This window comes from Photorhabdus stackebrandtii (assembly GCF_011189495.1).
Lineage (GTDB): Bacteria > Pseudomonadota > Gammaproteobacteria > Enterobacterales > Enterobacteriaceae > Photorhabdus > Photorhabdus khanii.
In genome coordinates, this window is sequence record NZ_PUJV01000017.1 from 1 (window position 1) to 57,671 (window position 57,671).

At 41.8% G+C, this 57,671-nt stretch carries 52 protein-coding genes, 1 tRNA gene and 5 pseudogenes; 34 read left to right on the forward strand and 24 right to left on the reverse strand.

Translation table 11 applies throughout. From position 1 onward, the window contains the following. Positions 1 to 177 precede the first annotated feature (177 nt). A complete protein-coding gene (locus tag C5470_RS14345) occupies positions 178 to 405 on the forward strand; it encodes a hypothetical protein (RefSeq protein WP_228940685.1) in 228 nt (75 codons plus the stop codon). Continuing rightward, positions 402 to 839 (forward strand): type IV secretion protein Rhs, encoded by a 438-nt coding sequence (locus tag C5470_RS14350; protein WP_166290202.1) that lies wholly within the window; start codon positions 402 to 404, stop codon positions 837 to 839. Before C5470_RS14345 ends, C5470_RS14350 begins: the two co-directional genes overlap by 4 nt. A 53-nt stretch (positions 840 to 892) precedes the next feature. Here C5470_RS14350 and C5470_RS14355 read toward each other — a convergent pair whose 3' ends face one another. The 4 genes from C5470_RS14355 to tnpA (C5470_RS14370) form a co-directional block, all read right to left on the reverse strand. Next, positions 893 to 1,063 (reverse strand): DUF7706 family protein, encoded by a 171-nt coding sequence (locus tag C5470_RS14355; protein ID WP_166290204.1) that lies wholly within the window; start codon positions 1,061 to 1,063, stop codon positions 893 to 895. Between the two features lie 32 nt (positions 1,064 to 1,095). Further along, the gene (gene tnpC, locus C5470_RS14360; protein ID WP_166290206.1) at positions 1,096 to 2,523 is read right to left on the reverse strand and encodes an IS66 family transposase; all 1,428 of its coding nucleotides are present in this window, start codon (positions 2,521 to 2,523) and stop codon (positions 1,096 to 1,098) included. A 64-nt stretch (positions 2,524 to 2,587) separates the two neighbouring features. Further along, entirely contained in the window at positions 2,588 to 2,923 is a 336-nt protein-coding gene (tnpB, locus tag C5470_RS14365; RefSeq protein ID WP_166290208.1) for an IS66 family insertion sequence element accessory protein TnpB, read from the reverse strand. Then, entirely contained in the window at positions 2,917 to 3,219 is a 303-nt protein-coding gene (gene tnpA / locus C5470_RS14370; protein ID WP_166290210.1) for an IS66 family insertion sequence element accessory protein TnpA, read from the reverse strand. Before tnpA (C5470_RS14370) ends, tnpB begins: the two co-directional genes overlap by 7 nt. Positions 3,220 to 4,197: 978 nt before the next feature. Between tnpA (C5470_RS14370) and C5470_RS23725 the strand changes: the two are divergent. The 5 genes and pseudogenes from C5470_RS23725 to C5470_RS14395 all read left to right on the forward strand — a co-directional run. Then, positions 4,198 to 4,377: pseudogene (locus C5470_RS23725) on the forward strand (PAAR domain-containing protein); the annotation flags it as partial. Between the two features lie 140 nt (positions 4,378 to 4,517). Beyond that, positions 4,518 to 4,754, forward strand: a complete 237-nt coding sequence (locus C5470_RS14380; protein ID WP_242688010.1) for an HNH/ENDO VII family nuclease — start codon at positions 4,518 to 4,520, stop codon at positions 4,752 to 4,754. Continuing rightward, a complete protein-coding gene (locus C5470_RS14385; RefSeq protein WP_166290214.1) occupies positions 4,751 to 5,017 on the forward strand; it encodes an SMI1/KNR4 family protein in 267 nt (88 codons plus the stop codon). The genes C5470_RS14380 and C5470_RS14385 overlap by 4 nt, the downstream gene beginning before the upstream one ends. Positions 5,018 to 5,660: 643 nt before the next feature. Next, positions 5,661 to 5,927, forward strand: a complete 267-nt coding sequence (locus tag C5470_RS14390; protein WP_166290216.1) for a BsuBI/PstI family type II restriction endonuclease — start codon at positions 5,661 to 5,663, stop codon at positions 5,925 to 5,927. Between the two features lie 250 nt (positions 5,928 to 6,177). Continuing rightward, complete coding sequence (locus C5470_RS14395; protein WP_166290218.1) at positions 6,178 to 7,194, forward strand: formamidase; 1,017 nt, start codon at positions 6,178 to 6,180, stop codon at positions 7,192 to 7,194. A 324-nt stretch (positions 7,195 to 7,518) separates the two neighbouring features. On the opposite strand, the gene C5470_RS14400 is transcribed toward C5470_RS14395, so the two are convergent. Further along, positions 7,519 to 8,691 (reverse strand): MalY/PatB family protein, encoded by a 1,173-nt coding sequence (locus C5470_RS14400; RefSeq protein WP_166290220.1) that lies wholly within the window; start codon positions 8,689 to 8,691, stop codon positions 7,519 to 7,521. 577 nt (positions 8,692 to 9,268) lie between these two features. Next, positions 9,269 to 9,997 carry a LuxR family transcriptional regulator gene (locus C5470_RS14405; protein WP_166290222.1) on the reverse strand — a complete coding sequence of 243 codons (729 nt, stop codon included), beginning with the start codon at positions 9,995 to 9,997 and terminating at the stop codon, positions 9,269 to 9,271. A gap of 496 nt (positions 9,998 to 10,493) precedes the next feature. Between C5470_RS14405 and C5470_RS14410 the strand changes: the two genes are divergently transcribed. Beyond that, a complete protein-coding gene (locus C5470_RS14410) occupies positions 10,494 to 11,084 on the forward strand; it encodes an AidA/PixA family protein (RefSeq protein ID WP_166290224.1) in 591 nt (196 codons plus the stop codon). 589 nt (positions 11,085 to 11,673) lie between these two features. On the opposite strand, the gene C5470_RS14415 is transcribed toward C5470_RS14410, so the two are convergent. After that, the gene (locus C5470_RS14415) at positions 11,674 to 12,405 is read right to left on the reverse strand and encodes an autoinducer binding domain-containing protein (protein ID WP_166290226.1); all 732 of its coding nucleotides are present in this window, start codon (positions 12,403 to 12,405) and stop codon (positions 11,674 to 11,676) included. Between the two features lie 479 nt (positions 12,406 to 12,884). Between C5470_RS14415 and C5470_RS14420 the strand changes: the two genes are divergently transcribed. The 8 genes from C5470_RS14420 (at position 12,885) to C5470_RS14455 (ending at position 23,698) form a co-directional block, all read left to right on the forward strand. Beyond that, positions 12,885 to 13,406, forward strand: coding sequence for an AidA/PixA family protein (locus tag C5470_RS14420; protein ID WP_166290228.1), 522 nt, complete (start codon positions 12,885 to 12,887; stop codon positions 13,404 to 13,406). A 16-nt stretch (positions 13,407 to 13,422) separates the two neighbouring features. After that, positions 13,423 to 14,064: an AidA/PixA family protein gene (locus C5470_RS14425; protein ID WP_166290230.1), complete on the forward strand. Its 642-nt coding sequence runs from the start codon at positions 13,423 to 13,425 to the stop codon at positions 14,062 to 14,064. Positions 14,065 to 14,258: 194 nt separating this feature from the next. Next, positions 14,259 to 14,798, forward strand: a complete 540-nt coding sequence (locus C5470_RS14430; RefSeq protein WP_166290232.1) for an AidA/PixA family protein — start codon at positions 14,259 to 14,261, stop codon at positions 14,796 to 14,798. Positions 14,799 to 14,831: 33 nt separating this feature from the next. Continuing rightward, positions 14,832 to 15,389 carry an AidA/PixA family protein gene (locus C5470_RS14435; RefSeq protein ID WP_166290234.1) on the forward strand — a complete coding sequence of 186 codons (558 nt, stop codon included), beginning with the start codon at positions 14,832 to 14,834 and terminating at the stop codon, positions 15,387 to 15,389. A 686-nt stretch (positions 15,390 to 16,075) separates the two neighbouring features. Beyond that, complete coding sequence (locus C5470_RS14440; protein ID WP_166290236.1) at positions 16,076 to 17,743, forward strand: ShlB/FhaC/HecB family hemolysin secretion/activation protein; 1,668 nt, start codon at positions 16,076 to 16,078, stop codon at positions 17,741 to 17,743. Positions 17,744 to 17,805: 62 nt separating this feature from the next. Further along, entirely contained in the window at positions 17,806 to 22,248 is a 4,443-nt protein-coding gene (locus C5470_RS14445; protein WP_166290238.1) for a hemagglutinin repeat-containing protein, read from the forward strand. Positions 22,249 to 22,441: 193 nt separating this feature from the next. Next, on the forward strand, positions 22,442 to 23,437 hold the full coding sequence (yhjD, locus tag C5470_RS14450; protein ID WP_166290240.1) for an inner membrane protein YhjD: 996 nt from the start codon (positions 22,442 to 22,444) through the stop codon (positions 23,435 to 23,437). A gap of 54 nt (positions 23,438 to 23,491) precedes the next feature. Next, positions 23,492 to 23,698, forward strand: coding sequence for a 2-hydroxymuconate tautomerase family protein (locus C5470_RS14455; protein ID WP_036846083.1), 207 nt, complete (start codon positions 23,492 to 23,494; stop codon positions 23,696 to 23,698). A 123-nt stretch (positions 23,699 to 23,821) separates the two neighbouring features. Here the strand turns inward: C5470_RS14455 and tnpA (C5470_RS14460) are convergent, their stop codons facing one another. Next, positions 23,822 to 24,226, reverse strand: coding sequence for an IS200/IS605 family transposase (gene tnpA / locus C5470_RS14460; protein ID WP_036846086.1), 405 nt, complete (start codon positions 24,224 to 24,226; stop codon positions 23,822 to 23,824). Between the two features lie 79 nt (positions 24,227 to 24,305). Between tnpA (C5470_RS14460) and C5470_RS22500 the strand changes: the two are divergent. The 6 genes and pseudogenes from C5470_RS22500 to C5470_RS14490 all read left to right on the forward strand — a co-directional run. After that, positions 24,306 to 25,098: pseudogene (locus C5470_RS22500) on the forward strand (RNA-guided endonuclease InsQ/TnpB family protein); the annotation flags it as partial. A gap of 408 nt (positions 25,099 to 25,506) precedes the next feature. Beyond that, positions 25,507 to 25,941, forward strand: coding sequence for a PAS domain-containing protein (locus C5470_RS23415; RefSeq protein WP_339916699.1), 435 nt, complete (start codon positions 25,507 to 25,509; stop codon positions 25,939 to 25,941). Further along, a complete protein-coding gene (locus C5470_RS23420; RefSeq protein ID WP_339916701.1) occupies positions 25,901 to 26,182 on the forward strand; it encodes a response regulator transcription factor in 282 nt (93 codons plus the stop codon). Before C5470_RS23415 ends, C5470_RS23420 begins: the two co-directional genes overlap by 41 nt. A gap of 74 nt (positions 26,183 to 26,256) precedes the next feature. Then, positions 26,257 to 27,260, forward strand: a pseudogene (locus tag C5470_RS14480) (LacI family DNA-binding transcriptional regulator). 118 nt (positions 27,261 to 27,378) lie between these two features. Beyond that, entirely contained in the window at positions 27,379 to 28,833 is a 1,455-nt protein-coding gene (gene nhaC / locus C5470_RS14485; protein ID WP_166290242.1) for a Na+/H+ antiporter NhaC, read from the forward strand. Continuing rightward, a complete protein-coding gene (locus tag C5470_RS14490; RefSeq protein WP_036846098.1) occupies positions 28,820 to 29,995 on the forward strand; it encodes a MalY/PatB family protein in 1,176 nt (391 codons plus the stop codon). Before nhaC ends, C5470_RS14490 begins: the two co-directional genes overlap by 14 nt. 253 nt (positions 29,996 to 30,248) lie before the next feature. Here the strand turns inward: C5470_RS14490 and C5470_RS14495 are convergent, their stop codons facing one another. Beyond that, the gene (locus C5470_RS14495) at positions 30,249 to 30,461 is read right to left on the reverse strand and encodes a helix-turn-helix domain-containing protein (protein ID WP_207627001.1); all 213 of its coding nucleotides are present in this window, start codon (positions 30,459 to 30,461) and stop codon (positions 30,249 to 30,251) included. 889 nt (positions 30,462 to 31,350) lie between these two features. Between C5470_RS14495 and C5470_RS14500 the strand changes: the two genes are divergently transcribed. From C5470_RS14500 to C5470_RS23730, 3 genes and pseudogenes are all read left to right on the forward strand, one after another. Continuing rightward, the gene (locus C5470_RS14500; RefSeq protein ID WP_036846104.1) at positions 31,351 to 32,025 is read left to right on the forward strand and encodes a helix-turn-helix transcriptional regulator; all 675 of its coding nucleotides are present in this window, start codon (positions 31,351 to 31,353) and stop codon (positions 32,023 to 32,025) included. Between the two features lie 34 nt (positions 32,026 to 32,059). After that, positions 32,060 to 32,740: a helix-turn-helix transcriptional regulator gene (locus tag C5470_RS14505; protein WP_036846106.1), complete on the forward strand. Its 681-nt coding sequence runs from the start codon at positions 32,060 to 32,062 to the stop codon at positions 32,738 to 32,740. A gap of 63 nt (positions 32,741 to 32,803) precedes the next feature. Beyond that, positions 32,804 to 33,010 (forward strand): annotated as a pseudogene (locus C5470_RS23730) (hypothetical protein); the annotation flags it as partial. A 24-nt stretch (positions 33,011 to 33,034) separates the two neighbouring features. On the opposite strand, the gene C5470_RS14515 reads toward C5470_RS23730, so the two are convergent. From C5470_RS14515 to dppA, 7 genes are all read right to left on the reverse strand, one after another. After that, positions 33,035 to 34,525 (reverse strand): insulinase family protein, encoded by a 1,491-nt coding sequence (locus C5470_RS14515; RefSeq protein WP_036846109.1) that lies wholly within the window; start codon positions 34,523 to 34,525, stop codon positions 33,035 to 33,037. A gap of 178 nt (positions 34,526 to 34,703) precedes the next feature. After that, a complete protein-coding gene (locus tag C5470_RS14520) occupies positions 34,704 to 35,411 on the reverse strand; it encodes a HAMP domain-containing protein (protein ID WP_166290244.1) in 708 nt (235 codons plus the stop codon). A 235-nt stretch (positions 35,412 to 35,646) separates the two neighbouring features. Then, positions 35,647 to 36,666: a dipeptide ABC transporter ATP-binding subunit DppF gene (gene dppF / locus C5470_RS14525; RefSeq protein WP_166290246.1), complete on the reverse strand. Its 1,020-nt coding sequence runs from the start codon at positions 36,664 to 36,666 to the stop codon at positions 35,647 to 35,649. Further along, the gene (gene dppD / locus C5470_RS14530; protein WP_036846118.1) at positions 36,663 to 37,643 is read right to left on the reverse strand and encodes a dipeptide ABC transporter ATP-binding protein; all 981 of its coding nucleotides are present in this window, start codon (positions 37,641 to 37,643) and stop codon (positions 36,663 to 36,665) included. Before dppD ends, dppF begins: the two co-directional genes overlap by 4 nt. A gap of 12 nt (positions 37,644 to 37,655) precedes the next feature. Beyond that, positions 37,656 to 38,555: a dipeptide ABC transporter permease DppC gene (gene dppC, locus C5470_RS14535; RefSeq protein WP_166290248.1), complete on the reverse strand. Its 900-nt coding sequence runs from the start codon at positions 38,553 to 38,555 to the stop codon at positions 37,656 to 37,658. Between the two features lie 10 nt (positions 38,556 to 38,565). Continuing rightward, complete coding sequence (gene dppB, locus C5470_RS14540; protein ID WP_166290250.1) at positions 38,566 to 39,585, reverse strand: dipeptide ABC transporter permease DppB; 1,020 nt, start codon at positions 39,583 to 39,585, stop codon at positions 38,566 to 38,568. Positions 39,586 to 39,801: 216 nt separating this feature from the next. Continuing rightward, the gene (dppA, locus tag C5470_RS14545; protein ID WP_166290252.1) at positions 39,802 to 41,412 is read right to left on the reverse strand and encodes a dipeptide ABC transporter periplasmic-binding protein DppA; all 1,611 of its coding nucleotides are present in this window, start codon (positions 41,410 to 41,412) and stop codon (positions 39,802 to 39,804) included. A 693-nt stretch (positions 41,413 to 42,105) separates the two neighbouring features. On the opposite strand from dppA, the gene C5470_RS14550 reads away from it, so the two are divergent. Both C5470_RS14550 and C5470_RS14555 read left to right on the forward strand, forming a co-directional pair. Continuing rightward, positions 42,106 to 42,399 (forward strand): PadR family transcriptional regulator, encoded by a 294-nt coding sequence (locus C5470_RS14550; RefSeq protein WP_166290254.1) that lies wholly within the window; start codon positions 42,106 to 42,108, stop codon positions 42,397 to 42,399. A gap of 143 nt (positions 42,400 to 42,542) precedes the next feature. Further along, positions 42,543 to 43,556 (forward strand): methyltransferase domain-containing protein, encoded by a 1,014-nt coding sequence (locus C5470_RS14555; RefSeq protein WP_166290256.1) that lies wholly within the window; start codon positions 42,543 to 42,545, stop codon positions 43,554 to 43,556. Between the two features lie 102 nt (positions 43,557 to 43,658). Here C5470_RS14555 and C5470_RS14560 read toward each other — a convergent pair. The 4 genes from C5470_RS14560 to glyQ form a co-directional block, all read right to left on the reverse strand. Next, positions 43,659 to 43,735: transfer RNA gene (locus C5470_RS14560), tRNA-Pro, on the reverse strand. A gap of 183 nt (positions 43,736 to 43,918) precedes the next feature. After that, the gene (locus C5470_RS14565; RefSeq protein WP_036846571.1) at positions 43,919 to 44,179 is read right to left on the reverse strand and encodes a type II toxin-antitoxin system RelB/DinJ family antitoxin; all 261 of its coding nucleotides are present in this window, start codon (positions 44,177 to 44,179) and stop codon (positions 43,919 to 43,921) included. Between the two features lie 120 nt (positions 44,180 to 44,299). Further along, positions 44,300 to 46,369 (reverse strand): glycine--tRNA ligase subunit beta, encoded by a 2,070-nt coding sequence (glyS, locus tag C5470_RS14570; RefSeq protein ID WP_166290258.1) that lies wholly within the window; start codon positions 46,367 to 46,369, stop codon positions 44,300 to 44,302. 9 nt (positions 46,370 to 46,378) lie between these two features. After that, positions 46,379 to 47,293 (reverse strand): glycine--tRNA ligase subunit alpha, encoded by a 915-nt coding sequence (gene glyQ, locus C5470_RS14575; protein ID WP_166290260.1) that lies wholly within the window; start codon positions 47,291 to 47,293, stop codon positions 46,379 to 46,381. A 195-nt stretch (positions 47,294 to 47,488) separates the two neighbouring features. On the opposite strand from glyQ, the gene C5470_RS14580 reads away from it, so the two are divergent. Next, positions 47,489 to 48,046: a DNA-3-methyladenine glycosylase I gene (locus tag C5470_RS14580; RefSeq protein ID WP_166290262.1), complete on the forward strand. Its 558-nt coding sequence runs from the start codon at positions 47,489 to 47,491 to the stop codon at positions 48,044 to 48,046. A 17-nt stretch (positions 48,047 to 48,063) separates the two neighbouring features. Here C5470_RS14580 and C5470_RS14585 read toward each other — a convergent pair. Continuing rightward, positions 48,064 to 48,194 (reverse strand): annotated as a pseudogene (locus C5470_RS14585) (RNA-guided endonuclease TnpB family protein); the annotation flags it as partial. Positions 48,195 to 49,234: 1,040 nt separating this feature from the next. Here C5470_RS14585 and C5470_RS14590 point away from each other — a divergent pair. Beyond that, positions 49,235 to 50,488, forward strand: a complete 1,254-nt coding sequence (locus C5470_RS14590) for a valine--pyruvate transaminase (protein ID WP_166290264.1) — start codon at positions 49,235 to 49,237, stop codon at positions 50,486 to 50,488. 982 nt (positions 50,489 to 51,470) lie between these two features. Next, positions 51,471 to 51,791 carry a YceK/YidQ family lipoprotein gene (locus tag C5470_RS14595; protein WP_166290266.1) on the forward strand — a complete coding sequence of 107 codons (321 nt, stop codon included), beginning with the start codon at positions 51,471 to 51,473 and terminating at the stop codon, positions 51,789 to 51,791. Positions 51,792 to 51,849: 58 nt separating this feature from the next. Here C5470_RS14595 and C5470_RS14600 read toward each other — a convergent pair whose 3' ends face one another. After that, positions 51,850 to 53,139, reverse strand: coding sequence for a DUF3748 domain-containing protein (locus C5470_RS14600; RefSeq protein WP_166290268.1), 1,290 nt, complete (start codon positions 53,137 to 53,139; stop codon positions 51,850 to 51,852). A 133-nt stretch (positions 53,140 to 53,272) separates the two neighbouring features. Here C5470_RS14600 and C5470_RS14605 point away from each other — a divergent pair, with 133 nt between their 5' ends. After that, positions 53,273 to 53,890, forward strand: coding sequence for a trimeric intracellular cation channel family protein (locus C5470_RS14605; protein WP_166290270.1), 618 nt, complete (start codon positions 53,273 to 53,275; stop codon positions 53,888 to 53,890). Here the strand turns inward: C5470_RS14605 and ligB are convergent. Further along, on the reverse strand, positions 53,884 to 55,620 hold the full coding sequence (ligB, locus tag C5470_RS14610; protein ID WP_166290272.1) for an NAD-dependent DNA ligase LigB: 1,737 nt from the start codon (positions 55,618 to 55,620) through the stop codon (positions 53,884 to 53,886). The genes C5470_RS14605 and ligB overlap by 7 nt on opposite strands. A 247-nt stretch (positions 55,621 to 55,867) precedes the next feature. Further along, positions 55,868 to 56,065 (reverse strand): hypothetical protein, encoded by a 198-nt coding sequence (locus C5470_RS14615; protein WP_166290274.1) that lies wholly within the window; start codon positions 56,063 to 56,065, stop codon positions 55,868 to 55,870. 4 nt (positions 56,066 to 56,069) lie between these two features. On the opposite strand from C5470_RS14615, the gene C5470_RS14620 reads away from it, so the two are divergent. From C5470_RS14620 to C5470_RS14630, 3 genes are all read left to right on the forward strand, one after another. Beyond that, positions 56,070 to 56,264: a type II toxin-antitoxin system RelE/ParE family toxin gene (locus tag C5470_RS14620; protein ID WP_339916710.1), complete on the forward strand. Its 195-nt coding sequence runs from the start codon at positions 56,070 to 56,072 to the stop codon at positions 56,262 to 56,264. A 17-nt stretch (positions 56,265 to 56,281) separates the two neighbouring features. Beyond that, a complete protein-coding gene (locus tag C5470_RS14625) occupies positions 56,282 to 56,560 on the forward strand; it encodes a helix-turn-helix domain-containing protein (RefSeq protein WP_166290276.1) in 279 nt (92 codons plus the stop codon). Positions 56,561 to 56,930: 370 nt separating this feature from the next. Continuing rightward, positions 56,931 to 57,506 carry an RCC1 domain-containing protein gene (locus C5470_RS14630; protein ID WP_166290278.1) on the forward strand — a complete coding sequence of 192 codons (576 nt, stop codon included), beginning with the start codon at positions 56,931 to 56,933 and terminating at the stop codon, positions 57,504 to 57,506. Positions 57,507 to 57,671 lie beyond the last annotated feature (165 nt).

Sequence of the window (57,671 nt, forward strand, 5' to 3'; positions counted from 1 at the left end):
ATTCCATACTTCATCTGTTAACATAGTTCTTGGCATGATGGTGAGGTAGAGTCGTTTTTTGGCGAAAGCAATTATACCCCATCATCATGCTGTTCCGTAATTCCTCTCAAAACGTCAACAGCCCCTAGAAATAAGGCATTAAATTGGCTTACAGATAGAGAATTTAAAGCAGAGAAAGTGAACACTGGTAAGTTTGGTTCTACAAAGAACCAGCCTGTAGGAATGACTACCGCTGATGGAAAAACAGGTTTTAGAATTGAATATGATGAAAGAAGCGGTGCCCATATTAATGTCTTTAGTGGAAAAGAAAAAGGTGAACATTTCCTTTTTGATGCTACTGAGAAAACAGTCACTAAACTGCAAAAGCTATTTGATCTTCCATCAAAACCGTGGAGAGGCTCATGACTCTTGATGAAGAAATTAGAAATGAAATCAATCAACAACCTAATCCTCCAGTAATAATAGATGATTGGGAAGAAATAGCCGACTCTTTATCAGATTCTTTTGAATGGAAAGGCTCTAAGATAGACTGGTCAAAAACCAATAATCATCAAAGTTGTTTATATACGAAAGATGATGATTTGGAACTGTTAATGAATAAATTTGTTGAAAATCACTCTCTTAATAAGGTTATATCTAGCAGTAAAACGATTTATTATATAAATGATTCATCTTTAGACTTTGCAATCGCTATGAATCCAGAGCAATTCCATGCTATTTTTTTACTTGTTATTAATAATGTGCCGCAACATCATTATTTTTTTGATGAAAATAAAAAATGGTGCTTTGTTATTAGCTCTGAGGGATATATAGATTTTGGGTTCTCTAATTTAGCCTAAAACATATTAATAAGGCCGGAAGCTCCTAAGTGATCTTCCGGCCTTATTATGATCTACCTTGGCGCATACCCTCGGTAAGCCAGCGCCGACTGGAGCTTACCGAGGGCATCTTTGATCTGATATGCTTCCTCGTCATTCACCGCGCAAGCCCGTATCTCAGACCAGCACAGCCGCTTAACCAGTTGGGCCAAGGCCAGTGCTTCGTAATACTCCGGTGAACTCACCTTGCGTTGTCAGATAACCACAAAATGGGATGTTAACTGAAGGGATTATTCGGCCAGGCAGGCAACAGGGTAAGGACATCACGCAACCAGACCCAGGGCTCATGTCCGTTGGCTTTGGCGGTTTCCAACAGGCTCATTATCATAGCGGCCCGTTGCCCCGCTGCTAGCGAACCCGCAAAAAGCCAGTTCTTGCGGCCGAGCGCCACACCCCGGACCGCATTCTCCGCCCGGTTGTTGTCTATCGGCACCCGGCCGTCATCCAGATAACACACAAGGGCCGACCAGCGCTTCAGCGTATAGTCTATCGCTTTGCGTAACCCGGAGTTGGGGGCCGTTTTGGCCTGAATCGTCAGCAACCAGGTTCGAAACTCCTTCAGCCACGGCCGGGCATAACGCTGTCGCCACTGACGCCGTTTATCCGGGGGCCGGTGTTTGATTTTTCGCTCCAGCTTGTACAGGTCACGAATGCCCTCCAACACCTGTTTGGCCGTCGGATTACCGCTGGCCTGGTATTGGTCAAAAAATTTGCGGCGGGCGTGAGCCCAGCAACCCGCTTCGGTGATATCCGCCCGGGCATGCAGCGCGTTGTAACCGGCGTAGTCATCCGTGACAAGGTAGCCACCGGCCCATCCGTCCAGGAACCCCTGTGCATAACGGCCACTGCGGCCGGGATGCAGCTCATAGTACACCACTGCCGGCGGGGTATCGGGGCCGGTGGCATACGTCCACAGGTAAGCCCGCTGGGTCTGGCCTTTTCCCGGCGCCAGTATCGGCAACGGGGTCTCATCGGCATGCAGCACCGGGGACGTCAGCAGCGTCTGCTTCAGCGCATCGGCCAGCGGTTGCACAGCCACCTGCCCCACCCAGTCCGGCAGGGTACTGCGGGCATAGATGGACTGCTGACGGTAGAGCGGCAGGGGGTCACGATATTTAGCGACCACCACCTGAGCCAGCAACCCCGGCTCCGGAAGGCCCTTTTCGATAAGACGGGCGGGCTGGGCTTTGGCATGAATTCGCTGGCAGGCTGCACAGCTGTACTGCGGACAGACATAACGCCGGACAACAAATGTCGCGGGGCGATATTCCAGCCGTTCACTGATTTCATCGCGCAAAAAACGCAGGGCATGACCGCAATCCGGGCAGCTCTCCGTCTCCGGCGCCAACCGGATATCTTCACGGGGTAATGTCGCCGGCAAAGGTTGACGTTTAGGATGAGACGCGGGCGCGTTTTCCTTGATATGCAGGCGTGACAGCTGGGTTTCCAGCACCGCGATATCGGTCTCCGCATCTTCCTCAAACTGACTGCGTTTGGGACCGGCAGGCAGGGTTTCGCTGCGCGCGCCGAAACGCCAGCGTTGCGCCTGTTTCAGGGCCTCTTCCAGCTGGCGAATATAGTCGTGTTGTTGCTGAAGCAGCACCAGGGCCCGCGCCCGAAATTGCCCGGGGTCATTGAGCGTCATGCCGCCAGTGTACCGGATAATGCCCCGCTGTTATCCGGTAAAAGTGTGACCGGGGTAGCGGAACTTAGCTTCGCCAGCCGGACAGGTCATCCCCCTCGACCTGTTGCCAGTGAATGCCGCGGATGAGCCAGTCAAACTGGGCGGGCGTCATCACCCAGCTGCGCTCGCCCTGCTTCGGCCAGACAAAATGGGCCCGGTGCAGACGGCGGGTACACAACCAGACGCCGTGTCGGTCCCAGCGCAACACCTTGAGACGGGAGCGAGCCTTGTTGCAGAAAACAAAAGCGGCTTCGTCCTGCCAGCGTAAATTCAATCCTTCGAGGTATTGGGTCAGGGCATCAATGCCCCGGCGCATGTCGACGGGCTCGCGCACCAGAAAGAGCTGTTGCGGTTTCAGCATCGGGTCAGTACCCGCATCACTTCAGGCAACAGCGTCAATGGACAGGCGATGGCATAACCGTCTGGGGTATGCAGGGTGACGGTGCGCGCGTCGTCAGGCTGGAGAGAAACCGGCAAGATGGCGGGCAGTGTCTGGCTGAGAGGTTGGCGCATTTTGTTACTGTCTGCAATCCAGTCGCGGAAAGAGGAAAAACTCAGCTGATGCTGTTCACAATACTGTTTGCGGGTCAGGTCACTGTGCCGCCATTGGGTCACAGGGTGTTGTTTTTGCTCCGGGGTATATCGGCTACGGCTCATGGTGTCAGTCTCCAAGTGAAGATAAGGAAGCGGTAGCGTGCAGGGGTCAGAAGGGAAAGACAAGGTGAGTTCACCGGAGCATTACATTGAAAGGGGTAAAAATGACGGTTAAAACTTCATACCGATTAACACCATCAATTAAAACAATGATTTTTACACAGGTTAAACCCTGCCCATTATAAAACGCAGGGCGGGATCCCACTTTTTTAGCCTGACCGGTTTAATTTATTTATCAGTGATCCTATCCTCCCTTTATTTTACATTTACCTGACCTGCTATAATCATTTAAAAGCGCGAATACCGAAGTATTAAATCTCTTATATCAAAGTGGATTAAACGCAATAAATTCCGCTTTTCAGAAGGAAAGTTAATAGCATCTAATCGAAAATCATTAACCATTAATAGCAAGTTGGAAAATATGCACGTAAAAGAATATTATCCGAACAGATGGTATTCAAACGCTTTATCGTCGGTTATTTAACAGCATCAGTAAAGATAAAGTGAATATAATTAACATTCGTTAAACATAATCCGATGATGATTAAACTTAACAAAAATCCGGGATTAAAAGTGATAAAAACGATGGTTAAAATTTTATACCGATTAAAAATATCAGTTAAAAAAATGAATTTTAATCACAGGTTTAATACTGTTCTATCATAAAACTCATGGCAGGATCCACTTTGTTTACTCTGTCCAGTTTAATCCATTTATCAGCGATTCTATCTTCCCTTTATTTTACATTTACCTAACCTACTTAATCATTTAAAAGTACGAATACCTAAATATTAAATATCTTATATCAAGGCAGATTTAACTCAATAAATGCCGCTTTTCAGAAGGAGAGTTAATGGCATTTAATCGAAAATCATTAACCATTAATAACGATTTGAAAAAAAAAATCCTCACGTCAAAGAATATTATCCGAGCAGATGGATATCAAACGCTTTATCGCCGGTTATTTGACAGCCTCAGTAAATGGTGGACAGTATCGACCCGCCCAGTGGGGTCCTGCTGACCGGCTCCCCCAATGTGTTTATTGAAGGGAAAGCCGCAGCACGGGCCACCGTCGATACCGCTGGCTGCACTAAACACCTGGCGCCACCCCTGATTACCCAGGGCAGTGAAACCGTGTTTATCAACGGTGCCCCGGCCGCCCTATAGTCAAAAGAGAAAATATTGGTCATCAGACCCGATTACATTTAAAGAGAATAAGGTATATCAAAGAGATGATCTGTTTGATCCTCAACATATGTCGGCATGGTGAGATAAAGGAAAAGTGATTCGAGGAACTAATATTGAACGAATGGCATCAGGTAGATGCCCCTGTTGGACATGATGGAAAAGCTGTAAACTTACATCATATGTTACAAACTCAAAACGGTCCTATTGCTGAAATGAGCCAAACATTCCATGAAGTTAATCACAAAGCAATTCATATAAATCCTAATACGATTCCTTCAGGAATAGATCGAGCTACATTTAATAAATGGCGAGAACAGTATTGGATCAATAGAGCTGGAGATTTTAAATGAACAGAGATAAATTAATAGATTTATTCTCGGAACATCCCGATCTATTAAATATGGAAAGTGCCGATGACGCACCCTCTCCTGAATGGACAAATAAAACAGAAAAAGCATTATCACTAACATTACCTGATGATTATAAATGGTTTTTGAGTAATTTTGGTGATGGTGATATATGTGGAGATGAGATATATAGCATATATTGCATGGCAGATTCACATAATAAGTGCAACATTGTTAATTTCTTCATGAGAAATATCGGGAAATGAACGAGTTTGTCAAAGAGATATATTCATTTTATCAACAGAATCATATTAATGATGATACTTCAATAAAAACATTAACGAAGTTATGTATTGTAAAAGAGATTTGATATAAAGAATGACTACCCTGTATGGAACTGGGTAAATTCATATCAGTTTTCAAAAGAAAATAATGTTATAAGTTCATTACCAGAACTCTATCAACTGTCTCTTATTTCTGCCTATAAAGAATACTGGGAATTATTAAAAAACAAGGATCTTAACGGATTGAAGCAGCTACTTTCAGGATAATGGATATTTTATTTCCACCGGGCCCGTAGTAGAACAAAGCATACCTCGAAAAATCAACCCTATGTCATATTGAAGCGTTTTAGTTCAAAAAATGAAAAACGTCGATTAGTGGGTGGAGTACACAGCCCAGATACCATCAATAGCAATCTGATTGCTCTGGAAAACCACCTAAAATACATTGGTCATAATGAAGACCCTCTCAGCCAAGCCGAGGCATATGGATTGGCATTGCTATTTAATTCAACCTTACTGGATAAGTATTTTCAGTGCATATCCGGCAGTACACAAGTGAACGCAATTATTACTCAAAACACTTGGGTTGCCAAAATAGCAATATAACAACCGCTCAGCATGGGTTTTGCTTGCCTTAGCAAATATTAAACCAACAGATGCCTGGAGCAATGCACAAGCTCGCATTATAGATCGCAACCGAGACGATTTATCCAGAGCAACCAACAGTAAGGATAACAACTATTCATTGAACCAGCCCATTCTTGAAGTATTGCGCGAGTTCCCCAACGGACAGAAAATCAAACTATCCCCAGGTCAGCATAACCAACTACATGCTGACATTGTGCATGAATTTTTCCCCCATCTTTCCACATGCTCCCACTCAACCGGCTAGTCCATTTACTCTCATCAGTGGCTCAACCAAGGCAAACTCATACTAATGTGAGTAAAAGTATTTTTTACTACAAAGTAATTAATCTTTTTATTTGATGTTGCAGATCGCATTTTGGTGATCAAAAGAGGCGCTATTATGCATTAGTAAAATCGCTTAACGGCGGATAAAGATAAACCACACTCTATTTGCCTGTATAACGATGAAACTTGCCATTCAATCTTAATCATTACTATTTATTCAGAGGTCTATTATGGGCAGTACCGGGAGTGTAAGCGCGTGGGATGAAGCATTATTAATTGCGGCTATTCAATATCCTGTTCCTGTGATTAAGAAACCTGAAGATATTCAGGTTCAGGTGCAGCAAATCTGTAAAACGATAGATTCAACTAAAGCCGGTTATCCTGATCTGGATTTAATTGTATTTCCTGAATATTCTGCTCAGGGGTTGAATACTAAAATCTGGACCTATGATGAAATGTTGTTATCACTGGGCAGTCCAGAAGTGGATAGTTTTCGCCAAGCTTGTATTCGCAACGATATCTGGGGCGTGTTTTCGTTAATGGAGTATAATGAAGATCCATCACAGCCACCTTATAACACAGCGATCATTATTAATAACAGCGGTGAGATTGCGCTACATTACCGCAAGTTGCAGCCTTGGGTGCCAATTGAACCTTGGATGCCAGGCAATCTGGGTATGCCGGTCTGTGAGGGGCCAAAAGGTGCAAAACTCGCAGTGTGTATTTGTCATGATGGTATGTTTCCTGAGCTGGCGCGCGAAGCTGCCTATAAAGGCTGTAACGTTTTTATCCGTATTTCCGGTTATTCTACTCAAGTCAACGACCAGTGGATCTGGACCAACCGTACTAATGCCTGGCAGAATTTAATGTATACCATATCGGTTAATCTGGCAGGCTATGATGAGGTTTTTTATTATTTTGGTGAAGGTACAATTTGTAATTATGACGGTAACATTATCCAGCAAGGGCAACGCAACCCTTGGGAAATTGTTACCGCCGAATTGTTCCCGCGTCTGGCAGATAAGGCCCGTGAGAACTGGGCGCTAGAGAACAGTATTTTTAATCTCGGTTGTCGAGGTTATGTTGGTAAACCCGGCGGAGAAAGAGCTAATTATTTGACCTGGGTGCGCGATCTGGCAAACGGTGAATATAAACTGCCTTGGGATGAAAACATCCGTATTCGTGATGGCTGGAAATACTATCCAGAAGGTGTGAAATTGGGGCCATTACCGAAAGTTGATAATTGACTGATCAGTCTGGCATTTTCCTGATATGAAAGATATTGTGGAAATATAGGATATAATGATTATCAGATTGGTCGTGATGTTTTTTCCTTCATTATGTCCTATAGTTATTTATCTGAATCATCTTTTTAAATTGAAAACATTATGAATCTCTTTCAGATAATTATTATAAAAATTTTCTCTTTCATTATCTTTTGATTGATTAAATTTATTACCAACAAGATTAAAAAATGCTGAGCTCCGTTAATTATAGAACCCAGCCATTATTTGTCTATCCGCTGACCGGCAATGTAATAGAAACAGTTTACTTGCCAGAATTAATCATTATCAGCAAAGCTTTTTCAATGCTGAGATCAATTTTTGGATACCCAATTCAACTTTACTACGAGGGCATCCTGCATTAAAACGCAGGAAACCATTACCAGCTTCACCATAAATTCTACCCGGCATAATGGCAACTTTCTCTTCATGAACAAGTACCTGCTGCAACTTATCATCGTCAATATGCAGATTACGCAGGTCTATCCAGGCCAAATAAGTCGCCTGCGGTGGCTGCCAGTTCAGTTGTGGAAATGCTGCATTCAGCTCCTCAGCAATATAATTCAAGTTACCACTCAGGTAATCGCGTAGTGCATCAAGCCATGGTTGCCCTTCCCGGTAAGCCGCAATATGGGCTGATATCGAGAAAATAGCAGGAGAATATAATCCATCACACTGCATTAATTGATGGGAATATGCCGCACGACTATGATCATCATGAATGAAACCATAAGCCCCCGTCAGCGCAGTAAGATTAAATGTCTTAGATGCCGAAGTGATTAGTGCCCAATGAGTCGTAGCAACTTCACTCCAGGGAATATGTTTCGTTTCTCCCCTGAATATATCCATATGAATTTCATCACTGATGACACTGATATTATAACGCTTACATAATTCAGACATAGTTTTAAGTTCAGAATAACTCCAGACTTTGCCAGTTGGATTATGCGGACTGCACAGCAATAATATTTTTGTTTCCGGTTGAGATAACAAGGCTTCAAGTTGATCCATATCACACACCCAATCATTGCCTTGTTTCTCAAACGGGGAAGAAAGTAGTTGCCGCTGGTTTTCTTGAATAATTTTATAAAAGTTATTGTAAGCAGGAGTATGGACAACAATACCTTCACCGGGTTTAGACCAAATTCGGATTAACTGTGAAACCATATACATCACAGAAGGGCCATAAACCATCCAATTTGTATTGATTTCACAATTAAACTGTTGTTGATACCAATAACGTATAGCACCAAGAAATTCTTCATTCTGCCAGCTGCTATAACCTAATATGCCATGATCCACACGTTTCTGTAATGCCTGAATAACACAGGGTGCAGTGGCAAAATCCATATCAGCAATAGTAAAAGGGAGAAGATCGTCAGCACCAAAAAGATCTCCAACATAGTCCCATTGAATACACCAAGTACCGCGGCGATTAACCAGGGTATCAAAATCAAACATTATTTTCTTCCTTTAAATTAATGCATCAAGCTCATCTTTTACCGACTGAACTTGCGGCCCGATAACAGTTTGTGAAGCATAATAACATCATGACTGCTGAGGGAAGTCCTCATCCCCAACATAATGACTTTAACGGGTATTGCTAAATATTGTTTAATAAATAGCACCACGGATCATTGGGTAAAATTACCCATCATCAATAAAAATTACAGAATAAAGTCTGACATTTACCGTTTGTTGGCTTAACAGGCGCATTACAACGACTTGAACTGTCATTAACAACCCCATCATACATATATTAAGCAGAGAACAGGCGGAATCGTAATATTACAATTCCGCCCAGGGAGAAGTACATTTAGCTGAAAATGTTTTTATATTTTTAATAAATATCATTTTTATCTCGTCAGGGAAAATCTTTCCAACTCCTATTTACAATAGTACTAATAAAGATACGGAGGTAAAAAGTCATTTTCTGTTAAAATTCTCCTATCAATTCATTTGCGTAATAATATTAATATTTCAAATTAATTTATGAAGTAAAAAATATAAACATCTGATAATTTCAAATTGATATTAATTATATATAACCAAGTAATATAGCTTTAGCTATCGCCTGAAATTTGTTTCTACAGCCAAGCTTCTTAACAATATTCATTAGGTGAAAATCAACTGTACCTTTCGTTACACAAATGGTTGCTGCAATTTCACTTGATATCATCCCATCTGCGGTATATCTTAGTATTTCTAATTCTCTCTTTGAAAATGAAGTTTTATCTATATAGAGCGATTGCAAATATTTTGCGTTTGATGTCAAATACCTTATTATCCTAATATATACTCCTAAAATTTCTCCACTGCATTTATACATTGTTTCGTTATCAATATGCCCATCTTTCCCCGCAACAGAAAATATTCCGTAAGTTCCTGAAAATGCAGGAAGCCCAAAGGTGATCCCAGAGCGAAACCCATGTTTCTGACTCACATACCAGAGTTTTTGCCCATTAGATTCTGAAAAAAAATCTAAGTCCCATACTTTTGAAAAAGAAGGTGGAACAGGTCGGAAATTTAGAACGGGATCAATCATCCAATACTTCTTTTCTATATAAATGGTTCTCCAAGATTCATTATAGTTATTAAATAAATACACTTCACGGTTAGATATAGGAAAGCGTGACTTTAATATAAGAGAGAACAAACTAAATCCCGAAATTTTATTAATAATTTCACAAATTTCAGCCACAAAATGAGCATCTACGTCTAATTCGTGAAATTTATAGGGTAAGGTATATGGCCGATAAATATTCATTCAATGTCCTCTTAAAAATTAAGAATATTGATAGTGAATCCCTGTATTTATTATAGTAGCAAAACTTTTACTCAATGGAAAATAATCACTTACTGTTATGCAGAAGCAAAGTATCTGATAAGTTACAATGTACTTGTACTACCCGTAAACAAGATAAACCATATCAATATAATTGAAATTTTAATAATCTGGCAAAGAAACATATATAATTATAATATATTCATATGAAACTATTTAAATAATTACCCAACATATTAATCTAAAGATTATCTTTTGTTTTTATAACAACAAGTTAACTTAAAAATTTAACTATATAACACAATCCCTGATAAATATACCAGTAATTCTCCCGTATAAACTATGATTTATACCAGTGGATGTTTCGGCCTTAATAGTTAATTATTAAAAAAAAAGAAAATTATTAAAATAATAACTAGCAATCAAAATAATCTTACAATTTCCAACAGATAATTTACGTATGTAAAGAGGTGTTATAATGAGTGAGATCATTCAAGATAAAGATCATACTATTGAAGCCAGGAGCTCTGTTACCGCTGATGTTACTTTTGTTATCGATGTTGATTCAATTGTTGAATATATTAATGATAGTCAGATTAAAAGCTCTCTGGATCCTAAAAACCCAACAACAATCAAGCAGTATGTCTATATAGCAAGTTATACTCCAGAGTATGGACTGGTAGTTAGTAGTTCATCTGGTGCCCGTGTCATTGTTCCTATTAATGCCAACATAAGATGGAGAGCTACAACTGTATCTAATAATTTCGACTATACTATTATATTGTATAAATTCAAAAAGCTTAATCCAGAAGAGGATATTATCTCTATTCCATCACAAATATGGTCACATAACCCTAAAGGTAAAAAAATCCCAATGATCCCGTCAGGGGTAAACGCAGATGAGGATGAACCTAAACCAATTTTTGTTGAATCTCAAGATAGTTATTTTCAAGCAACAGCCTATAAAACCGGTGTGGAACGATATACATGGTTTTTTGCCGCTTATGACGGTACAAAGCTCCTGGGTTATTATCGATACGATCCATATATTGAAGTGAAAAGTAACTAATAGCTAAACATTTGTATACTGTCATTTCCTACTGGAAAATTATTAAAATAGTTTTCCAGTATTTTTATTTTCTACTTTATTAATTTTACCTAAATATCTCTAACTAACACCAACTTATATAATAATGGAACTTGGTTTCGCATAGTAAGTGCAACATCATTATTCTACGAGCAAATAGGTCCGTATTTATTTAAATAATTCGTTGGGCATTTTATCATATCGAGTTTTTCATGAACAGAATTTGATGTTTGCCCTTTATTGGATCTTGAATCTATACCGAAAATTAAGCAAAGAACAAGCAGAACTGTAATATTACAATTCTGCCCAAAGAGAAGAGTGTTTGATTGAATGTGTTTTCCAGTTTTAAACAAATATTATTTCAATTTTGTCAGATAAAATCACTCCTGATCCCTATTCACAATTGTGACAATAAAACCAACAATAGTGAAATCGTCAAATATTTGTTCAAACTCACTCTTTAATCCATTCAAGTCGTTATCTATAACCACCATCGATATGATTGTAGTAATAATATATAGATTGTTTTATAAAGTAAAAGATATAATAACCTGAAAATTTCTAATTGATACTATTCTATATAACCAAGTAATGCTGCTTTAGCGATTGCCTGGAATTTATTCCTACAACCAAGCTTCTTAACGATATTCATTAGATGAAAATCAACGGTACTTTTAGTTACGCAAATAGTTGAAGCAATCTCACTTGAAATCATGCCATCTGCGGTATACCGTAACACTTCTAATTCTCTATTCGAAAATGAAGTTTCATCTATATAGAATGTCTGCAAATACGTTGTATGTGATGTTAAATATCTTATTATCCTAATATATATTTTTAGAATCTCCCCACTACACTTATACATTGTATCGTTATCAATCGGCCCATCTTTCCCCGAAACAGAGAATATTCCGTACGTTCCCGATAATGCCAAAAGCCCAAATGTGATCCCAGATCGAAACCCATGCTTCTGTATCATATACCACAGCTCTTGCCCATTAGATTCTGAGAAAAAATTCAAGTTCCATACTCTTGAAAAAGAAGGGGGCACAGGTCGGAAATGTAGAACAGGATCAATCATCCAATATCTTTTTTCCATATAAAGAGTTCTCCAAGATTCGTGATAATTATCAAAAAAATACACTTCACGGCTAGATATCGGGAAACGGGTCTTTAAGACCAGCGAAAACAAACTAAATCCTGAAATTTTGTCAATAAGTTCACAAATTTCAGTTACAAAGTGAGCATCTACATCTAATTCATGAAATTTATAGGATGAGATATACGGTCGATAAATATTCATTCAATTCCCTCTTAAAGACTCAGAATATTGATAGAGAACACTAATATTTATTATAGTAGCAGAACTCCTATTTTATAAATAAAATTTTCATTTATTGTGATAAAGAAGCAAAAGATTTGGTAGCCAGCAATATTTTATCCATTAATTGGAAAAACTATATCAATGTGATTGAGTTTTCCATAATCAAGCTATATAGAATATATACAAACATAATAACACTCTAGAAAGCATATTGAGCTATTTTAAAAAACATAAGCATTCACCTTAGTGCATTATATCAAAAATAAATTATTTTTAATTTTAAAATAATAAGTTAACAAGGGAGCAGACTATATCTAAGATAGTCTGTGATAAATATGTGAATAATTTCCTTATATAAACTATGATTTATATCAGTTGTTATTTCAACCTTAATGGTCAATTATTACAGAGTGATAACTAACCCTCCAAGAATCTTAATTCAATGAAGGAGCATAGAAATGAGTGATATTGTAGATATTCTTATCTGTGTAGATGTCAGATCTATTATTGAAAAATACCCTTCTTTAAGCCAAGATCCTGAAAATCCCACTCTAATAAACGATGAATTATTTTACTATATAGTTAGCATAGGCAATCTTTACATTCCCGGAAATAATGCTACAGGGAAAATGGAAATAAAAGCTTATGTTGGTGATAATATTAGATGGAGAAGCGTATCTTTAACACAACAATTTGAATATACAACGATTTTATATGAGATGACAGGAACAATTATTAATGAAACTATAACAATTCCAAAATTATATCAAAGTGAAATTAATTCTGGTTATATTTCAAACAACAGTGATAGATTAGATATAGAACAAGAACTAATAAAGAGATATTATTTTCAATCAATAGCTATAAGATCAGGCGGTGGAAAATGTTCTTGGATAATAGCCATATATCAACAAAAAGAATTAAAGGGATATGTTCAACATACTCCGTTAGAAATAGGTAAAATAATACTCCCTATGTGATTATTAGGATAACATTATGAAGAATATATATAATGCAGAAAACTTTATAGCTCTTAAAGATAATAGTGACCAATCCATTAACATCATTGATGTTCTTATCGCTGTTGATGTAGAACTTATCATACAAGATATCCAAACATCGGGATTAAGTTTTAGCCAAGACTACAAAGAACCAACCATAAGTGATGGTAGATATCTTTATTATATTACCAGCCAACAACAAATATATAACAATAACGGCCAATATAACAAAAATATAGATAAACTTAAAATTACAGGAAACATACATGACATAGTTAGATGGCGAGCTTTGAGTTTATCTGCCCAATCTGAATACCAAGTATTTTTATATGACATGAAAGAAATAACCGGTGATAATAATATTTATTTGTCTGAAAATATTATTAAAAATTCCCCTAACATTCCAATCCCACAAGAAAATAGAGGAATCCCCTCTATTACCTATCAAAAGGAGCATATTTCCTATCAGGAATGGACTTTACTCAACTCCGGCTTTTCCTACTGTACATTATATCTAGCCATTTATAATAGATCGAAGCTTATCGGTTATTATTCTCATGGTCCATCAAACAAGGAATCCCTACAAGGCATAAAAGGTCTACCACTTGATGTCACAGTTAACAAATCCAATGCCTGAATACTGTGATTGAATATAGTTAAAAGCAAGACTCAATTATATTTCAAAAAGACATTGGTAAATATATAAGCAGTTTTCTTTTATAAACTATTAATTATACTAGTAGCTTCTTCAGCACTAATGATTAATTATATAAATAGTTATTGAACGACCTGAAACTAACAATCTAGCGCTTTTAGTGAAGGAGTATAGAAATGAGTGATATTGTAGATATTCTTGTTTGTGTAGATGCAGAATCTATCGTTAACAACTATCATCTGAGCCAAGACCCTACTCAGATAGATAATAAATACGTATACTATATAGTTAGAAGTAACATTGACAATACATATCTTTATGCTCCAGAAGATAATGCTACTGGAGAAATGAAACTAACAGTCAATGTCGATGATACTATCAGATGGAGACCAATATCTCTAACTCAACAAATGAAATATTCAGTACTTTTATACAAGATGGACGGTGGAGAAGTAGGGGATCCAAAGAATTCAAGTGCGCATATAACCTATCCACAACTTATTACTAGTAGCATTCTAGTTCCTTATATGACTGATGAAAATACTTATGATGGGCATAGTGTAACAAGCTATTACCATCAGTCAGATGCTTTCAAAGCAACTTCAGAACAATTTAGTAAAAGTGACAATTATATTTGGCATATGTCTATATATAAAGGTTCAAATTTAGTTGGATATATTTGGCATGATCCTTTCATTATCGTTAAAAAGTCATAATATATAAAAATATCAAACAATGGAGAAAAAATTATGAGCCAAAGTACTGTTGATATTCTTGTTGCCATTGATGTAGAATCTATCTTATCTGACCACAAGAATTTGAGCAAAGATCCAGAAAATCCAACTAAAATTGATGGTAAATATTTTTATTATATTACCACTCAACACCAAACATACTCACCGAGTTATAATGCCTCAGAAAAACTTCAAATCAAAGGTAGGGTAGGTGATATAGTTAGATGGAGGACTACTAGTCTAACAGCCCAATTTGATCATCAAGTATTTTTATATCAAATGCACACAAAAAACCAAAGTTTCATTTCCACACCATCGTTCAAACCAGAAATATATGATGTTGCTGCTCCCAGTAAAAACTCATCATCAATAGACAACGAAATATATCCTATTGAATCCAGCGAGATCCAAAATTCCTACCATGAAGCTACACTGGTTGCTTCAGGTGAAGTTGAATACACATGGTATATATCCATCTACAATAGATGGAAGGGTCTTGGAGAGCCGGATGAAGGATTGCTTGGTTATTGTACGTATATATCAGATGATGCAGTAATTAATATCCATAATTAATTTAAATATTTAGATATAATAACTCTGTACTGGAAAATTATCAAAGTAATTTTCCAGTACTTTTGTTTTTCATTTTCCAAGATTCACTTAATCCCTTTATAAAACAGCAAATTATATAATAGTAAAATTATATTACTATCCTAGAAAAACTTTCACCACATAAGTAAACTTTATTTCCCTCCACCAATTTAACAATCTCCAAACAATTATTCGCTCCTCAATCAAAACGCTGTTCTTTCTATTATTCATTTATCTAACGAAAATAACTTATAAAAACCATTACATCAGGAACTATCATTTTCCAAGCAAAATAACACTGAACTAAAATTTAGTTTATTATTACCTATTTGGCTTAATCTTTGCTTTCTTTAAAAATCTTCCTAATGGCACCATCCTATTAACTACCAACATAATCATCTGTTATAAATTCCCCTTAAGTTAATTCATTAATAAGCAATAAAATAAGTGTTATTATTAACTTATTATTATTTACATAACCAATTAATTGAAATTTATAATAGAAAATCGAGATATAAAAGAAACGCCAATCGTTAATCAGAGCATGATATAACCAAGAGTATGCTTTAATAACGAATAAGTTAGCCAATACGCATGCAATTACCTATCAGGCTAAAACCCCATATTTATGTTTTATGGAATAAAATATCGTCCTTATCGGTGAATGTATGATAAAAAGAATATCTATTTTAATATTGTGTGCTATTTCCTTTCAAATAACCGCTTCACCAGCAGAATTAAATGATAATCTGCCGATGACTGAGGCCAGGAGAACGTTGCAAGATAGTTCCCGGGAAATTAACCAACTGATAGAACAACGCCGATATCAGCAATTAAAACAGCAGGCTAATACAGTCCCTGAGTCAACGCCTGCGCCTGTACTGCCAGAATCCAGGCAATGTCTGCCGTTAACAGGTGTTTATCTGAAAGGGATCTCGCTTCTTTCTGTTCGGGAGTTAAATACTCTCAGTGCTTTATCCCCGGAGTGTATCAGTAGTCATGATATCAACCGACTCAGCCATGAGCTGACTAAGTTGTATATCAGTAAAGGCTATGTTACCGCCCGTATTCAGTTTATTGCTCCCGATGCCGACGGAGAGTTAGGGCTAAATGTTATTGAAGGATTTATTGAGAAAATCGAAGGGGGCGATCGTTGGGTTAACAGCAGTATGTTATTCCCCGGTCTGGAAAAGCAGCCCCTGAATATCACGCAACTTGATCAGGGTTTAGATCAGGCTAACCGGTTACAGTCCAATAAAACCACTCTGGATATTTTACCGGGGACAGTTAATGGTGGCTCAGTCGTTAAACTGCATAATCAGCACAGTAAACCCTGGTTGCTGAATATCATCACCGATAATTATGGGCAGAAAAGTACTGGAAAATGGCTAACTCGCACCAATGCAAGCTTCGATAGCCCGTTTGGTTTATCTGACTTTATCAGCGTGAATGCCAGCAGCACGTTGGATAGCCCATCCCATCGCTACAACCGCGCAGCTACCCTTCTCTATTCAGTGCCCTACGGCGCAGCAACATTCAGTGGATTTGGCAGTTATTCCCAATATGCCAGTCATCCCCATTTGCAAACCAAAACCGTAAAAATCTATGGGAATACTCAGCAAATTGGGATGCGTTCTGATTTTGCTTTCTATCGCAATCAATCTCAGATTAATACCGTCAGCGGACAACTTATTTACAAGAATTACAACAATTATATCAATGACACCAAGATTGGTGTCAGCAGCCAGACGCTGAGTGTACTTGAACTCGGGGTCAATCATTTACACATAATCCCCACCGGTTTAATCACCCTAAATCTGAGTGTTGAACAGGGTTTGCCTTGGTTTGGTGCTCAAACCGCCACAACTTATCTCGATAAGCAATTCACCAAAGGTAAGTTGATGGTCAACCTGCATCAGCGTTTTATGCTGTTCAATTCATCTTACCAACTCAATAACCTACTTTATGGGCAATACAACCGGCACAGCCTGCCCGGCGTTGAATGGCTGAATATTACTGATCGCAACGCAGTCCGGGGGTTCAGCAAAAATACACTATCCGGGGATAACGGCTGGTATCTGCAAAATACGTTGTCCCGCAACTTCCCAATTGCCAGCAGTACGTTATCTGTACGTATCGGTATTGATGCCGGTCAGGTTCAAGGCTATCGCAGCCCTCAAGGCTGGCAAAGCAGTGCAGGATTCAGTTCTGGTGCCACGCTGAGATACCAGCACATGGTATTCGATATCGAAGCCAGCCGTGGAAAATTGCTTTCCAGCCGTAATACATCTGTTGAGCCCGTGCAGGTTCTAACCCGTTTTTCTTACACCTTTTGATGGTTTTTAGCAGTGCCCAATGTTGTACACAGTAATATAACTAAATATATAGAGACTCATATATGAAAAATAAAAAATTCAGGTTATCTCCTACCGGCAAGCTTGCCACTTCTATGGCTATCATTCTTGTTTCCTGCTCTACCAGCTTTGCCAACAAAATCGTTGGTGGGGGCGATCCGGCACATCATCCCGATATTTTAGCTATCGAAGGTAAAGCAACTGTGGTGAATATCGTGACACCCTCCTCTTCCGGGTTGTCACATAACCAATATCTGGATTATAACGTCAGCCAGTTGGGTGCCGTCCTGAATAACGCTCTGGCGGATGGGAAATCACAATTAGCCGGCCAGCTCACTGCTAATCCTAATTTAAATGGTCAAGCCGCCAGCCTGATTCTCAATGAAGTTATCAGCAGGAACCCTTCCCTGTTATTAGGTCAGCAGGAGGTGTTTGGTATCGCAGCAGATTATGTGCTGGCAAACCCAAATGGCATCACCTGTAATGGATGTGGTTTTATCAATACTAACCGCGCTGCTCTGGTCGTTGGTAATCCATTGGTAGAACAGGGTAATTTGCAAGGTTTCAGCACTTTTGATAATCAGAATAGTCTGAAAATTAAATCAGATGGCTTAATCGCCAACGCGGTTCTTGATCTTATTGCCCCTAAAATTGATAGCCGGGGAACTGTCACCGCTGAAAAAGAGATTAATGCTATCAGTGGTGAAAATAAAACCTCCGCCACAGGAGAAGTGCTCGATTCTCAGCAAAAATTAACCGGGATGCTGGATAGTTATTATCTTGGCAGTATGCAAGCCGGGCGCATCCATTTGCTTAATACCGCCAAAGGCAGCGGGGTAAATCTGCAAGGCTCTCTTTCCGGGAGTGACAAGATTATTGTTGATTCTCACGGCAACCTTAATTTAGAAGCCACACACCTGCAAGGTGGGGATCTTGAGCTTCTGGGCAACAATATTCAGGTAAAAGGCAAAGTCAGCGAATCAACATATAGCCGTGACGGTAGTAATAATTACCAAAGCTATTTCCGCAGTTCTTATATCAATGACAATAAAAGCAGCCAGTCACTGGCCCGCACTAAACTGGAAGGCAAAAATATTTCATTGGTTGCCAAGAACAATAACCAGATGACGGCCACGGATATAGTGGGTGACAATATTAATCTGAGTGGCGCCAATCTGATTTTAGATGGGCAGCAGTTAATTCAATCCACTAAAAATGTTAATAACCAACGGGGTTATTCCTGGCGGCATGAGGTTACTCAGGAGAGTGAAAAACAACATCAGTCAGGGAATACGATAAAAGCCCGGCAGAATGTCAATTTAAACGCCATTGCAGGTGACGTTAAGGTCTTTGGCAGCCAAATAGATGCCAAAGATAAACTGGCTATTACAGCAAAAAAAGATGTACAGATTGCTGGTCTGACTGAAACAGAGAAAACATCAGAAAAAGGTTACAAGAAAAATCACACGGCTAAATTGCAAACGGGAAGTTGGGAAGAGAGTAAACAGACTCAGCGCCTGATTGCCAGTGAATTACGAGCAGGAGCTGATCTTAATATTAAAGCAGGAACCCAAGCCGAAATTCTTGGCGCGAAAGCGCACGCAGGCCAGAATCTGGTACTGGAAGCTGGTAAACAACTGCAAATCAATGTGCAGAAAATTGCTGATAGCCGTGTTGTACGTGATGATAAGAAATATTGGGGCGGTATCGGTGGTGGCGCTAATAAAGACAACAGTGAGGTGAAAGAAACCAGCTATGCATCCGAACTCACTGCCAACGGGAGTTTATTGCTGTCCGGCCAAAAGGGTATATCGATTACCGGTAGCAAAGTAAAAGCGGTTCAAGGTGCTTTTATACATGCCAATAGTGGCGAGTTAACTATCGACAATGCTGTCAGTCATCTCAATCAGAAAATTGATGAGCGAACAGGTACGGTATTCAATATTACCAATAGTTCACAAAGGACCAGCAGCAATCAACAGAAATCTCATGGCAGCGAGTTAGTTTCCGAGGCTGATCTCAAATTACTCGGCGATGAAGATCTGAATGTGGTTGGCAGCCTGGTGCAAAGTGCCGGTGCCCTTAGCCTGAATACATCCGGTCATATCAAGGTACTCTCTTATGGCGAACAGAAACAGGTTGATAAGCAAAACACTTCTCTGGATCTGCAAAGTCAATTCCAGCAAAAGGGAGATAAGCAGTATCGCGCTGGCGTGGGTATTGAACATACCAGCAACGGCCAGAAAAATCAGATGACAACACAGCAAGCTTCTACGTTGAGTGGGGGGAGTATTACTATTGATGCTGATAAAGATGTCACCCTCAGTGGTTCCAATCTGGTGACGACCAAAGGTGATGCTAAGATCACTGGCACAAATGTTCATCTGTTAGCCGCACATGATAAAAAATCCGAAGAGAAATCTCAGAATAAAGAACATGTTGGTGTCTATCTTACCGGAGGAATCGATAAAGTGGGTGCCGGTATTCATGGCAGCTATGAAGGTCATAACAACAATCATACCCGCACCACTGCTGTTGTTTCCGATTCGCAGATCGCAGGTGATTTGAGCATTAAAGCCAGTGGGGAATTGGTTCAGGAAGGCACAAATCACAAAATCAATGGCACTTATACCACTGAGGCAGGCAAAGTCAGCAATCTGGCTGCATCCAATACTGAATCAAATTCCAATAGTAAACTACAGGTCGGCACGGATATTGGTGTCAATATAGATTATAGCGCTGTCACCCGCCCGATTGAGAAAGCGGTGAAAGAACCCGCAAAATCAGCTCTGGATGGAACATTCACCAAGAAAGGTACACCTAATCTGGGAGTGGATATTGCAGCCAACGGCAGTAGCACTCAGACAGCAAGCAAACAGTCCGACGCTGTCGTGACATCTGTCCAGGCCAGCAATGTCGTTATTAAAACCAATGGCGAACTGTATGATCAGGGCACTCAATATCACGCCAGCCAGGGTAATGTCTCGCTGAAAGCCGGCAACCATACCAGCGAAGCAGCACAGAATCACCACGAAAGCAGCCACAGTGAAACCAGCGGCAATGCGGACCTGCGCGTCTATACCACCACTGGTGAAGATATCTCTGCTAATGGTAAGGGAAAAGGCGGCACACAAAACAACCATACTTCCACAACCGAAGCAGTCACCAGCCAAATTACTGCAACAGATGACATTAATATCCATGTCGAGAGGGATGCTGAATATCAGGGTACATCTCTGTATGCCAAAACAGGCAAAACCAATATAGATGCGGGAGGGGATATCCGTTTTGATCATGCCACCAGCAGCACAACGAAAACAGCGACCGGTCATAACGGTGAAGCTTCTGCTAAAGGAGGAGCCTCTCCAGAAGGCAAGAATATTCATATCGGTCTTGGCGGCGGTTACAACACGGATAGCAAAAACAGCACCACAGCTCAGGTAAGTGAGATTAGCGGTAAGCAAGGGGTCAATCTGAATGCAGGCAGTGACCTGACGCTGAAAGGCTCAGCAGTGACAGGCAAGCAGATCGATCTGACGGCCAAACAAGGCAATATTGAGCTGGTCTCTGTTCAGGATCGCGTTAACAACGATGGTTGGGAATTGAACCTGAAAGGCAACGGTGGTAACTCAAACTCAGTCAAAAAAGCGGAAGATGACAGTACAACCACCACCACAAAACAGAACGTTGGCGGGGAAGTCAAAGTGGGTGTTGATCGCTTGCAAGCAACAACTCAGCGTAATAGCCACATCAAGGGCGAAAATGTTGTCATCAACAGTGGCGATGATACGACCGTTAGCGGTGCGCAAATAGGTGCTGATCAAGTAACAGGTAACATTGGTGGTGATTTGCGGGTTGAAAGCCGTAAAGACACGGAACATGGGCTGAATGTTGGTGTTGATGCGGGTCTTAATTACGCGAAAGAATCTAAAGTCAAAAGTGATGACATCCCCAAAGATGAAATGACTAAGGATCATGCACCTCAAGATGAAATATCTAAAGACGATGTATCGAAAGATGATCCATCGAAAAACACAACAGAAGAACCACAGCAGAAAGGATTACAAGAAAGACTAACCTCCGCGTTTAATAGCCTTAATAATATTAAAGGGATTAATGGCGTTACAGGTAAATTCAAAAGTAATGTCGATATTAAAGGTCGGGAAACTGTCAGTGAACAATCGGTAATTTCCGGTAATCAGAACGTTAATCTGGATGTAAAAGGCAATACACATCTGATTGGTGGGCAGATTGGTAGCGAGAAAGGCAATGTCATTATTAATACTCAAAATGTGGAACAACAATCTGTTACAGGTTATGACAACAGCAAAGGTGGCAGTTTAGTATTGCCTGATTCTGTTAGCGGAATTGTCAAGGAAGTTCAGGATGGTGTATTGTCCGGTAAAATACCCTTGGTGAAAACTTATAGCAATGAGACTGAAAATGGCGTAACTCATGGTGAAATAATTAATCGTAAATCGCATTAATCGGTTATGAGTTAATGCATCTCTAAAAGATCCTTCAAATGAGGGATCTTTTTATTTAAGATGCAATAAATAGCGGGAAATAACGGTTTATTTTATTAGAGCAATACTTTTCCATAGTTTTTATGAATTGTTAATAATTATCTTACAATGGCATTATAAGACAGTGAATTATTTGAAGTCATTGAGGGTGCACATGCCAAAGGATGTAGAAAAACAGGAAACAACAGAACATCAGCCGGAAAGGTTATCCAGAACTCCTTTGGAGAAAGGCATTCATCACGGTAAAAAAGCGATTTCTCTGACCGTCAGAGCAGGAAATTATATCCGTAATATTCCTATCATCGCTCACTTTATCCGGGCAACGCTACGCTTTAATGATCGGATGGGTAATCAGTTTGGGGCGGCAATCACCTATTTTTCATTCTTATCTCTTATCCCCATTCTGATGCTCTCTTTCGCCATTGCGGGTTTTATTCTGGCTTCTAATCCTGATTTACTGGCAAAACTAATCAATGGTATCGCAAACAGTATTAGTGATCCGACACTCGCCAATACACTGAAAAATAGTGTCGATACTGCGATTAAACAGCGAACTACCGTGGGATTAACCGGTTTGGCGATTGCTCTTTATTCCGGTGTAAACTGGGTAAGCAATTTACGTCAGGCAATTCTCGCCCAGTTCCAGCCTGTCTGGGTAGGGAATCAGGAAGATAACGAGAAAATCTATTTTAAATATATTCGTGATGCCATTTCTCTGATTGGGCTATTATTAGCTCTGGTGATCACACTGTCACTGACCTCTATCGCCGGCTCCGCTCAGGCAACCATCGTTAAGATATTAGGGTTAGATGGCATTGAGTGGCTGCGTCCATCGTGGTTCCTGATTGGCCTAACAATTTCTATTTCAGCCAACTATCTGCTTTTCCTGTGGCTATTCTGGGTATTACCCCGCCACCAGCCAGAACGCAAAGCATTGTTGAAAGGGACACTGATGGCAGCTATAGGTTTTGAAGTTATCAAATATATTATGACCATGACGCTGCCTCGCCTCGCCAGCTCCCCTTCCGGCGCGGCTTTTGGCTCTGTTATCGGCCTGATGACATTTTTCTATCTCTTTGCCCGCTTAACGCTGTTCTGCGCTGCCTGGATAGCCACTGCGGATCATTATCAAGATAAAAATACCGAATAAATGTGCCCTGGCAGAGTGAGTCTGCCAATAATAACCGATGAAAAGGAGCTGTTTATGCCGTTTGTAAATATCAGAATTACCCGTGAAGGTGCTACAGCAGAGCAAAAAAAGCAATTAATTGAAGGAGCTACCCAGTTACTGGTCGATGTATTGGGAAAAAATCCTGCAACAACCTTTGTTATTATTGATGAAGTTGAAACTGATAACTGGGGAATTGGCGGTAAAAATGTAACTGAACTCAGAGCCGAGGCTAAAAAGTAGTCTTCCGAGCATGATAAAGGGCGGTATTCCCCTGAGGGATCCCCATCTTTTCCTCCAAAGGGTACTCCCGCCGACATAAGGCGGGAGGGGAATTTGGACGGGCTTGAAAAGTCCGTATCAACATCAGCCACGCTGATGCTGAATGTATTGTTTAACCACTTCCAACGGAGCACCTCCGCACGAACCGGCAAAATAAGAGCGTGACCACAATACTGGCTTGCCGTATGCACCACGCAAATCCAGAAACTCATTACGCAAACGTCGTGATGTGACCGCTTTCAGCGAGTTGACCAGCACTGAGAACCGAACTGTCGGCGGGTATTCAATCAGCATATGGACGTGATCAGATTCACCGTAACTTTCTTTCAACTCTGCACCAAAATCGCGACAGATTTCCCCCGCATACTGATGAAAGGCTGCGTAGTGTAAATCCCCGAGTATTTTCCTCCGGTATCTGGTGACGAAAACAAGATGAACATGCAGAAGAAAAGCCGCCTGCCTTGAACGGTTGATTTTGTATTTTTGCATTGAAATTAACCGAATATTCAGTAGGATAGTGCATAAAATTACTCCACACTGAATGCAGATGCTCATCCTGAAAGCCTACAAATTCAGACAATCGCAGGATGTACAGGGCAAGATAAAAAATGTGACCGTCAGCCAACGAGCTGGACATTGGTACATCTCATTTCAGGTAGAAATTGAAACAGAGACTCAGATTCACCCGGCAACCACAATGATTGGCCTGGATGCCGGCGTCACCAAACTTGCTACCCTGTCAGACGGGACGATATTCGAGCCGGTTAACAGTTTTAAAACAAATCAGAAAAAGCTGGCAAAGCGCCAGTATCAGTTAAGCCGCAAGGTCAAATTCAGCAATAACTGGCAGAAACAGAAACGTAAGATACTGCGTCTGCACGCCAGTATAGCCAACATTCGCAAAGACTACCTTCACAAAGTCACCACGACTATCAGCAAAAACCACGCGATGATCGTCATTGAAGACTTGAAGGTGAGCACTATGTCAAAGTCTGCGAAAGGTAAGGCAGAACAGCCCGGTCGTCACGTCCGTGCAAAATCAGGCTTAAATCGTTCAATACTGGATCAGGGCTGGTACGAAATGCGCCGTCAGCTTGAGTACAAGCAACTCTGGCGTGGCAGTCAGGTCGACCTATACCCGTCAGCGATGCGCTTGCTGTGGTCATACAGCAAAAGAAAATCGCCAGTCACAAAGTCAGTTCGAGTGTCAGGTATGTGGATACACCACGAATGCCGATGTAAACGGTGCGTGTAATATTTTAGCGGCAGGGCATGCCGTATTTGCCTGTGGAGGAAGGGGGCATTCAGGCCGTCCGTTGAAGCAGGAACCTGACACTGAGCGATCAGCAGTTACCCACTAACGGGGAGCCCCCTCCTGAGTCACGAAGAGTGAAGGTGGGGGAGGATGTCAATGAAGTATTACCCTAAAAAATTAGGGAATATTGCCGTTACTCGGTTATAAGCAAGACCTAAAATTGATATATAAATCACATTTTCACACTTCATGAAACCGGTTACATGAACAGCAAACTTATCTCACATTCCACCTAAACTGGATTTGTTACTCTATTGTAACAAACAATTTGAAACTGGAGTTTGAACTTTATGATTAAGAACAATCTTAATCTGGGACCACTCATGCTATTGAAATCATAGCAATACTATAACTTCCAATTATGAGGGAGTAATTCCCTATAGAACGAATAGCTGTTCTTATTGATTGTTGAAAGACTTTTCTACTTATATTCAATAATTATTGAAGGTCATATATGAGTCAAATTACTCCTCAGTTAACAAATATGTGGGATAGAAGTCATGAATCATGGTTTGTAAAAGATAAGAAATTTCATTTTATATATGCAAACAAAGTATTTATTAAACTAAGTAAGTTACCTGAACACTTTAATGTCACAGGATATACTGCCAAAGAATTACCTACACCGTTTAATCATCTTGTTCACCTTTTTGAAGAACATGACCGTAAGGTATTACAATCTATGCAACGAGTATCCTCTATTGGGGCTTATCTTCAAAGTAATAACCAACAACTCAAGCCCTATTTTTGCGAAAAATACCCGTTAATGGATGAAAAGAATCACTGTATTGGAATAATTTGTCACATTAAAGAAATAAACCATTTTTCAGTCCACCATTATATTAAAAATGATACAACTATATCTGTTAAGCTTAACCCCCCCCAATAATATATTGACAGAAAAAGAATGGATAATAATCTTTTTATTCTGCCGCGGCATCAGTAATCAATGTATTGCTTATGAAATGAAAATTTCATACCGTACCGTGGAAAAGTACTTCCAAGATATCTATGAGAAATTATCAATCGGATCAATTATTGAGTTGAAACTATTTTGCGAAAAAAATAATTATAATCTATATATTCCACCAAAATACTTTAAATCTATGAACCATTTTTTGCTGGATTAAGAATGATGCCTGTACTCTATATTATTCTATTAATTGGGATATGATTTATTTTACATAACTGCTGAGGAGAAAGCATGACTACTATGAAAGACGTAGCATATCAAGCTGGAGTATCCGTAGCCACTGTAAGCCGCGTCATCAATAGTACGGCTTATGTCGAACCAGGCACCCGTGAGCGTGTAGAAAAAGCCATGCGTGAGCTCAATTATCACCGTAATTTTGCCGCACTTGCACTGGCAAAACGATGCGGGAACATGTTGGGTTTACTCACTGGCAATCTGGCTGATCCTTTTTTTTCCCTTTTGGCGCGCGGGGTTGAAAAAATTGCCCGGAAGAAGAGGTCAAGCTGATGGTTTGTAGTGGAGGATATCAAGCCGAACTTGAGAGATCTGCCTTAGATTTTTTAATTAATCAGGGATGCGAAGCAATAGTCGCTCATGTTAGTAGAATGAGCGATACAGATGTATTACGTTATACCGCTCATACGCCAGGATTAGTGATTATTAATCGATATTTCCCTGCTATCGCCAACCGGTGCATTTGGTTAGATAATGTCAGTGCTTCTCAGGCTGCTACCCACTATCTTCTTCAAAATGGTCATCGAAAAATTGCTTGTATAACAGCAGATCTACCAATCGATAATAGAAGGCTCCGCCTGGAAGGGTATCATGCCGCAATGACTAATACGGGTATCACAGTACCTGGCAATTGGGTTATTAGCGTTCCATTCAACGAAAAGGGTGGGGAACTGGCAACAAAAAAGCTCTTAGACAGCGGCATCGGCTTTACTGCGGCGGTAACATTTAATGACGTTATGGCTGCCGGTATGATGCGATCCCTACATCAACGGAAAATCAAATTACCAGAACAACTGTCGATTGTTGGGTTTGATGATATTGTCCCGGCCCAATATCTCTATCCACCCTTAACTACCATACACAACCCAATAGAACGAATGGCTCAGAGGGCCGCTAATCTGGCATTGCAGATCAATGCCAAAAAAGAAGTAGCTCCACAAATGAATATGTTCTCAGCCGAACTTGTCATCAGAGATTCCGTTTTTCTAATAGAGAAATAAAAAGCATCACACATAAACATAAGAGTAAAGAACAAGTAATATCTGTCACATCTCATTCAAAATAAATTCATTATTCTATTCTGTTTCAATAATTCATCTGGAACTGGAGTTTTAAAATATGGATGACAAGAAAAAGATTAATCTGGGACTTGCCATACTGCCAATCGCAACAATGCTCTTACTATTGGTTATTGGGTATGGTCAATTGAATTTACGCATCGAATCCCTATTGCTCATATCAGCAGGAATAGCAGCTACCTTGGCATATTGGCAAGGCTATCGCTGGAATGACATTATCGATGCTATTGTGGCAAAGCTAGCTAAAACAATGCCGGTGATGATGATACTGATTTGCGTAGGCGGGTTAATTGGGACCTGGATGTTCAGCGGAACCATACCTTACATGGTGTATTGGGGGTTAAAGCTGATTAGCCCTCAATACATACTTATTGCTGCTTTCTTTATCACGAGCGTTATCTCAGTTTGTACCGGTACGTCATGGGGGGCAGCCGGAACAGTTGGCGTAGCGCTAATGGGCGTCGCCGCTGGCCTCGATGTGCCTCTGGCGGCAGCGGCGGGCGCGGTTGTTTCAGGTGCGTATTTCGGTGATAAAATTTCACCGTTATCTGACTCGACTAACTTCGCTGCCATCGTCGCCGATACCGATCTTTACAGTCATATTCAACATTTGATGTATACCACTATTCCCGGCTTTGTTTTAGCCGCTATTGTTTATTTTATTGCGGGTCATACAAGCTTAACAGGTAGCGTAGCAACACCTGAAAAAGTCACAGACATCCTTCAATCTCTTGAAAGCCTGTATCACTTCAATTTATTGATGATTTTGCCACCAATACTGGTTTTGTGGGGAGCAATAACAAAACGGCCGGTGATACCCGTCATGCTGGCTGGCTGTGCATTGGCTATTGTGCTTGGTATAGGTCTCCAGGGACTCACCCTTAAACAGGGCCTTAATGTGTTGATAGAGGGTTTCAATCTCTCTATGTTCTCTGATCAGAGACACAATATCACCGGGGTTGTTAGCGACGTCCCACGTCTGCTCAATCGGGGGGGCATGTCTTCGATGATGAGTACCATCCTGCTTGCATTTTGTGCATTCGCGTTCGCCGGTGCTTTAGCACTCACTGGCGCCCTGACCGTCATCATCAACTCACTTCTACAAGTTGTTCGCACAACAGGGCAACTTATCGCTGCAACCCTGGCAACCACTATTCTGGTAACGGGCGCAACCTGCAACGGAAAGTTGGGTCTCCTCATCCCGGCGGAGCTGTTCAAAGGGGCCTATCATCGTATGGGACTGGATAATAAAAATCTGTCACGGACAATAGAAGATGGCTGTACCGTCATAGAACCGTTAATCCCCTGGACTGCTGCCGGTATTTATATGGCGACTACATTGGGTGTCAGTACGCTTGATCTGCTACCTTGGGCTATCCAGTGCTATGCTGCCGTCTTCCTGGCTCTCATCTATGGCTTTACCGGTTTTGGTATTGCAAGAGTCACACCGGAAAATGCCCTGAATAAAAAGGAAACCCAACGTGAAATCGCCTGATTTCAACCAGATAATCGATCGCCACAATACAAGCTCTGTTAAGTGGGACTTTTTAGGTCGTGACTTGCACTTAGACAAAACTGACCTGCTTCCAATGTGGGTGTCCGATTTCGATTTTCAATGCCCGGAAGCGGTCCTGCAAACACTCTACTCCCGAATTGAACATGGCATCTTCGGTTATAGCGAACGCGACGATCACTATTACCAGGCGGCAATAGACTGGTTTTCAAGGCACCATAAATTGACCTTGTGCCACGACTGGTTCACGTCAATAGAAGGTGTCATACCTGGACTGGCTTTACTGATACAGATGCTGAGTAAACCGGGGGAAGGTGTGGTTGTACAAGGGCCCTATTATGCTTCATTCGCCAAAATTATTACTATGAACGGCAGAATGATGATTGAAAACCCACTTCTTGAAAGTCTGGACGGTTATAAGATTAATTATGATCATCTGGAACAGATGTTGGAGCAACACAGACCACCTCTGCTAGTGTTATGTAATCCACATAACCCTACGGGTAGATGCTGGAATAGTGACGAACTACTCCGGCTATTGATACTCTGCAAAAGGTACGGTACGACCGTAATTTCCGATGAAATTTGGGCTGATTTAATTTTGCCTGGGGAGAAATTCACCTCAATACTGCATCTGGGGAATGAATGGCATAGCAACGTCATTGCCGCCACCTCAGCAAGTAAAACATTTGGACTCTCATCACTTCGTATATCGAACTTTCTCATTCCAGATCCCGGCCTGCGGCGTGCCTTTAAAGCGCGGCTGGATGCTCATGGACTGGATGTATTCAACGCGCTATCTATGACTGCGGCTACAGCCGCATATCAACATGGGGATGTATGGCTTGATGAACTACAACATTACCTGGCAGAAAACCGTTGCTGGTTCGGGCAGGCTTTAACGTCTGCCGTTCCCTGGTGCCGAATGACTAAAGCGGAAGGTACATATCTGGCCTGGCTGGATTGTCGCGATTTAGGCTTGGATGATGACACCCTGCAACGGGCCTTATTACAAAAAGCCAAAATAGTCGTTTCAATGGGATGGAGTTTTGGTGATAAGGGTGAAGGGTTTATCAGAGTAAATTTAGGTTGTCCCCGCGAATACCTTGAAAAGGCAATTGCTGGTTTGGTTCAGGTAACATGATTAAAATAAAAAGGTATCCACGGAATTAGTAGAAATATAGGTGGATGTCAACACAAGATAAAAAATTAACGATTAATGTAGAAAAGGCATTCCGATGATAAATATCCTGAATTGGCCTGATTATATATTTTAATCAGAGCGCGATAACAAAAACAAAGCAGGGCGTTAATAGCTCTGCTTTTATTCTATTATCCTACCTGAAACTTTCCACAAGACATAAGATAAATTTCAGGTAATTAATCTCTTTTCATTATTATTTAGAATATCTACTTGGCCATATTTTGAAAGGCTCACAGCCTAAAGCGGTAGCAATGAGTCGTTCACCCTTAGGCCAGGGCCGGTGCAGGGCATTACTTAACGTGGATGATGCGAGCCCCGCTTCTCTTGAAACAGCAGATAATGACGTTCCCCGTTTTTTAAGTCCCGCAATAATATCCGCTGGGTGCCAGTCGATTTTTACAATCATTTCTTTCTTCTCTCCTCAGTTTGGTTATTCAAGGTGCTATATTCATACTCTCTTCAGATTGATATTTTTATGTTGTTACAGCTTTTTCCCTGAGTCCGCATTGGGCGGAATGCTAAAAAATGGCTGTACAAAAACATTAAACCCCGCCAAGTACAGCCAAATATTCTCCGAATAGGAAAATGTTATGTCTAACGACAAAAAGGTCATAAATGAACGTTAAATGTTCAGGAATGTTCTTTTGCGGATACTAAAATGTTTAAAAAGTTTAGTTATTTTTGTAAATGCTGTAAACGTATGAAATACTTTAACGAATGTCTTAAAAGAAGCTCTTCAGTTACGAGGAATGACACCAACAAAGTTAGCTCATTGGCTCGTATTCCATATTTATGTACAGATAAAGATGATGATCTATTTGCAATATCAATATCTCAAAATGACTTATTTGAGGAAGGGGCAACTATGGTTGTTAACAAGCAGGGAAAAGGAAACGGTTTTTTTTCTTATTGAAGATTATTCAATTCACGTGTAGAAGAAAAACTTCTAAATGATCACGCCAGGTTCCGATTTGATACCAAATTTAAAAATTTTTATGTGACATATAGCAACATAATATCTCATATCTTTATAAAACAATCCATCTTAACAGATTGCAATGTTATGTGCGTTCAATTTTTAACTGGTAAAATAAATCACTTAAATAACTTTCAATAAAAATAATATTTTTTTATTATGCTATTTAGTACTGATAATACCATCATGAAATTAATGAACATACAGTCTTTGGCTGGATAATTGTTATACTATACTATATTATATAGTTAAGTTATTTTATGTATAACCAGAAAACAATTCATTCAGATAATGACTTAATCATAATTAAGGAGTTACTATGTCAAATAATATCGATCAGAAATTAATTCATATGTGGGAAAAAAGTCATGAACCTTGTGGAGTTAAAGATCTGCAATCAAGGTTTATCTATGCTAATCCGGCTTTCTATCAACTGCTCAACTTGCCCGAAGATTTCGATATTACGGGGCTTTCAGCAGGAGAATTACCCTCATCTATTGCAGAATATGAAAAAGAATATTACCGTCAGGATCAAAAAGTTATTCAAACTATGCAAAAAGTATCTTCAATGGAAACTCATCCATTTGGAGAAAATAAAACTAAGCAAACCTATATTTGTGACAAATATCCCCTTTGTGATGAAAAGGGGGATTGCATGGGGATTATTTTTCACATGTCCAAAATTCAAAACTTTTCTACGGCTTACTACTATGAAAGAACATCTCCGGTGACGCAGGAATTCACACCGCCTAACGATATACTGACGCAAACTGAGTGGGAAGTGCTCTTTTTGACTCTGCGCTTACTGGATGAAGAAAGTATCAGCGAAGCATTAATGATGAATACAGAGGATGTTGTTAATCATATTCAGTCAATTTACCGAAAATTCAATTTGTCCTTACATGCAGAACTAAAGGATTTCTGTAAAGAAAATAAACTTGATCTCTATTTCCCTGAAAGATTTGTCACTATTGGTAGTAGAGAATTAAGCTGATTAATGTCATTTAAACATAATAAGGAATGATGATATGAATAATAAAGTAATCATTTCCCCTCAAATCATTAACACAATGCAGCAAAGTAATGAGCCCTGGGGGATCAAAGATAAAAATTCATGCTTTATTTATGGCAATCTGGCACTTAAACATCTTGAAAATCTGCCAGACTCATTTGATTACGAAGGGCGATATGATTATGAACTTCCTTGGGATGGTGCTGAGTTTGCAAAGGAATTTGTTCTTCATGATCAAAGTGTAATGAAGAGCGAAACAACAGTATGTTCGCTTGAAACACATATGTTTGGCAAAGATAAATTTTTATCATCTCATTTTTGTGAAAAATACCCACTATATAATGATGAAAACGAATGTGTCGGAATCATTTTCCACGGACGGGAAGCCCAGGATTTCTCATTAACCCGTCTATTTTATGGAAAACTCCCTGCATCTATTATATTTCAACCACCTACTCATTTATTTACTCCACGGGAATGGGATGTCATTTTTCTCTCTTTACATAAAAATACCAGTAAACAAATTGGCAGAATATTAAACATTTCCTACCGTACTGTTGAACACTATACGGCACAAATATACAGAAAGGTTGGTGTTAAGTCTGCTCAGCAATTGGAGGAATATTGTCGCTTTAATGATTATGATCTTTATGTACCCAAAAGATTTTTACATCCTGAAAGCAGTATTTTGGTTTGAATCTCAAATTTTAGCGATGTTCACGGCAGGAAGTGGCCGAACTGAGTTATCGTTATATGCTCGCAGATTGAGAAAAAATCGACCGGCAATGAAAAGCCCCCGGAGTTTGCGTTGGATGTGGCGGCATTAGGCGGTATGTATGCGCATAAAATTATGCTGGTGGGCACTGAAACCGGCGTGGGGGTACGTAATGCCGGCAACATTGGTGCCGCGGCGGGTGAAGTGCATATTACCGCGGAGGGCCGGATTGAAAACCGGGGAACCGTCAGCGGTATCCCCACCCTTTTTACTGCCTTAAGAAGCCTTTTCTTCTGGCTTAAATACCGGCGGCTGTGCCTGTGCCGGAGTATCAATCTTATGTGGCTCCAGCGACATAATCTGATTAAAACCATTTCTTAACTGGTTTACATCCACTTCTGCTTCCCCTTTCGGCTGAATCAGAACAAACGCGACTTCTTGTGAAAGGATCTGTTTCAGTTCATGGTTAAGCATTTCAGGTGTCAGGGAAGCTAAAAATGCTTGTCTCAGACGTTGATACTGTTCAGGAGCAATATCCACAACATTACTTTGTTGAGACAAAAGACGCTGATTAATCAGAATATCCGTGCTGGTATGGGCATACATGGCAAACAATTGGCTGAGTTGGGCTTGTTTCTGCGCATACAGCTCATCAAACTGTGCCTTTGGCAACCCCTTATCACGGAGTGTTACCAATTCAGCCGCCAGATACTCCATCGCCGGTTTTAAATTACCTGCCGACGTGTTGAGATTCAGAGCACAACTCGCACGCTGATACTGAACTTTGCAATCCAGCCCCAGTTTCAGCGCCTTATCATTTCTTCTCTCCAGCCCAAGTTGCAGGTAACGATAAAGTGCCTCACGGGTAATATCACTGATCCAATAGCGGCTCAACACATGTGAATCATTCATCGGCTGCCAGTTGAGATCCCAAATCAAGGATAAGGTATCTTCTTTCTTTTTGTCACTGATCATCCCTAGCGTATCCGGTTTCATAGGTAACAACGCCGCGATCGTTGCCGGAGTATGGCGCTTACCCTTCAATGATGAAAACACCTGGTTGATATTTTCCAGTAAAGTTCGGCTATCCACGTGGCCCGCGATATACAGCGTCATCATGTCAGGGGTATACCACTGCCGGTAAAATTGTTTAAGTTTATCCAAATCGATAGGTTGAGCAGTGGCCTGTGCCGGATCATGCCCCAACAGCGTTGAACCTTGCAAACGTCTGCGCCACACCGGGTCTTGTATATCTTGAGGATAGGTCGCTACCGATGTACCCGCCATTTTCATGGCATGTTGTAGTGTCTCTGGTGTAAATACCGTTTTACCCGCCGCGTCAGCCAGCCAACTCAACGCACTTTTTAACAGTTCAGGACGATTATGCGGCAAACTCAGGCTATAAAGCGTGAAATCATATGAAACAATTGCAGGAGGCAGCGGGTATTTAGGATCGACGGCACTATTCCATAATTGTTCCAGTTTGGCGGAAGACAAACTTTTACTGCTGAATAACGCGACTTTCGGAATCAACCAGGTATAACCCGTTTGCTGAGTTTTTTCCGCCAGCGAACCTGTTTTCACTACAAGGCGCAACTGTATTCTGTCGTTAGGACGTTGTGGCGTCTGCAAAATTTGCCAGTTAAAACCGTTTTCCAGTTTGCCTTGTTTCCAGGCAGGGTCAGGTTGCAAAGCTTCTGCCTGCACCTGGCCCACAATGACCAGCATTATCCCACCAATAAAATAACGAATTTTCGTACCCTGCATGTGAACCCCTATAGATGTCTATCCTTGGTTTTAGCCTTCGGCGGTTTAACCAGTGATGACAGAATATGTTCCCTTCGACCAATAACAACGGTAGAAAAAGCAAAAACCTGAGTTTTAGCAGGTGAAATCCTGTCAGAATTATAACTGAGGGTTAGACCTCAAACCGCCCCGGATGGTTTCATGATGACGGAGGTTTATGTTTATCAAATTGACGATTATATCCCCTGATCAACAGACCCAGTTCATCATCCTGGTGGCCTTTCGGGCAAATCATTGGCTCAGGTGGTTGATCGTTATTAAGATCCCGCGCAATGTTACGCAATGGGTGCACAATAATCCGGTTGATACACCAGCTTATCGACACAGTCAGAATAAGCGCTAACAATAAATACGTTGTCAACATCAGTGCCAACGCATTAATAGCAAAACGATATACCCGATTAGAATCCACCTGTAAAATCAAATGCCCCAGCGGTTTAGCATCTATTGGCGCTGAACCATAAGCATGGAGGGGAATACTCACCTCCACAGGGATCCCAAAAATACGTTTAGCCAATTCGGGAATTGGACGATGGGTGGCAAAGCTCAATCGTATCACCCGGATATCCTCCGGTAACACCACATCTGCCCGCCCTAAAATACCCGCAGTACGTAGCCCTATCAGTAACTCTTTTGCTTTACTGAGATCGGAACTGAGCAGCGCTTCGGTTAAAGGCACCTGGACCTGAACTGCCGCATGATTAAGCTGACTGATATAATCATCTTTACGTTGCTGTATAAGATGACACAATTGAATAGTAATAAAAATAGCAATGGTCACCAGCGTGACGCCGGTCACTGCGGCCATCTGTTTAATGGTTAACGAACGTTTGACGCGCAATTTCATTTTCACTCAAACCAATGCCTATGAGATATCGCAGTTATAACATGTGATCAGTGGAATTGAGTATACTTGATTTTATCGCTAACAGCCCTGTTTCACTTATCCAAGTCGTTATTTTTCTGAAATAATTACCTTTAATGGCTGTCTGTGACGACTAAAGACAAAAGTAAATATTTAAATGGTGATAATGGTTAAACCATTATCACTAAGAATGTTTTAACTCATGCTGACCAAGCAATTACTCCACCGCAACATTTTCATCCTGATCAACGGCAAAACAGGCAATCAGTTGCTCACCATATTGATTCAATTTTGGCTGAAACTGCGTACAGGTGCTAAATGCCCGACGACAACGAGCCGCAAACGCACAACCGGGTGGTGGATTCATCGGGCTTGGCAATTCACCTGTCAATTTTATCCGTTCACGGCGTAATTCAGGATTTAGTCTTGGCGTTGCTGATAACAGCGCCTGTGTATACGGATGACGTGGATTACTGAAAATCATCTCCTTATTGCCTTTTTCCACACAGCGGCCAAGGTACATCACCATCACTTCATCAGCGATATGCTCAACCACAGATAAGTCATGGGAAATGAACACATAAGACAACCCTAAATCCTGCTGCAAATCCATCATCAGGTTCAACACCTGTGCCCGCACCGAGACATCCAGCGCAGAAACCGGCTCATCCGCGATCAACACATCCGGGTCCAACATCAAACCACGGGCAATCGCGATTCGCTGGCGCTGACCACCAGAGAACATATGCGGGTAACGGCTGTAGTGTTCGGTTTTCAACCCGACTTTCGCCATCATCTGCAACACTTTCTCTTTACGCTCATGCGCATTCAATTTGGTATTGATCAGCAAAGGTTCCTCCAGGATTTGCCCAACTTTCTTACGCGGGTTGAGCGAACCATAAGGATTCTGGAACACAATCTGGATTTTCTGGCGGCGCAACTTTTCAGCATCTTTATTTGGTACCAGCAGATCCTGCCCCTGATAATAAAGTTCACCGTCAGTTGGCTTTTCTATCATGGTCAGCAATCGCCCCAATGTGGATTTACCACACCCCGATTCACCAACCACTGCCAGCGTTTTGCCTTTCTCCAGTTCGAAAGAGATACCATCCAATGCTTTTACAGTACGAGCAGGTGAAAATAATCCCCCTTTAATCGGGTAATATTTTTTCAGTTCTGTCGCTTTTAACAACGGCACCGTTGATGTTTCCCGCGCCTGATAAATATGTTCACTCATATTGTCGGCCTCCCCGCATCATCCAGCGGTGTATGGCATTTCACCTGACGTTCCCCTACCGTTCGTAATTCCGGCTCCATCTGGCGGCAATGGTCATTAGCATATGGACAACGCGGATTCAGCAGGCAACCAATAGGCCGGTCATATTTCCCCGGTACAACGCCCGGCAAAGAGGCAAGACGGGATTTATCCGTAGCAAATTCAGGTAATGCCCTGAGCAGCGCCTGAGTATACGGATGACGTGGCGCACGGAAGATTTCTGATGCCTTACCGGATTCCACCACCTGCCCGGCATACATCACGATAATATGATGGGCAGCTTCTGCGACTAATGCCAGATCATGAGTAATTAATACCAGCGCCATATTTTCCCGTTGTTGCAACTCCAGCAACAGTTCAATAACCTGCGCTTGAATGGTGACATCCAAAGCCGTTGTTGGTTCATCAGCAATCAGCAATTTTGGCCGGCAAGCAATGGCCATTGCAATCATCACCCGTTGGCTCATACCACCGGATAATTGGTGCGGATAAATATCCAGACGCGATGCAGGATCAGGAATACCAACCAATGTCAGCAGATCAATCGCCCGCTGGCGGCGGGTGCGACGGTTGCCACCCTGATGCACTTTCAGCGCCTCCATAATCTGATATCCAACGGTATAACAGGGATTCAGGCTGGTCATCGGATCCTGGAAGATCATTGCCACTTCCGCACCAACCAGCTGGCGGCGCTCTTTCTCCGAGATTTTGGTCAGATCACGCTGGTTAAATTCCAGTTTGTCTGCCATCACCCGGCCCGGATAATCAATCAACCCCATGACTGCCAATGAACTGACTGACTTACCGGAACCGGATTCTCCGACAATCCCGACAACCTGCCCCTGCTCAACACGGTAGCTGATGCGATCAACAGCGCGGAATGGCGCATCTTCTTCACCGAAGTGAACCGATAATTTTTCTACATTTAACAATGCCATTTCGCTACCTCACTACTGCTTGAGTTTAGGATCAAGTGCATCACGCAAACCATCACCCATCAGGTTAAACGCCAACACTGTCAGCAGAATCGCCAGACCTGGGAAAGTCACCACCCACCAGGCACTTTGTGCAAACTGCAATACATCAGACAACATTGTTCCCCATTCCGGCGTGGGTGGCTGCGCCCCCATTCCCAGAAAACCCAAAGCAGCCATATCGAGAATGGCATTGGAAAAACCTAAAGAAGCCTGCACAATCAGCGGTGCCAGGCAGTTAGGCAGGATATTGATAAACATCTGGCGCATGGAACTCGCACCCGCCACTTGTGAAGCCGTGACATAATCACGGTTAACCTCCACCAGCACCGCAGCACGAGTTAAACGGATGTAATGGGGCAAAGCCACAAAGGTCAGCGCCAGAGACGCATTGACAATTGACGGCCCAAATATTGCCACCAGCACCAACGCCAACAGCAGGCTTGGCAATGCCAGCATAATATCAACGATACGCATGATGATAATATCCACCACGCCACCGAAATAACCTGCCAGCACCCCCAGTACAACCCCCATTAATAGGGATAACACCACAACCAGGCATCCCACCAGCAGTGAAAGCCGGGCGCCATACATCAGGCGAGAAAGTAAATCACGGCCGACATCATCAGTACCAAGAATAAACTGCCAGCTTCCCCCTTCCTGCCATACCGGCGGAGTCAGCAAAGAACCACGGAACTGCTCCGCCGCACCATGCGGCGCGAGTACCCCCGCTAACAAAGCAATCAATAACATCAGCACAATATAAACCAGGCCAGCAACCGCCCCCTTATTGCGCTTGAAGTAATACCAGAACTCCTGCATCGGCGTCATAATCTTAGGCGCATTGTTTGCAGGCTCAGTCACTTGAGACATAATGCGCTCCCTATTTCTTATGACGGATACGCGGGTTAACTACGCCGTACAACACGTCAACCACCAGGTTAACCAAGATAATCATGATCGCCACCAGCAATACCCCTCCCTGAACCACCGGATAATCCCGGCGTTGAAGGGCATCGATCAGCCAGCGTCCAAGCCCCGGCCAGGAAAAAATAGTTTCAGTCAGAATTGCCCCCGCCAGCATAATGCCCACCTGCAAACCGATGACGGTCACAACCGGCAGCAGCGCATTGCGCAACGCATGAACCACAATCACACGGATGCGGCTCAAACCTTTAGCGCGGGCAGTACGGATATAATCTTCACCCAATACTTCCAACATAGAAGAACGGGTCATACGGACAATCACGGCCAGAGGAATCGTCCCCAGAACAATGGCAGGTAAGATCATATGCATCACGGCATCTTTGAAATCACCTTCTTCACCCCAGAACAGGGTGTCGATCAACATAAAACCCGTTAGCGGATGACTGTCATCAAGGAAAACACTGTCACTTATCCTCCCGGATACTGGTGTCAGATCTAACTGAACAGAAACCAGCATGATCAACATGATCCCCCACCAGAAGATCGGCATAGAGTATCCGGTCAGGGAAAGACCTATCGCAGTATGGTCAAAAACCGATCCACGCTTTACCGCCGCCAGTACGCCAACCGGAATACCGACCGCAATAGCGAACAGCATGGCGCATATCCCCAGTTCAAGGGTTGCCTGGAAACGAGGAACAAATTCTTCCCACACAGAGATACGACTTTTCATGGAGATACCAAGATCACCATGCAACACATTACCTACATAATGAAAGTATTGCTGCCAGAGTGGCTTATCCAGCCCCATTTCAGCCATTAACTGAGCATAGCGTTCAGCAGATATTCCACGTTCCCCAGCCATAATGGTCACCGGGTCTCCAGGGATCATATGGACAAAAGCAAAAGTCAGCAAAGTAATGCCGATAAACGTTGGGATTACTAACCCCAGACGTCGGAGTATGAACTGCAACATATCCCGAACTCTCTTTTTTTAAATGCCGGTTACAGCTCTCAGGCCGTTTGGCTTGATAAGGGGGAGGACTTTCCCCCTTTGGCTCACAACGCAATGAATTCCTTGCCTCTACTTGCTTGTCAGCTTTTCTCCAGCGATAACTAACTTCCGGGGAAAAATCACCATCCCCGCTGAAATATCAGGGAGATGGCATATTACAACCGAGTAAAAACAGAGTTATTCAAGAGACACGCTGGTGAAAATATGCCTGCCCAGAGGATCAACGACATAACCTTTCACCTCTTTACGGATTGGTTCATAAACCGTAGAGTGAGCCACAATCAGTGCAGGAACCTGTTCGTGCATCACAACCTGAGCCTGTTTATAAAGCTCAACACGTTTAGCGTGATCAGAAGCTATTCGTGCTGGTTGAATAATGTCTTCAAACGGTTTATAGCACCATTTAGAATAGTTGGAACCATTCTCTTTGGCTGCACAACTAAACAGAGTTGCGAAGAAGTTATCCGGATCACCGTTGTCACCGGTCCAACCCATCATGACAATCTGATGTTCGCCATCTTTAGCCCGTTTCAAATATTCACCCCATTCATAGCTGACAATTTTGGCCTTAACACCAATTTTCGCCCAATCAGCCTGGATCATTTCGGCCATACGACGCGCATTAGGATTATACGGACGCTGTACCGGCATTGCCCACAGATCAATAGCGAAGCCATTTTCCACCCCTGCTTCTTTCAGTAACTGCTTCGCTTTCTCCGGATCGTATGGGTAGTCTTTAATACCATCGTCGTAACCCCACATGGTTGGTGGGATCAGGTTTTTGGCTTTCTGACCAGCGCCCTGATAAACCGCATCAATAATCGCGCCTTTATTTACGGACATAGCCAACGCCTGGCGAACTTTAACGTTATCCAATGGTTTTTTGGTGACGTTGAAAGCAACATAGCCAACATTCAGACCAGGTTGTTGCAGCATGACAATATCTTTATCTTGCTTCATACGGGCAATATCAGCCGGGTTTGGATATGGCATGATCTGACATTCATTTTTTTGCAGTTTTGCATAACGAACAGAAGCATCAGGGGTAATGGAGAAGACCAAACGATCAACTTTAGCTTTATCTTCCCCCCAGTAATCTTTGAACGCTTTGTACAAAATGCGGGAGTCTTTCTGATATTGCAGCAACTGGAACGGACCAGTACCAATTGGATTTAAGTCGACTTTCTCCGGTGTCCCCGCTTTCATCATTTTATCTGCATATTCTGCGGACAAAATAGACGCAAAATCCATTCCCAAGTCAGCCAGGAATGGAGCTTCTGGGCGGCTCAGTTCAACCCGGACCGTATAATCGTCTACTTTCTCAACCTTATTAATCATCTCACTCATGCCCATGCCGATGAAATACTCATAGCTGCCGCCTGAAACCTTGTGGTATGGGTGATTTGTATCTTTCTGGCGCATGAAAGTGTAAACCACATCATCTGCATTGAAGTCACGAGTTGGTTTGAACTCTTTGTTATCATGCCATTTAACGCCTTTTCGAAGATGAAAGATGTAAGTTTTTCCACCATCACTGATATCCCACTTTTCAGCCAGACTCGGGATAATTTCAGTCGCACCTGTTTTGAACTCAACCAAGCGGTTATACAACGGTCTGGAGCTGGCATCATAAGTTGTACCGGCAGTGAACAATTGTGGGTTAAATCCTTCTGGTGAACCTTCAGAGCAGTAAACCAATGTTTTTGCCTGAGCGCTGGCGGTGATTGCCAATGCTATCAAGCTGATCCCCAGTTTTAATAACCCTGTCTTTTTAGAGGAAGTTGTCATATCTTGCACTCCATTTGTGATGTTGTTGTGTACAGCTAGAACCTGCATTTTTTGCCAAGAACTGCACTGTTTGGGTTTTGCTTATTATTTTCGGCTTATCAATTAAGCAACTGTTGTCCCCTGCGTCAATAAGATCTCAACAGGTGCTACAAACAATAGGAAAACACAAAAAAAACCAATCATTAACAGAATTAGCACAAAAACATGACACAATGCACGTTTTGTAGACAAAAAGACCATAAAAAGTCAATGGTTGTAGTTTGAATAACTATTAAACAATATGTGACACTTACGACCATACGATTAATTAATAAACGATTATTCCGATAGAAAAGATAATAGATGGCATAAAATGTTGTGTGCTGAATAAAACCGGCACGGGAAAAGTGAATTAAATAAGAATAATTTAGTAACGTAAATCGATATAAAAAGCTATTGCCAAATATCTTGAGATATTCCGAATTAAGGTGCTCTTTTTTTAAATCAATCCAAAAGATGAAATATCGAACGTCATAATATTTCCCAATAATTTCATTGTTGTCTTAAAATTTGAGCATACATCACCCTCTTGACACCTTGATGCTCAATGCATATGATGCCGCTATGAACAAATCTAAAAAAACACTCAGTACTGTTAATAAGCGAACTACTGTGGACTACACCGATCGAATGTATTGGAACGGCATCATTAAGATGAGCTTGTCCAAGTTTTTCATTCTCAGTGTCCTACGACAACGGCCCATGCATGGCTACGAAATTGCCCGTGAGGTTGAATGTTCAACTCAAGGCTGCTGTGCACCCACTGAGGGTACAATTTATCCAGTGCTACGTGAATTTGAGCAAGGTAGATATGTAACGGTACACAACGAAACAGTTGCCGGTCGTGGGCGCAAAGTCTACACATTAACAAACAAAGGACGCGAAGCCTTTGCTGTCGCTGTAGAAGCCTGGATGGAAGTCGTTGCACATATCAATCGTCAGCAATGACGGTTTTTTTTAACTATATACATTACCCATCTATGCATTGATCAGGAATTATAAAATGAACCTAAACTTCATTCCCGAAAAAATTCTGATTGTCGAAGAAGAAAATAAAGCCACCAAAAATGTTTAATTAAAGGAAAAGAGAGATGAACGAACAATCGCTTAAACAACGAATTAAAGACATACAACACTATTATGGCGAAACACTGTCCAACAAGCAGGATTTCGCTACAAATATATGCACTATGAATGAAATTCCTTCAGACAGAATTCAAGAAATTCTTCAGCTTATCCATCCTGATGTACAAATGCGTTTCTATGGTTGTGGTGCGCCTTTCCCTCCCTTATTGGAAGGAACCACAGTACTGGATTTAGGATGTGGTAGTGGGCGTGATTGCTTTATTCTTTCTCATCTCGTAGGCGCTGAAGGTAAAGTCATTGGTATCGACGCAACGGCAGCACAAATCAAGTTCGCCCAGAGTTTTGTCGACTACCATCGTCAGATATTTGGCTATCCATCCACCAATATTCATTTTCAACAAGGGTATATCGAATCACTGGAGGAGCTTGATTTACCGCCTGGAAGTATCGATGTTATCGTCTCAAACTGTGTTATCAATCTGTCTATGTCTAAGGCAGATGTGTTGGCTGGTATAGCTCTCTTACTCAAGCCTGGCGGAGAAATCTACTTTTCTGACATTTTTTCAGATAGAAGATTGGACCCATCATTGAAAGATGATCCGCAAGTTGTTGGTGAATGTATCGGTGACGTTCTGTATTTTGAGGATTTTATACGGCTAGCAAGAATGGTCGGTTTTAATGATGTTCGTGTAATCAATAGCAACTTGAGACCCATAAACAATAAGGAAATCGAAGCAAAACTAGGCGGTGCAAAACTGTATTCCATGACGCTAAGACTGTTCAAATTAGAGCTGGAGGATCGCTGCGAAGACTATGGCCAAGTCGCAATTTATAAAGGTAATCTACCGGATGCCCCAAATCAGTTTGTTCTTGATCAAGAGCATATCTTTGAGACAGGCAGAGCCATCCCGGTATGTGGTAATACTGCCAAGATGATCACCAAAAGCCGTTACCATACGTTGTTTGATTTAATTGGCGATGGGGAAAAGCACTATGGCCTTTTCAACTGTGGTTGTTGAGTAAATGCTTCTGAATAGCAGAAAGCCTTACAGCAATGACTGTAAGGCTTTTCTAATTTCTTTAAGTTCACGGAGTTGCTTAAACATCCCCAAACTATTATCTGGTCGGCGAGAGAGGATTCGAACCTCCGACCCACTGGTCCCAAACCAGTTGCGCTACCAAGCTGCGCTACTCGCCGAAAACGACGCGCATCTTACTGCGCTCGTTGTAGGCCGTCAATACCTTTTTGATAATCATGGATTAGTTGCTGATAAAAACAGCGGGAATGCAGCTATATTGGATTCTCACACATTTTGAACAGATTATTCATCGAATAATTTCACATCACGCCTGAATTGGCTTGAATATTTTGGCTGACGCATCAGATACCAAGTTGATCGAATAAATCATTAGCATCCTTTGCTTGATGGATATCTTCACCGCGATCACTCTTAGCCAAAGTTTCGGCTGTTAATTTATTAGGCACTCGCATTTCAAACGGCAATGCTTTTTCCTTTGCAACCTTAGTTAAGGTGATGCGTACCAGATCGGATACAGTTAACCCCATACCAGCCAAAACCTCAGTAGCTTCTGCTTTTAATGTCTCATCAATTCTTGCACGAACAAATGCATTTGCAGCCATAAGACCCCCCTTTTTCTTTAAAAATAAAGCGTGGCTCAAATGAGCCACAAAGTCAATGTAAGGGATATTAGATTCCAACCATTGCATTCCACAACAGCCAGAACTGGCTATTTCCGATCATTATTGCAGTAACGAAATATCGGCAACTTTCAGGAATAAATCACGCAATTCACTTAGCAGGGTTAAGCGATTCACGCGCACCTGCTGGTCTTCATCCATCACCATGACATGGTCAAAGAAAGCATCGACAACTTCACGCAGAGATGACAATTCAACCAGCGCTTCCTGATAGCACCCTTCCGCAAACAAAGGCGCCAACTTATCCTGTAAAACTATCAAATGCGTTGCCAGTTTCACCTCTTCAGGCGCTTTCAATACAGAAGCACTCACCTTTTCATTCAGTATCTCTTCAGACTTAGCCAGAATGTTAGAAACGCGCTTATTCGCCGCTGCCAGCGCTGTAGCTTCATCCAATGTACGGAAATGAGTCACCGCTTTAACACGGGCATCAAAATCAGCGGGTTGCGTTGGACGACGCGCCAATACTGCCTGAATGGTATCAATGCTGTAACCCTGCTCCTGATACCAGGCACGGAAACGACCAAGCATAAACTCAACCACGTCATCAGTGACTTTGGTATTGGTCAGCTTATCGCCATACAGACGAACCGCTTCTTCTGTCAATGCCTGCAAATCCAGTGGCAGTTTTTTCTCAACGATAATACGCAAAGCACCCAGTGCGGCACGACGCAGTGCAAACGGATCTTTATCGCCTTTCGGATGCTGACCAATGCCAAAAATACCCGCCAGAGTATCCATTTTGTCAGCAATGGCTAACGCACAGGAAACCCCCGTAGAAGGCAGCTCATCACCGGCAAAACGCGGCTGATACTGCTCATTCAACGCCAGAGCGACCTCTTCCACTTCACCGTCATGACGGGCGTAATGCATTCCCATCACACCCTGAGTATCGGTGAACTCAAACACCATATTGGTCATCAAGTCACATTTGGACAACAAGCCAGCACGGGTAGCGTGATTGATATCAGCACCGATTTTCTCTGCAACCCAGCCAGCCAGGGCCTGAATACGATCCGTCTTATCGCGCAAAGTACCAAGCTGTTTCTGGAACAGAACCGTTTCCAAACGAGGCAAGTTGTCTTCCAGACGCTGTTTACGATCTGTCTTAAAGAAGAACTCTGCATCAGACAGACGTGGGCGAACCACTTTTTCGTTACCAGAAATGATTTGCTGTGGATCAGAAGAATTAATGTTGGCAACAAAGATAAAGTTCGCCATTAACTTGCCAGCATTGTCATAAACAGGGAAGTATTTCTGGTCGCCTTTCATGGTATAAACCAACGCTTCCGCCGGTACTTCGAGGAATTTTTCTTCAAATTTCGCCGTCAGCACAACCGGCCATTCAACCAATGAAGTGACTTCTTCCAACAGGCTGTCACTAATATCCGCAATACCACCCAGTTTAACAGCCGCTTGTTCCACATCCTGTTTAATGAGCGCCTTGCGGGTTTCATAATCCCCGATCACTTTACCGCGTTGCTGCAAAATTGCTGGATACTGTTCCGCATTGTCAATCGTGAATTCAGGTTCACCCATAAAACGATGACCACGAATGACTCGCGCGGATTTGATGCCCAGAATTTCACCTTCAATCAGTTCATTACCAAACAGCATAGCCACGGTATGCACCGGGCGAACAAACTGAGTCTCTTTATCGCTCCAACGCATTAATTTAGGTATCGGCAACTTACTCAGAGCATGGCTGACCATATCCGTCAGCAACTCTTTTACACTGCGACCCTTAACCAGCGCACGGTACAGTAACCATTCGCCTTTATCTGTCACCAACCGTTCAGCCTGAGAAGCTGTAATACCACAACCACGAGCCCAACCTTCAGCCGCTTTTGTCGGTTTACCTTCCGCATCAAATGCCTGAGCAATCGCCGGGCCACGTTTTTCCACTTCACGGTCAGCCTGCGCTTCATCCAGATTGGTAACTTTCAGCGCCAAACGGCGCGGAGTGGCAAACCAGCTCACTTCACCATGAGCCAAATTAGCGTTATCCAGTTCTGCTGCAAAATTAGCCGCAAATGCTTCAGCCAGTAAACGAAGAGCCTTCGGCGGCAACTCTTCTGTGCCGATTTCCACCAGGAAAGTCTGTTGAGTCATGACAGCCTCTTAATTCTGATTCTTTTTACACATAGGGAAGCCCAGCACCTCACGGGAGGCATAATAAGCTTCTGCAACAGCTTTGGTCAGGGTACGGATACGCAGGATATAGCGCTGACGTTCAGTCACCGAGATAGCTTTACGGGCATCCAATAAATTGAATGTATGACCCGCTTTAAGAATACGTTCATAAGCCGGCAGAGGTAGCGGCGTTTCCAGCGCCATCAGATCCTGAGCTTCTTTTTCATATTGCTCGAAGCAGCTAAACAGAAAATCGACATCCGCATACTCAAAGTTATAGGCGGATTGTTCCACTTCATTTTGATGATAAATATCACCATACGTGGTTTTACCCAGTGGACCATCACACCAAACCAGATCAAAAACACTGTCTACGCCTTGGATATACATTGCCAGACGCTCAAGACCATAAGTAATTTCACCAGTGACTGGTTTACACTCAAGGCCACCTACCTGCTGGAAGTAAGTGAATTGAGTCACTTCCATGCCGTTAAGCCACACTTCCCAACCTAAACCCCAGGCACCCAATGTCGGGTTTTCCCAGTTATCTTCAACAAAACGGATATCATGAACCGTCGGGTCTAACCCCAACTCTTTCAGAGAAGCCAGATATAATTCCTGAATATTGTCTGGTGATGGCTTAATAATGACTTGAAACTGATAGAAATGTTGCAAGCGATTCGGGTTTTCACCGTAACGGCCATCCGTCGGACGACGGGAAGGTTGCACATAAGCCGCAGCAATTGGCTCCGGGCCAAGTGCACGCAAGCAAGTAATTGGATGAGAAGTACCCGCGCCGACTTCCATGTCCAGTGGTTGGACAATGGTGCAGCCCTGGCGCGCCCAATAATCCTGTAATGTCAGGATAAGCCCCTGAAAGGTCTTGATATCAAACTTTTGCATGTTGGATCCGCACGCGATACATATGAATTTGAAAGGAAGTCGGTCAGTATACCCTTTGACCTTAAGATATACAGCCCTGAATTCGCTCTCAATTCCATCCTGAAATAAAAAAATCTTAATCTGGCTATTTTACTTGTATGTATATACAGTTAAAGTACAGTCAATTATTAACCATCAACATCGGGAATAATCATCATGGAATTAACACGCTGTCATTGGGTGACCTCTGATCCTGAATATCTGGCTTACCATGATAATGAATGGGGAAAACCACAAAAAGATAGCCAGAAGCTGTTTGAAATGATTTGTCTGGAAGGCCAGCAATCCGGGCTGTCATGGCTGACTATCCTGAAAAAACGCGAAGGCTATCGCCAATGTTTTCATCAGTTTGATCCGGTAAAAATTGCCGTCATGGATGAAAATGATGTGGTACGGCTGATGCTTGATCCCGCCATTGTCCGCAATCGCGCCAAAATCAACGCCATTATCAACAATGCGCGGGCATATCTTAAGATGCAACAACAAGGGGAAGAGTTCAGCACTTTTATCTGGCGCTTCGTCGATAACAAACCCATTATTAATCAATGGGAAACCATGACCACGGTACCGGTAAAAACAGAGATTTCAGATGCATTATCACAAGCGCTGAAAAAAAGAGGTTTTAAATTTATCGGCAGTACCACTTGCTATGCATTTATGCAGGCTGTAGGTTTAATCAATGATCACATAACAAGCTGTTTTTGTAGAAAATAAATTCCGTAAATGATTATCGCATTGTGGCTTTTCCTCACTACCTCTATGGTTTTTAACAGGTTTCGACTACCACCGCTTGGTTTTCATCAATAAATTTTCGAGAAAGTTTATGTTGAAAATCAGCGCGGACATTCGCTATTTTTTCGTGACATTTTACTACTCGCCATCAGGCTTAAGGCAGTGTAAAGCAAGTTTAATCTGGCGTATTTAAGGTATTGCAGTTTTACATAATAAACGCAAGATAACATTCCAAGTCACCCGATTCGTATTCTGTTAAATCATCCATTTGAGAACTTTTTTATGATCGATTATTTAACTGGTTTATGACAAAGTTTATTGCCAGTTGAAAACATTATTAAAGCCGGTTGCTTTGGGAAAATAAATTGTTTGATTAAACCATTCATATTTTTATTTATCCTTTCTCCCGAAAATATTAACATTAACAAAGCCAATTTTTGTCTCTTATTTTTCACTGATAGATTTATAATGGGCAGGTTTTAAACTGTTATTAAAAGTCATTTTTTTAACCTTTGGTTTTAATCGTCATAAAGTTTTAATTGTTGTTTTTACCCTTTTTGATGCCTGCTTTTAATTAAATTTAATCATTATGGGACATCGTGTTTTATGTTTATAAACCAGCCAGTAAATAACCTGATAATATTAAAGATACCCTTTCAGAAAATCCCTCTTTTTTCAGGAATTAAATCCTGCCAAATTAACCGTTTTATCCTTTTTTATGACATTATTTTTATGGCTTGTTACGTAAATGATTTCTTTTCAACGTTCTGTTAATGGTTAATGAGTTCCGATTAAATGTCATTAACCAACCTGTTAAAAAACTGCATTTATTAAATTAACCCAGATTATTATTAAAATATTTAATCCCTCTATATTCGTGCTTTTAAATGGTCATAGCAGGGAATCGGTTAATCCGGTTAAATGTTTTGATATAATCTCACATTCTTATTATTAGATAACGCTGTCATTTTTTTATTTTAAAACCGTTTTTCCTGATGTTAAAACCATGCTGACAGATAAAAAACGTCTTTTTTAACATCTGTTTTATCATGGGTGAAAACTCAGCTGTGATAGTCTAAGTGCTAAATTTTCCCGATTGCACGCCGATAGTGCGCGGAGTATGGTGTTATATCTCCTAACTCAAACAACACACTGATAACGAACGCGGCTATGATTTTTTCACAATTCGGTAACAAATTCACACAAGATGCAGGCATAACTCGCCTGATGAATGATCTTAATCAAGGGTTAAGGACGCCCGGTGCAATTATGCTAGGCGGTGGTAATCCAGCACATATCCCGGAAATGGATGACTATTTTCAGCAATTACTGACCGAGATGGTTGCAAGTGGTCAACTCACTGACACCCTATGCAACTATGATGGCCCTCAAGGCAAGGATACGTTGATTCAAGCATTAGCAGAGATGTTGTGTGAGAAATTTGGTTGGGAGATTGGTACACAAAATATTGCCCTGACCAATGGCAGTCAGAGCGCATTTTTCTATCTGTTTAACTTGCTGGCTGGGCGCAGTGAAGATGGCTCTACCCGTAAGGTACTATTCCCACTGGCGCCGGAATATATTGGTTATTCTGACTCAGGGCTGGATGAAGGCTTATTTGTTGCTAATAAACCCAATATTGAATTATTGCCAGCAGGTCAGTTCAAATACCGTGTTGATTTTGACCATCTCAATATTACCGACGATATTGGCTTGATCTGTGTTTCTCGCCCAACTAACCCAACCGGTAACGTCATCACTGACGAAGAATTGCAACGGCTGGATTATCTCGCTCAACAACATCAAATTCCGCTGCTAATTGATAATGCTTACGGCGTACCCTTCCCTGGTATTATTTTCAGCAAAGCGACGCCATTGTGGAATCCCAATACTATTCTGTGCATGAGTTTATCTAAATTAGGGCTGCCTGGCTCCCGCTGCGGGATTATTATTGCTAACAATAAAATCATCAACGCCGTCAGTAACATGAACGGCATCATCAGCCTTGCACCGGGCGGCGTTGGGCCAGCAATGGCACTGGAAATGATCCGTCGCAATGATCTTCTTCGCCTGTCACAGGAAATCATTCGTCCGTTCTATCAACAACGGGTTCAGGACGTCATTCATATTATTCGTCGTTACCTGCCGCCAGAACTTTGTCTTATCCATAAACCAGAGGGCGCTATTTTTCTGTGGCTGTGGTTTAAAAACCTGCCGATAACAACAGAAACGCTTTACCACAGGCTAAAAAAGCGTGGTGTACTGATGGTTCCAGGCCACTATTTTTTCCCGGGGCTTGAGCAAAACTGGCCACATGCTCATGAATGTATGCGTATGAACTACGTTCCTGCTCCAGAAAGTATCGAAAAAGGGATTGCGATTCTGGCGGAAGAGATTGAACTGGCACATCAGAAAGTCGCCTGAAACCAACAATAAAAAAGCTCCTGCATGAAAATGCAGGAGCCAAATGACAACGAGGACTTTTAACACGATTATTATCAGAATTTGTAGAGTGCTTGGTGCATTAAGAAGAGAAAGAAACACTCCTTGTCTGCTCCCTCTGCTTCAGCCGTATTTATTTAATCAGAAAGTTCTCAATTTAATGGCTTGAATAGACCGGTTTTTGTGCGTTTACTGATATACCTTTCATCTTTCAAGTTGCTGCTTTGTTAGCTGCTTTCACTTACCCCAGTCACAGAGTTATCTATGCTCCTGGGGAGGCGTTCACTTGCCGCCGTGCTGCAACTTGAAATCTATTGGGTATTTCAGGCTGATTATCAAACAATGGTGAGATAGCTTTTAAAGCTGCCTTATAATCCTGTTCTGATAGGTTTAATATTTCATAGCTTACTCCGGCTCAATTGTGTTGGCGTCTATCGCATCATATTGCTGATGTGTTCCAACAAATTTCACCATACTTTTCGCGGGAAGCCCCTTCCTTTACCAAAAGTGAAAAAAACGGAAGATCAGCTTTATGATTCCAACACCTAACCCTAACCTATTACTTACTGATTCTGTCAGAAACTGAGCCTTCGTTATGTGGCTTAACCCACAAATTATAAGGTATTGTTGTAATATGAGGAAAGATAGTACTTCTTGAAATAACATTACGGATATATAAAAACCAAATCATTTTTATACTTAAAAAGTATTTAAGATATAGACCATTCCAATCATTATGATGGTTTGTATCACTTCTTATTAATCAGAAAAACAGAAAAAGTGGTATTACATAAAAAATTCACTACTTTTTGGTATCAGTGCTATGGTCAATGTTGCGTGGCGTGATTATAGTAATGATGTAAAAACTCTTAGCTGAGGGATTTTGGGGAATAGAACCCACTCAACAAACTGACGCAAGAGCGAAATATTCCGGCTATTTGACCATACGAGATCAATAGAACCAATGAAGAGTAATAAATTAATTCTATTTTGCGTCACATTAGGATGGCTGTTAACCAGCGGATGCACGAGCATTATGACTCATTCAGGGCCTAGCCGTGGTTATTATTCCGGCGCAAAAACGAATATTGAAATGTTGAAAGATAACGACACTGGCTGGGTGATGAAGCCATTGTTAGCGATTGATCTGCCTTTTTCTGCCCTACTGGATACCATTTTATTACCGTATGACTATATAAAATCTGATGAGGATCAATCAGCAAGTTCACCAAAAAAACGAATTGAAAAAATAGAAAAAGTACAACACCAGATCAAAACCAACTAATCATTCGTTCCGGTTTATTTATTGCCACCAGTAAATAACAGACTGGCGGCAAATATATTTATTTTATTCCTGTTTCCACCAGGAAAATTTGCATATAGCTATCGATTTCACGCATAAAGGCAATATGATGACTATCCGGCGAAATTACAACCGCATCCGCAGAAGGCTTTTTCTCTGTATGCTTTGTCAAACGCCGCATTTGGCTATTTCGCACATCACACAGCACCACACTGTTATCACAAATAAAAGCAACATACTGACCGCTCCGATCCCAACTGAAAGCCGATTGAATGCCACAATGATTCTGCGTTATTTGACGGGGTTCGCCACCATTTGGCGATATTGTCCACAATTGTACAATGCCATTATCATCTTTCATCAGAAAAGCAATCTGTTCACCATCCGGTGAAACACGCAGCCAGTGACGCGGATTATTCACCACCCCCGGCCAACGTTTGTGGCTGGTAAATGTCAGACGACGTTGCATTACACCCGCAGGCGGCGCGGGTAACGTTGTTTCCGTGCCTTCCAATGGTTTTTCCCCGGCTATTGCATAATCAACATCCCGTTCAGGCAGATCAACGATATAGACTTCCGGTACTTTCTCCCCTGTTGCAGAAAGGGTATCGCCAATAAATGCCAACGCCCAGCGCTGCGGGTTGCCATCAGCTCTACGATATCCGGCCCGACCTATCCAACACTCTTCATAGGCGCGGTTAATCTCATCACTACCCGGCTCCGGCTGAGGCGTTGTACTACTGACGACAACGGAGAAATAACTACCATCATATTCTCGGGGGTGATGCTTAGGGGGTTCAACCGATTTGAGGGGCACAGACACGGCGATATTACGCAAATCAAGCGCCGGATCAAGCTCATGCATAACATGATCGTTATAAGTAAAGCTCAGGCGGCTACTATCCGGGCTGAATACATGAACGTGGCTGCCTCCCCGCAACGCTCCTGGCGTATAAGGAGCGGTAATATCCATAGCATCCAGTGTGACAGCCTTTCCGGGTAACTCTTCACTGACAATCACCCCACGCCGGTGATGAAAATCATAATGCCATTGCTCATCCGGGCATTCTGGCCCATGAATAAACGCATACTGGACAGGCTCTGTGGGACTGACTGTTACTACGCCAACATGAGCCCCCTCTTTTGCCTGATAAATAATATCTATTTTCCCACTCTTCACATGAATTTTTTCTATCGTTAAACCGGTAAAAGAAGCACCGTTGGGGCGAACATCATAAACTAACCATTGGCTGTCTGGTGTCCAGACATTAATATTAGTAAGCTGGTGGCTGCGATTATCGAACGTGATTTGCCGTTCCTGAAAGAGCACTTTACTATCCTTATGTCATGTTTTTCGAATAACTATAACTAATCCAAAATGAATAAAGCGAAAAAATTTCAGTCGAGACTTTATCATTTCGACATTACTCTTACCTTTTTACGCTGTGCACATCAAATAATCTATGTTACTAAGTGTTCTTTATATTATTGGTATTACTGCAGAAGCCATGACTGGAGCCTTAGCCGCAGGCCGCCGTAAGATGGACATGTTCGGCGTGATTATTATTGCCTCAGTCACGGCTATTGGTGGCGGTTCTGTTCGGGACATACTTCTGGGGCACTATCCTCTCGGCTGGGTCAAACATCCTGAATATATCGTGACCGTCGCCTGCGCTGCTGTAATTACCACCTGGGTTGCCCCGATGATGAAGCATTTGCGCCGCTTGTTCCTTATCCTTGATGCCATTGGCTTGATTGTCTTCTCCATCCTTGGTGCACAGATTGCGCTGGATATGAACTATAGCCCGATCATTGCCTCCATTGCCGCAGTTATCACCGGCGTTTTTGGTGGTGTGTTGCGCGATATGCTGTGTAATACCATTCCATTGGTTTTCCAGAAAGAGATCTATGCGGGAGTCTCTTTTGCCGCAGCCTGGTTATACATTGGCTTACAACACACGCCGTTACCACCAGACGGCATTGTTCTGATTACCCTAATTGCAGGTCTGACAGCAAGACTAGTTGCCATCCGCTACCGCCTTGGATTACCAGTCTTTAATTATGAACACTCCGATCACTGAGCCATATCAGCGGGGTTAACTACCACCCCGTTTTTCCTGTCAAACCCCTTTATCCCTGTCTCTGATAATTGCACGGCAATCTCTTGAAGCTGTGTATCATTGATAAAATCAGACAACTTTTTCAATTGCCCAGAAGTGAACCGCTGTTTTAACTGTGCTCCGGCTAATTTCTGTTCCAATTGCTGCCAGTGATAAATATCGTCAGATAACTTATCCATATAAGGGATACCAATGCCTTGCATCCAATGGGAAAAAGGCTGATTTTTTGCCTTGCTGAACTGTGAATAAATAACCTGCGCCCGTTTATCTCCAACTCCCGGTAAGGCAGCAATTTGTTGAACTGAAAGTGCTAACCAACCGGTTAAATCAGTGACTAACTTCTGTTCGGTCAACATTGCCCAACTACCGCTACTGACGCCTGTCATTTGCAGCTTTTCACCCAGCCATTTCAATCGTGCATTAAACTGTTGTTCACAACCCACCGTCAAAGTCAGACAACTTAGTGCATGATAACGTTGCTTATCTGGCGGCTGAATATCCTGACGCTCTTTGATCCGCCACACCACCTGACCTAACTTCGGGATACCATGACCAGCAAGCGTGAGAGTCACCCGATCACCCGGTAACACATCCAACTGTCGCCAACGACGGACCGAACCAATATTGACACGGCTAACTTGCCGATCATCCAGTTTCACCTTATCCAGCCCAAGAACCACTGAGATTTTGCCGGTTCTGCCAATGGTAAAATTCACCTCCCTAACTTGTGTGACCTGATGGCGTAAAGGGTGTTTCCATGCCACAGCCCAACTGTTAGCGCCAGACCGCCACTGGTTTCCTTTAGGTTCAATTTCCTGTTTCAACACGATACCATCCGTAGCAAAAGGCATGGGTTGTTCAAAATAGTACCTACGTAGTTTCTGTATCTGCTCTGGTATCTCTATTTTATGGCTATAGCGAAGCGCCAATGGAAACCCCATATCTGCCAATTTCTGCAATTTACTTTCCATATCAGCAGGGCCATCCGGCCAGCTCCAGATAAACACACCAACTTGCTGTAATTCTGACGAATGTTCCTTACGCATCATCAGACCGGCGACACGACTACGAGCCCCATCACTGCCAGAAGATTGCTGTATATGCCCGTCCTTATGTAGAAAAAGCTCCCCTTGCAATACCATATAAGACGGTGCATTTTCTATCTTTTGGGGAATATCCGGAATATGTTGGCTTTTTGCTGTCCAGTTTATTCCTGCGGAGCCATTGCCCCGGCTGATTAATGAAACCAATTTCCCCTGCTGGTAAACCAATGTTACCGCCACACCATCAATCTTTGGCTGTAACCAGACAGGTAATCTTCCATGCAACCATCGGTTAATTTCTTGCTCGTCTTTCAGTTTACTTAACCCGGTATGAGCAACCGGATGAATAAGCTTATTGTCAGGAAAAACTGCCACAGGAAAATCTGAATTAGGTGTTTGTTTCAGGCAGAGTTGCCAATGAATTAGCTCCGCCATTAATTGATCATAAACTTCATCATCAATCTCGCTGATCCCTTTCTGACGATAGAGTTGATCCCATTGAGCCATCTGTTGCATCAGGCTCTTTGTTTCACGTTGTAATTTGTCCTGTGACCATTCGGGACAATTTTTCTCTATATTCTGTGTTTCAGCCGCAGCTATCGGTAAACTGAAAATAATGAACAGAATCAATATCAATAAATTAAGCATCCGTGCTCCCTGGCTATCCATGCAATAATGGCAAAATAGAGGATAAAGAGATAGTGTCCAAGGCAGAGATAATAACTTTGCGAAGCGGTTCGAAGAATAAATGCCTGAAATCCCCAAATAACAAATTATCTCTATTCAACTACCAGATAACCCTCAGCAATTCGAAATACAATGTTAACCTCTATGATTGCTTTTTATTTATCAATTACGATTTTTTTAATTTCTGTGCAGAGCTGAGGCCGATGCATCATGCTTCCATAACCTCAACTACCTGCTCTGTACCACTCATAAAACTAACCAGTTCCCTACGGCCACCTGGGTATTCCTTAATAACCATTCCTGCTGGAGTGCCAAACTCTGCATAATAAATTGGTTCACCCACATTGAGGTGAGCACGCGCCTCTGAACCATCGTCATTTGCCAGTTGAGCATCAAAGATAGCCATAAAAGTGCGCTCTTGCGCCGGTGACATTTCATCTAAATCACTGAGAAAAGGTCTATTCGAGATTCGAGCCAAAGCGCAAGAAGGTATTGGACGCGGATTGTTTTGCTATTTGCAAGGTTCAAATATCATTGCCCTTCATGCGTTTATTAAGAAAAGCCAGAAGACACCTAAAAAGGATCTTGATCTCGCTTACGAATGAATGAAAGAGGTAATAAAATGAGTAGCTTAAAGTCTCTAAAATCCAAAGCATTAGCTAACCCAAATGTAAAAGCTGAGTATGATACGCTAGAGCCAGAATTCGAGCTAATTAATACTCTATTACGAATACGGCACGCTGCTGGTTTAACGCAAAATCAAGTTGCACAGCGTATGGGAACGAAAGAGGCGAATATCTCCAGGCTTGAAAAAGGAAATGGAAACTCAACACTTAAAACACTATTGAACTACGCCAAAGCGTGTAATTGTGAACTGCATTTTAGCTTCAAAACAACTTAATCCAAACGATTAGTCAATCTATTAAGTATTATTTTGTTATTGTAAACCATTAACCAATGGCTGAACCAAATATAATAACTCAGCCTGTTTCATATTATTCTTAAATATCAATCATCCCCATAAATAATGGCATTTCTATTCCTGAGCAGAATAGATATTAAAGTAAGACTCTTATGAATTTGCATCTTTCACTTTGCGGCTAACAATTAATCGCAAGTGAAATCACATACTATTATATTATTCATCAAAGAATAGTTATCAATAAATTGATATAGAAATTAAGCTTAACCAGAAAAAGATAGGTTTTATGACAGAGACTCCCATGTGAGTAAAAAGGTAAATCCGATATAACCATCATTAGGAGAATAATATGAATAAAAATAACGATTTCTTACCAAACATGGATAACGGCGATAATCCTATAAAACAATATTGGCAACCAAACAGGGATAGTCACGCTGATAATAATACTTCTATCGCCTCCACTAGAGATGCAACCGCCATGTTATTACTAAATGGCAGAGTGAGCACTTGGGGAAATGGTTATGCAACCCCTGCCCCAACAGACATTGCCACATTACAGGATATTACCAGCTTAAGTGCAACAAGTGATGCTTTCACCGCCCTGCGGGCAGATCGTAGTGTAGTCGCCTGGAGTGATCCGAACTGTGGTGGTCAGATCCCATCAGACATTACCGCATTAAAGGATATCGTCAACCTGAGTTCCGCAGGTAGTGATGCTATCGCGGCATTGCGGGCAAACGGTAGCGTGGTTGCCTGGGGCAGCCGAAGCTTGAACATCCAGGTTCCACCCGGAATAGCTCGATTAAATGATATTATCAGTTTGAGTTCAACAGCACGTTCATTCGCAGCCTTACGGAATAATGGACAAAGATTAGCCTGGGATGTTGATAGTCATATAGTACATAGTGAATATGATTATTAGCCCATCGAATACTGTTTTCTTATTGTAAACTATTAAAAAACACTAAAACCAAGGCTGAGCCATAATACCTTTGCTCAGCCTATCATTTATTCCATTTAAAATACCAACTTACCTACCCGCTATTATTACCAAAATCAACCTTCAAATAAACATCAAAAGAAAATA

Coding starts and splice junctions, on each gene's coding strand:
- C5470_RS14430 (WP_166290232.1), top strand. CDS start 14,259: ATGAGTGATATTGTAGATATTCTTGTTTGTGTAGATGCAGAATCTATC.
- C5470_RS23415 (WP_339916699.1), top strand. CDS start 25,507: ATGAGTCAAATTACTCCTCAGTTAACAAATATGTGGGATAGAAGTCAT.
- dppA (WP_166290252.1), bottom strand. CDS start 41,412: ATGACAACTTCCTCTAAAAAGACAGGGTTATTAAAACTGGGGATCAGC.
- yhjD (WP_166290240.1), top strand. CDS start 22,442: ATGCCAAAGGATGTAGAAAAACAGGAAACAACAGAACATCAGCCGGAA.
- nhaC (WP_166290242.1), top strand. CDS start 27,379: ATGGATGACAAGAAAAAGATTAATCTGGGACTTGCCATACTGCCAATC.
- C5470_RS14505 (WP_036846106.1), top strand. CDS start 32,060: ATGAATAATAAAGTAATCATTTCCCCTCAAATCATTAACACAATGCAG.
- C5470_RS14615 (WP_166290274.1), bottom strand. CDS start 56,065: ATGGCTATCTTTGATGCTCAACTGGCAAATGACGATGGTTCAGAGGCG.
- dppB (WP_166290250.1), bottom strand. CDS start 39,585: ATGTTGCAGTTCATACTCCGACGTCTGGGGTTAGTAATCCCAACGTTT.
- glyS (WP_166290258.1), bottom strand. CDS start 46,369: ATGACTCAACAGACTTTCCTGGTGGAAATCGGCACAGAAGAGTTGCCG.
- C5470_RS14445 (WP_166290238.1), top strand. CDS start 17,806: ATGAAAAATAAAAAATTCAGGTTATCTCCTACCGGCAAGCTTGCCACT.
- C5470_RS14580 (WP_166290262.1), top strand. CDS start 47,489: ATGGAATTAACACGCTGTCATTGGGTGACCTCTGATCCTGAATATCTG.
- C5470_RS14420 (WP_166290228.1), top strand. CDS start 12,885: ATGAGTGATATTGTAGATATTCTTATCTGTGTAGATGTCAGATCTATT.
- C5470_RS14425 (WP_166290230.1), top strand. CDS start 13,423: ATGAAGAATATATATAATGCAGAAAACTTTATAGCTCTTAAAGATAAT.
- C5470_RS14415 (WP_166290226.1), bottom strand. CDS start 12,405: ATGAATATTTATCGACCGTATATCTCATCCTATAAATTTCATGAATTA.
- C5470_RS14395 (WP_166290218.1), top strand. CDS start 6,178: ATGGGCAGTACCGGGAGTGTAAGCGCGTGGGATGAAGCATTATTAATT.
- tnpB (WP_166290208.1), bottom strand. CDS start 2,923: ATGCTGAAACCGCAACAGCTCTTTCTGGTGCGCGAGCCCGTCGACATG.
- C5470_RS14455 (WP_036846083.1), top strand. CDS start 23,492: ATGCCGTTTGTAAATATCAGAATTACCCGTGAAGGTGCTACAGCAGAG.
- C5470_RS14410 (WP_166290224.1), top strand. CDS start 10,494: ATGAGTGAGATCATTCAAGATAAAGATCATACTATTGAAGCCAGGAGC.
- C5470_RS23420 (WP_339916701.1), top strand. CDS start 25,901: ATGATACAACTATATCTGTTAAGCTTAACCCCCCCCAATAATATATTG.
- C5470_RS14440 (WP_166290236.1), top strand. CDS start 16,076: ATGATAAAAAGAATATCTATTTTAATATTGTGTGCTATTTCCTTTCAA.
- C5470_RS14520 (WP_166290244.1), bottom strand. CDS start 35,411: ATGAAATTGCGCGTCAAACGTTCGTTAACCATTAAACAGATGGCCGCA.
- C5470_RS14435 (WP_166290234.1), top strand. CDS start 14,832: ATGAGCCAAAGTACTGTTGATATTCTTGTTGCCATTGATGTAGAATCT.
- dppF (WP_166290246.1), bottom strand. CDS start 36,666: ATGAGTGAACATATTTATCAGGCGCGGGAAACATCAACGGTGCCGTTG.
- C5470_RS14550 (WP_166290254.1), top strand. CDS start 42,106: ATGAGCTTGTCCAAGTTTTTCATTCTCAGTGTCCTACGACAACGGCCC.
- dppC (WP_166290248.1), bottom strand. CDS start 38,555: ATGTCTCAAGTGACTGAGCCTGCAAACAATGCGCCTAAGATTATGACG.
- dppD (WP_036846118.1), bottom strand. CDS start 37,643: ATGGCATTGTTAAATGTAGAAAAATTATCGGTTCACTTCGGTGAAGAA.
- C5470_RS14565 (WP_036846571.1), bottom strand. CDS start 44,179: ATGGCTGCAAATGCATTTGTTCGTGCAAGAATTGATGAGACATTAAAA.
- C5470_RS14500 (WP_036846104.1), top strand. CDS start 31,351: ATGTCAAATAATATCGATCAGAAATTAATTCATATGTGGGAAAAAAGT.
- C5470_RS14495 (WP_207627001.1), bottom strand. CDS start 30,461: ATGATTGTAAAAATCGACTGGCACCCAGCGGATATTATTGCGGGACTT.
- C5470_RS14405 (WP_166290222.1), bottom strand. CDS start 9,997: ATGAATATTTATCGGCCATATACCTTACCCTATAAATTTCACGAATTA.
- C5470_RS14515 (WP_036846109.1), bottom strand. CDS start 34,525: ATGCAGGGTACGAAAATTCGTTATTTTATTGGTGGGATAATGCTGGTC.
- C5470_RS14385 (WP_166290214.1), top strand. CDS start 4,751: ATGAACAGAGATAAATTAATAGATTTATTCTCGGAACATCCCGATCTA.
- C5470_RS14595 (WP_166290266.1), top strand. CDS start 51,471: ATGAAGAGTAATAAATTAATTCTATTTTGCGTCACATTAGGATGGCTG.
- C5470_RS14555 (WP_166290256.1), top strand. CDS start 42,543: ATGAACGAACAATCGCTTAAACAACGAATTAAAGACATACAACACTAT.
- ligB (WP_166290272.1), bottom strand. CDS start 55,620: ATGCTTAATTTATTGATATTGATTCTGTTCATTATTTTCAGTTTACCG.
- C5470_RS14625 (WP_166290276.1), top strand. CDS start 56,282: ATGAGTAGCTTAAAGTCTCTAAAATCCAAAGCATTAGCTAACCCAAAT.
- tnpC (WP_166290206.1), bottom strand. CDS start 2,523: ATGACGCTCAATGACCCCGGGCAATTTCGGGCGCGGGCCCTGGTGCTG.
- C5470_RS14630 (WP_166290278.1), top strand. CDS start 56,931: ATGAATAAAAATAACGATTTCTTACCAAACATGGATAACGGCGATAAT.
- C5470_RS14400 (WP_166290220.1), bottom strand. CDS start 8,691: ATGTTTGATTTTGATACCCTGGTTAATCGCCGCGGTACTTGGTGTATT.
- C5470_RS14605 (WP_166290270.1), top strand. CDS start 53,273: ATGTTACTAAGTGTTCTTTATATTATTGGTATTACTGCAGAAGCCATG.
- C5470_RS14590 (WP_166290264.1), top strand. CDS start 49,235: ATGATTTTTTCACAATTCGGTAACAAATTCACACAAGATGCAGGCATA.
- glyQ (WP_166290260.1), bottom strand. CDS start 47,293: ATGCAAAAGTTTGATATCAAGACCTTTCAGGGGCTTATCCTGACATTA.
- C5470_RS14350 (WP_166290202.1), top strand. CDS start 402: ATGACTCTTGATGAAGAAATTAGAAATGAAATCAATCAACAACCTAAT.
- tnpA (WP_036846086.1), bottom strand. CDS start 24,226: ATGCAAAAATACAAAATCAACCGTTCAAGGCAGGCGGCTTTTCTTCTG.
- tnpA (WP_166290210.1), bottom strand. CDS start 3,219: ATGAGCCGTAGCCGATATACCCCGGAGCAAAAACAACACCCTGTGACC.